The 57422-nt window shown below is 62.3% G+C and carries 52 protein-coding genes (1 of these 52 cut by a window edge); 30 read left to right on the top strand and 22 right to left on the bottom strand.

Annotation, left to right across the window (positions count from 1 at the left end; all coding sequences use genetic code 11):
- Positions 1-134: 134 nt before the first annotated feature.
- The 3 genes from CN933_RS29620 to CN933_RS29610 all read left to right on the top strand — a co-directional run bounded on the left by CN933_RS29620 (position 135) and on the right by CN933_RS29610 (position 3701).
- On the top strand, positions 135-437 hold the full coding sequence (locus CN933_RS29620; RefSeq protein ID WP_102763262.1) for a hypothetical protein: 303 nt from the start codon (positions 135-137) through the stop codon (positions 435-437).
- Between the two features lie 116 nt (positions 438-553).
- The gene (locus tag CN933_RS29615; protein ID WP_180980848.1) at positions 554-2317 is read left to right on the top strand and encodes an adenylate/guanylate cyclase domain-containing protein; all 1764 of its coding nucleotides are present in this window, start codon (positions 554-556) and stop codon (positions 2315-2317) included.
- Positions 2318-2417: 100 nt separating this feature from the next.
- Positions 2418-3701 (top strand): mechanosensitive ion channel family protein, encoded by a 1284-nt coding sequence (locus CN933_RS29610; protein ID WP_522954422.1) that lies wholly within the window; start codon positions 2418-2420, stop codon positions 3699-3701.
- 39 nt (positions 3702-3740) lie between these two features.
- On the opposite strand, the gene CN933_RS29605 is transcribed toward CN933_RS29610, so the two are convergent.
- The gene (locus CN933_RS29605) at positions 3741-4253 is read right to left on the bottom strand and encodes a pilus assembly protein N-terminal domain-containing protein (RefSeq protein ID WP_102763259.1); all 513 of its coding nucleotides are present in this window, start codon (positions 4251-4253) and stop codon (positions 3741-3743) included.
- Positions 4254-4340: 87 nt separating this feature from the next.
- Positions 4341-5636, bottom strand: coding sequence for a pilus assembly protein TadG-related protein (locus CN933_RS29600; protein WP_102763258.1), 1296 nt, complete (start codon positions 5634-5636; stop codon positions 4341-4343).
- A 260-nt stretch (positions 5637-5896) separates the two neighbouring features.
- On the opposite strand from CN933_RS29600, the gene CN933_RS29595 reads away from it, so the two are divergent.
- The 8 genes from CN933_RS29595 to CN933_RS29560 all read left to right on the top strand — a co-directional run bounded on the left by CN933_RS29595 (position 5897) and on the right by CN933_RS29560 (position 13503).
- Positions 5897-6409, top strand: coding sequence for an A24 family peptidase (locus CN933_RS29595; RefSeq protein WP_102763257.1), 513 nt, complete (start codon positions 5897-5899; stop codon positions 6407-6409).
- Between the two features lie 43 nt (positions 6410-6452).
- Entirely contained in the window at positions 6453-7244 is a 792-nt protein-coding gene (gene cpaB / locus CN933_RS29590) for a Flp pilus assembly protein CpaB (RefSeq protein ID WP_102763256.1), read from the top strand.
- A gap of 22 nt (positions 7245-7266) precedes the next feature.
- Complete coding sequence (locus CN933_RS29585; protein ID WP_102763255.1) at positions 7267-9009, top strand: AAA family ATPase; 1743 nt, start codon at positions 7267-7269, stop codon at positions 9007-9009.
- The gene (locus CN933_RS29580) at positions 9006-9431 is read left to right on the top strand and encodes a TadE/TadG family type IV pilus assembly protein (RefSeq protein WP_102763254.1); all 426 of its coding nucleotides are present in this window, start codon (positions 9006-9008) and stop codon (positions 9429-9431) included. Before CN933_RS29585 ends, CN933_RS29580 begins: the two co-directional genes overlap by 4 nt.
- A 335-nt stretch (positions 9432-9766) precedes the next feature.
- Entirely contained in the window at positions 9767-9943 is a 177-nt protein-coding gene (locus CN933_RS29575) for a Flp family type IVb pilin (protein ID WP_102763253.1), read from the top strand.
- A 127-nt stretch (positions 9944-10070) separates the two neighbouring features.
- Positions 10071-11498: a TadA family conjugal transfer-associated ATPase gene (locus CN933_RS29570; RefSeq protein ID WP_245425219.1), complete on the top strand. Its 1428-nt coding sequence runs from the start codon at positions 10071-10073 to the stop codon at positions 11496-11498.
- A gap of 28 nt (positions 11499-11526) precedes the next feature.
- Positions 11527-12528, top strand: coding sequence for a type II secretion system F family protein (locus tag CN933_RS29565; protein ID WP_102763251.1), 1002 nt, complete (start codon positions 11527-11529; stop codon positions 12526-12528).
- Positions 12529-12537: 9 nt separating this feature from the next.
- Positions 12538-13503: a type II secretion system F family protein gene (locus CN933_RS29560; protein ID WP_102763250.1), complete on the top strand. Its 966-nt coding sequence runs from the start codon at positions 12538-12540 to the stop codon at positions 13501-13503.
- A gap of 53 nt (positions 13504-13556) precedes the next feature.
- Here CN933_RS29560 and CN933_RS29555 read toward each other — a convergent pair whose 3' ends face one another.
- The 8 genes from CN933_RS29555 to CN933_RS29520 all read right to left on the bottom strand — a co-directional run bounded on the left by CN933_RS29555 (position 13557) and on the right by CN933_RS29520 (position 25438).
- A complete protein-coding gene (locus tag CN933_RS29555; protein ID WP_102763249.1) occupies positions 13557-14621 on the bottom strand; it encodes a chemotaxis protein CheB in 1065 nt (354 codons plus the stop codon).
- A gap of 9 nt (positions 14622-14630) precedes the next feature.
- Entirely contained in the window at positions 14631-16757 is a 2127-nt protein-coding gene (locus CN933_RS29550; protein ID WP_102763248.1) for a hybrid sensor histidine kinase/response regulator, read from the bottom strand.
- Positions 16744-18384 carry a methyl-accepting chemotaxis protein gene (locus CN933_RS29545; protein ID WP_180980847.1) on the bottom strand — a complete coding sequence of 547 codons (1641 nt, stop codon included), beginning with the start codon at positions 18382-18384 and terminating at the stop codon, positions 16744-16746. Before CN933_RS29545 ends, CN933_RS29550 begins: the two co-directional genes overlap by 14 nt.
- Positions 18362-19030 carry a chemotaxis protein CheW gene (locus tag CN933_RS29540; RefSeq protein WP_102763246.1) on the bottom strand — a complete coding sequence of 223 codons (669 nt, stop codon included), beginning with the start codon at positions 19028-19030 and terminating at the stop codon, positions 18362-18364. The genes CN933_RS29545 and CN933_RS29540 overlap by 23 nt, the downstream gene beginning before the upstream one ends.
- Positions 19027-20388, bottom strand: a complete 1362-nt coding sequence (locus CN933_RS29535) for a CheR family methyltransferase (RefSeq protein WP_102763245.1) — start codon at positions 20386-20388, stop codon at positions 19027-19029. Before CN933_RS29535 ends, CN933_RS29540 begins: the two co-directional genes overlap by 4 nt.
- Positions 20389-20565: 177 nt before the next feature.
- A complete protein-coding gene (locus CN933_RS29530; protein WP_102763244.1) occupies positions 20566-21249 on the bottom strand; it encodes a LuxR C-terminal-related transcriptional regulator in 684 nt (227 codons plus the stop codon).
- 185 nt (positions 21250-21434) lie between these two features.
- On the bottom strand, positions 21435-24650 hold the full coding sequence (locus tag CN933_RS29525; RefSeq protein ID WP_102763243.1) for a sensor domain-containing protein: 3216 nt from the start codon (positions 24648-24650) through the stop codon (positions 21435-21437).
- A gap of 116 nt (positions 24651-24766) precedes the next feature.
- A complete protein-coding gene (locus tag CN933_RS29520) occupies positions 24767-25438 on the bottom strand; it encodes a protein-L-isoaspartate(D-aspartate) O-methyltransferase (RefSeq protein ID WP_102763242.1) in 672 nt (223 codons plus the stop codon).
- A gap of 295 nt (positions 25439-25733) precedes the next feature.
- Between CN933_RS29520 and CN933_RS29515 the strand changes: the two genes are divergently transcribed.
- From CN933_RS29515 to nuoG, 14 genes are all read left to right on the top strand, one after another.
- Positions 25734-26234: an NADH-quinone oxidoreductase subunit J family protein gene (locus CN933_RS29515; RefSeq protein WP_102763241.1), complete on the top strand. Its 501-nt coding sequence runs from the start codon at positions 25734-25736 to the stop codon at positions 26232-26234.
- Positions 26234-26536: an NADH-quinone oxidoreductase subunit NuoK gene (gene nuoK, locus CN933_RS29510; RefSeq protein WP_100673253.1), complete on the top strand. Its 303-nt coding sequence runs from the start codon at positions 26234-26236 to the stop codon at positions 26534-26536. Before CN933_RS29515 ends, nuoK begins: the two co-directional genes overlap by 1 nt.
- Before the next feature lie 4 nt (positions 26537-26540).
- Positions 26541-28004 carry a monovalent cation/H+ antiporter subunit D family protein gene (locus CN933_RS29505; RefSeq protein WP_018096360.1) on the top strand — a complete coding sequence of 488 codons (1464 nt, stop codon included), beginning with the start codon at positions 26541-26543 and terminating at the stop codon, positions 28002-28004.
- Positions 28001-28255, top strand: a complete 255-nt coding sequence (locus tag CN933_RS29500; RefSeq protein ID WP_102763240.1) for a hypothetical protein — start codon at positions 28001-28003, stop codon at positions 28253-28255. Before CN933_RS29505 ends, CN933_RS29500 begins: the two co-directional genes overlap by 4 nt.
- Positions 28248-30008: a Na(+)/H(+) antiporter subunit D gene (locus CN933_RS29495; protein WP_102763239.1), complete on the top strand. Its 1761-nt coding sequence runs from the start codon at positions 28248-28250 to the stop codon at positions 30006-30008. Before CN933_RS29500 ends, CN933_RS29495 begins: the two co-directional genes overlap by 8 nt.
- A 5-nt stretch (positions 30009-30013) precedes the next feature.
- On the top strand, positions 30014-31489 hold the full coding sequence (locus tag CN933_RS29490) for an NADH-quinone oxidoreductase subunit M (RefSeq protein ID WP_102763238.1): 1476 nt from the start codon (positions 30014-30016) through the stop codon (positions 31487-31489).
- The gene (locus CN933_RS29485) at positions 31486-32925 is read left to right on the top strand and encodes an NADH-quinone oxidoreductase subunit N (protein WP_102763237.1); all 1440 of its coding nucleotides are present in this window, start codon (positions 31486-31488) and stop codon (positions 32923-32925) included. The genes CN933_RS29490 and CN933_RS29485 overlap by 4 nt, the downstream gene beginning before the upstream one ends.
- A 216-nt stretch (positions 32926-33141) precedes the next feature.
- Positions 33142-33507: an NADH-quinone oxidoreductase subunit A gene (locus CN933_RS29480; RefSeq protein WP_102763236.1), complete on the top strand. Its 366-nt coding sequence runs from the start codon at positions 33142-33144 to the stop codon at positions 33505-33507.
- Positions 33495-33998, top strand: a complete 504-nt coding sequence (locus tag CN933_RS29475; RefSeq protein ID WP_102763235.1) for a NuoB/complex I 20 kDa subunit family protein — start codon at positions 33495-33497, stop codon at positions 33996-33998. The genes CN933_RS29480 and CN933_RS29475 overlap by 13 nt, the downstream gene beginning before the upstream one ends.
- On the top strand, positions 33995-34558 hold the full coding sequence (locus CN933_RS29470; protein WP_102763234.1) for an NADH-quinone oxidoreductase subunit C: 564 nt from the start codon (positions 33995-33997) through the stop codon (positions 34556-34558). Before CN933_RS29475 ends, CN933_RS29470 begins: the two co-directional genes overlap by 4 nt.
- Position 34559: 1 nt before the next feature.
- On the top strand, positions 34560-35774 hold the full coding sequence (gene nuoD, locus CN933_RS29465; protein WP_102763233.1) for an NADH dehydrogenase (quinone) subunit D: 1215 nt from the start codon (positions 34560-34562) through the stop codon (positions 35772-35774).
- Between the two features lie 18 nt (positions 35775-35792).
- Positions 35793-36284: an NADH-quinone oxidoreductase subunit NuoE gene (gene nuoE, locus CN933_RS29460; protein WP_102763232.1), complete on the top strand. Its 492-nt coding sequence runs from the start codon at positions 35793-35795 to the stop codon at positions 36282-36284.
- Between the two features lie 3 nt (positions 36285-36287).
- A complete protein-coding gene (gene nuoF / locus CN933_RS29455; protein WP_102763231.1) occupies positions 36288-37553 on the top strand; it encodes an NADH-quinone oxidoreductase subunit NuoF in 1266 nt (421 codons plus the stop codon).
- 30 nt (positions 37554-37583) lie between these two features.
- A complete protein-coding gene (nuoG, locus tag CN933_RS29450) occupies positions 37584-40145 on the top strand; it encodes an NADH-quinone oxidoreductase subunit NuoG (protein WP_102763230.1) in 2562 nt (853 codons plus the stop codon).
- An 89-nt stretch (positions 40146-40234) separates the two neighbouring features.
- Here the strand turns inward: nuoG and CN933_RS29445 are convergent, their stop codons facing one another.
- The 3 genes from CN933_RS29445 to nuoH all read right to left on the bottom strand — a co-directional run bounded on the left by CN933_RS29445 (position 40235) and on the right by nuoH (position 42339).
- Positions 40235-40675 carry a CBS domain-containing protein gene (locus tag CN933_RS29445; protein WP_018096349.1) on the bottom strand — a complete coding sequence of 147 codons (441 nt, stop codon included), beginning with the start codon at positions 40673-40675 and terminating at the stop codon, positions 40235-40237.
- A 42-nt stretch (positions 40676-40717) separates the two neighbouring features.
- Positions 40718-41284, bottom strand: a complete 567-nt coding sequence (locus CN933_RS29440; protein ID WP_102763229.1) for an NADH-quinone oxidoreductase subunit I — start codon at positions 41282-41284, stop codon at positions 40718-40720.
- A 68-nt stretch (positions 41285-41352) separates the two neighbouring features.
- A complete protein-coding gene (nuoH, locus tag CN933_RS29435; RefSeq protein ID WP_018096347.1) occupies positions 41353-42339 on the bottom strand; it encodes an NADH-quinone oxidoreductase subunit NuoH in 987 nt (328 codons plus the stop codon).
- Positions 42340-42611: 272 nt separating this feature from the next.
- On the opposite strand from nuoH, the gene CN933_RS29430 reads away from it, so the two are divergent.
- Complete coding sequence (locus tag CN933_RS29430; RefSeq protein ID WP_102763228.1) at positions 42612-42803, top strand: DUF6494 family protein; 192 nt, start codon at positions 42612-42614, stop codon at positions 42801-42803.
- Between the two features lie 45 nt (positions 42804-42848).
- On the opposite strand, the gene CN933_RS29425 is transcribed toward CN933_RS29430, so the two are convergent.
- From CN933_RS29425 to CN933_RS29405, 5 genes are all read right to left on the bottom strand, one after another.
- Positions 42849-43769 carry an ABC transporter permease gene (locus tag CN933_RS29425; protein ID WP_102763227.1) on the bottom strand — a complete coding sequence of 307 codons (921 nt, stop codon included), beginning with the start codon at positions 43767-43769 and terminating at the stop codon, positions 42849-42851.
- Positions 43769-44833 (bottom strand): ABC transporter permease, encoded by a 1065-nt coding sequence (locus tag CN933_RS29420; protein WP_180980846.1) that lies wholly within the window; start codon positions 44831-44833, stop codon positions 43769-43771. The genes CN933_RS29425 and CN933_RS29420 overlap by 1 nt, the downstream gene beginning before the upstream one ends.
- Complete coding sequence (locus CN933_RS29415) at positions 44817-46352, bottom strand: ABC transporter ATP-binding protein (protein WP_102763225.1); 1536 nt, start codon at positions 46350-46352, stop codon at positions 44817-44819. The genes CN933_RS29420 and CN933_RS29415 overlap by 17 nt, the downstream gene beginning before the upstream one ends.
- Before the next feature lie 85 nt (positions 46353-46437).
- On the bottom strand, positions 46438-47532 hold the full coding sequence (locus tag CN933_RS29410; RefSeq protein WP_102763224.1) for a BMP family ABC transporter substrate-binding protein: 1095 nt from the start codon (positions 47530-47532) through the stop codon (positions 46438-46440).
- Between the two features lie 54 nt (positions 47533-47586).
- Complete coding sequence (locus CN933_RS29405) at positions 47587-48357, bottom strand: GntR family transcriptional regulator (RefSeq protein ID WP_100673270.1); 771 nt, start codon at positions 48355-48357, stop codon at positions 47587-47589.
- Positions 48358-48833: 476 nt separating this feature from the next.
- Between CN933_RS29405 and CN933_RS29395 the strand changes: the two genes are divergently transcribed.
- Genes CN933_RS29395 through CN933_RS29385 form a run of 3 tightly spaced genes read left to right on the top strand, consistent with a single transcriptional unit; the run spans position 48834 to position 52188 of the window.
- Positions 48834-49739, top strand: coding sequence for an aromatic ring-hydroxylating dioxygenase subunit alpha (locus CN933_RS29395; RefSeq protein WP_180980845.1), 906 nt, complete (start codon positions 48834-48836; stop codon positions 49737-49739).
- 24 nt (positions 49740-49763) lie between these two features.
- Complete coding sequence (locus tag CN933_RS29390; protein WP_102763223.1) at positions 49764-51530, top strand: Rieske 2Fe-2S domain-containing protein; 1767 nt, start codon at positions 49764-49766, stop codon at positions 51528-51530.
- Between the two features lie 10 nt (positions 51531-51540).
- Positions 51541-52188 carry a glutathione S-transferase family protein gene (locus tag CN933_RS29385; protein ID WP_102763222.1) on the top strand — a complete coding sequence of 216 codons (648 nt, stop codon included), beginning with the start codon at positions 51541-51543 and terminating at the stop codon, positions 52186-52188.
- A gap of 78 nt (positions 52189-52266) precedes the next feature.
- Here the strand turns inward: CN933_RS29385 and CN933_RS29380 are convergent, their stop codons facing one another.
- From CN933_RS29380 to CN933_RS29370, 3 genes are all read right to left on the bottom strand, one after another.
- Complete coding sequence (locus CN933_RS29380) at positions 52267-53379, bottom strand: pyridoxal-phosphate-dependent aminotransferase family protein (protein ID WP_102763221.1); 1113 nt, start codon at positions 53377-53379, stop codon at positions 52267-52269.
- Positions 53380-53712: 333 nt separating this feature from the next.
- A complete protein-coding gene (locus CN933_RS29375; RefSeq protein WP_102763220.1) occupies positions 53713-54150 on the bottom strand; it encodes a type II toxin-antitoxin system VapC family toxin in 438 nt (145 codons plus the stop codon).
- Positions 54150-54395, bottom strand: a complete 246-nt coding sequence (locus CN933_RS29370; protein ID WP_102763273.1) for a type II toxin-antitoxin system VapB family antitoxin — start codon at positions 54393-54395, stop codon at positions 54150-54152. The genes CN933_RS29375 and CN933_RS29370 overlap by 1 nt, the downstream gene beginning before the upstream one ends.
- A gap of 432 nt (positions 54396-54827) precedes the next feature.
- Between CN933_RS29370 and CN933_RS29365 the strand changes: the two genes are divergently transcribed.
- On the top strand, positions 54828-55322 hold the full coding sequence (locus CN933_RS29365; RefSeq protein WP_100673276.1) for a cupin domain-containing protein: 495 nt from the start codon (positions 54828-54830) through the stop codon (positions 55320-55322).
- A 90-nt stretch (positions 55323-55412) separates the two neighbouring features.
- On the opposite strand, the gene CN933_RS29360 is transcribed toward CN933_RS29365, so the two are convergent.
- On the bottom strand, positions 55413-57422 hold the 3' portion of the coding sequence (locus CN933_RS29360) for a GcvT family protein (protein ID WP_102763219.1). The gene runs 411 nt beyond the window's last position; the window shows 2010 of its 2421 coding nt (coding positions 412-2421); its start codon lies off the right edge, out of view; it ends in the stop codon at positions 55413-55415.

The raw sequence follows: 57422 nt of genomic DNA, 5'->3' as shown, positions 1-57422 counted from the left end.
ATGCGCGATAGCGGGATTGCATGCGGCGCCCGATTTCGATCCTCCCGGCAAGGTAGGCGTACTCCGAATATCGCCCGATGCACGCTACCGCTCGGGCCTGGGCGAGCGTATTATCGGAGTTCGGTTTCACGAGGATGGACGATTTGGATTTGCAGGTTTTCCGAGATTCGCTTGCCAAGACACAGCCGCCCGCCGGTCTAAGCCATGCGCTGCAGGCGCTGTGGTGGGATGGAAAGGGCGATTGGGACAAGGCGCACGAACGCGCGCAGGAGCACGAGGATAGCGCGGGCATGCGTGTGCATGCCTATCTCCATCGCAAGGAAGGTGATCAATCGAACGCCGAATATTGGTATCGCCGATGCGGTACCGCACCGTCGACCTTGACGGTCGATAAAGAATGGGAAGAGCTCGCACGGGCACTTTTGGAGCAAGTCTGATTTCTGCTCCTCGCGAAGTGGTTCTGCATGTTTGACGCGAGAGCGCATCAATGCGCGAACCGTCGAATTGACGGCAGTATTTTTGATCCGCGGGCACTAGGAAGGCGCCATTGCCTATGGCCAAAGAACCCATCACACGTCGGCTTGCAGCCATTCTGGCCGCTGACGCGGTCGGTTACAGCCGGCTCATGGAGCGGGACGAAAAAAGCACGCACACATTGCTTATGGCTCGGTGGAAAGAGGTGCTGGAGCCGCTCGTCGGCATTCACCAGGGCCGTGTCTTTAAGAGGACTGGCGACGGCGTGCTCGTCGAATTCGGCAGTGCGGTCAACGCCGTCGAATGCGCTGCAGCACTTCAGCAGGCGATGGCGGCTGCCAACAGAGACTTGCCGGAAGACCGGGCCATCGTACTGCGCGTCGGTGTCAACCTCGGCGACATCATGGTTGAGGACAGCGATCTTTTCGGCGACGGGGTCAATGTAGCTGCCCGTATCGAAGCGCTTGCCGATCCCGGCGGCGTGGCGATTTCTGATGGAATTCATGAATATGTGCATGGTCGCACCGACATCGACTTCGTCGACAGCGGTTATCATGAAGTCAAGAACATCGAGCGGCCGGTGCACATCTGGACCTGGTCGCCTAACGACCGCACGAGCGAGCCCCATGAAATTGCTGCCGAACCGCCCCCGCAGCTTCCGGCGAAGCCGTCCATTGCCGTCCTTCCATTCGACAACATGTCCGGCGACCCGGAACAAGGTTATTTCGCCGATGGCATCACCGAAGACATCATCACCGATCTCTCGAAGGTTTCCGGCCTTTTCGTAATCGCCCGGAATTCCTCTTTCGCCTACAAAGGCAAGACGCCGGACATCCGCAAGGTGAGCCGGGAACTCGGTGTACGCTACGTCTTGGAAGGCAGCGTACGCAGGGCAGCCGATCGCATCCGCATCAACGCCCAGATGATCGACGGTACGACCGGCGGCCATTTGTGGGCCGAGCGCTACGATCGCGGGCTTGAAGATATCTTCGCCGTACAGGACGAGGTGACGCGCACCATCGTCAACGCGCTACGCGTGAAGCTGACGGCCGGCGAAGAGGAGCGGCGCGAGAGCCGCGGCAAGGTCGACCCGCAGGCCTATGACCTGCTCGTGCGCTCCCGTCAGGCGATCCTGCAGTTCAGCGCGCTGTCGTCCATGGAGGCCCGCCGCATGCTGCACCGCGTCCTCGAGATCGATCCAGGGATGGCGGCTGCCTATGCTTCGCTTTCGATCATTGCCTTGACCGACTTCATCAATCAGTGGAACGGCGCGACGCCTGACAATCTCACACAGGCGCGCGAACTGGCCCAAAAGGCCATCGATACCGACGATACCGAGCCGCAAGGCCATTACACACTCGCGCTTGCCCTTTCCTGGATGCGGCGTCTGGACGAGGCGGAGCACGCTGCACAGCGAGCGATCGAACTCGATCCCAATTCCGCCAACGCCTATACGGCACTCGGCACCATACGGGATTTCCAGGGCCGGCACGAAGAGGCCCTGACGCTGTACACACGAGCCCACCGGTTGGATCCGCAATTCGACCTGTCACTGCATTTCCAAGGGAGGGCCTTGTTGAATCTCGGGCGTTTTGACGAGGCCGAGGTCGCCTTCAAACGTCGGCTGATGCTTGCGCCCCGATCGGACATGACGCGCTTCTATCTTGCCTGCCTCTATGGTCGTACCGGGCGGCACGAAGAAGCGCGGGGCTATTGGCGGGAAATATTGGGGGTCAATCCGAGCTTTTCCGTCGATCACCTGAGGCGATCTCTACCCTACCAAGATCCCCATCTGATGGACCGGATGGTGGAGGGACTCCGCGAGGCGGGAGTCTCCATCTAGAGCACTTCCGGGAAAGTGTGTAACGGTTTTCCTGCTAACATTTTGGGAACAGGGGGTTTGCAGATCTAGTTCAAAGGGCGCCGCCGTGGATTTCATGCTGATGGTTCGACCGCTTGAAATCTGGTTCAGGACATTCGTCCTCAGCGAATGGACATTCTACCAGCTCGGGATTATCGCCGCCGGCTACGTTTTCGCCTCCTTCGTCGCATCCAGAACCGAGCCGGCGATGGAAACCAGGGCGCGGCGCATCAAGGGCAACCCGGATCTGCTGCGCGTTATCATCGCCTTCATGCGCCGCCTGAAATGGCTTTTTCTGGTCCTATGGCTGTGGCTTGCGAACGTCATTCTCAAACAGGGTACCTGGCCGTCGCAGCGATGGCTGGTCTCTACGGCGCTATCCCTCGCGGCCGCCTGGTTCATAATTTCCGTCCTGACCAAGATCATCCGCAACCCGACCTTGTCGCGCCTGGTGGCGATCGTAAGCTGGGGATACCTCGCCGTATATGCCACCGGCCTTGACGGCCCTGTCCTGGCGGCGCTCGATGCTGCCGCCGTCAATCTGGGCGTGATGCGTCTTTCACTGCTGATCGTTCTGAAGGCGGTCGTTCTGACAGTCGCCCTTATCTGGGTCGCAGTGCTCGTCGGCAATGTGCTTGCCCATTGGGTTCAGCGTTCCGGCGACCTTTCGCCATCGTTCAAAGTGCTGATTAGCAAGGTCATCAAGATCGTTCTGATCATGATCGCCGGTGCAGTCGCCTTGTCCGCGACGGGTATCGATCTCACGGCGTTGACAGTGTTTTCGGGTGCTGTCGGTGTCGGCGTGGGCTTCGGACTGCAGAAGGTCGTGTCCAATTTCATTTCCGGGATCATCATCCTGCTCGACAAGTCGATCAAGCCCGGCGACACAATCACGCTTGGAGACACGTTCGGGTCCATCCGCGACCTCCGTGCACGTTTCGTGTCGGTCATTACCCGCGACGAAAAGGAATACCTCATCCCCAATGAGGACTTCATCTCGCAGCAGGTGGTGAACTGGTCGTTTTCCAGCGACTACGTCCGGATCGATGTCGATTTCGGCACGTCCTACGACAGCGATCCGCATGAGGTGGTACGGATCGCCATCGGAACGGCATCGAGCGTTCCCCGCGTCGTCAATGCCTACAAGGCGCCGGTCTGCTGGATGACCGCCTTTGGTGCCTCCTCGCTGGATTTCCGCCTCCGCTTCTGGATCTCGGATCCGGCCAACGGCCTGACGAATGTGCGCGGCCAAGTTCTGATGGCACTATGGGATGCCTTCAAAGAGGCGGGGATATCCATCCCCTTTCCGCATCGGGAAATCATCATGAAGACGCCGGTGGAGATTCAGCGGCCACCGCGAGCATAGATTATGGTCTGACCGGCGGACAGGCGCTCCAGGATGCCGTCACTGCTGATTGTCCGGGGAAGGGGCGGAAAAGCCGTTGCGCGCGGTAATTTGCGCGGCCGTGGCGTTGAAATGGTCGGCGTCGTCTCCGACGAGCAGGACCGGGTCGCAGCGCCTTCCGCATGTAAAGGTTGCCCGGCGCACGCCCTGATGAACCGTCACCAGACGACCGCTACCCGCGACGACATCCAGAATGAGGTTGGCCACTTCGGCACCGTCGGCGTCGATCACGATCAGGTTCGTGGAGCCGGGTGTCTTGCCGGTGAGGATCACGGTTCTGTCGTCGCTGAGGCTTGCCTGCGCTATTCCTGTATTGCCGATGATGACTGTGCTTGCAGGCCGAGGAAGCGCAACGGTCTTAGCAAAATCAACGACAAGCCGCTCCACCCCTTCGGCTCCCATGCTTCGTTGCTGAACGGGAACGATCGCCGTTGTTGGCTCGTCCGCTGCGGCGGGCCTGACCAGAGCTGACATAGCCAGCACCAAGACGGCCCCTGTTGAGCGCCTGTACATGGGAAAACTCCTGCTTTGATGACAGTGGGAGTCAACGGCTGGACGTCCCCTTGCGTTCCAGCCGGCTACGAAGAAGTGGCCGCTCGTTCATTCGATGAGCGATACCGTTCGACCGACCAGGATCTCCTTCGTCGGCGAGGCGCAGGTCTCCATCGTCGAATTTCCCGTGAAGGTTACCTGATCGGCGATGATCTGCGTACATCCTCCCGAAACGCTCGAGTTTCCGGTGAAGTCGATTTGGCCCGTCGGCGCGTAGAGGTTTCCAACCAGCGTCGACTCGGAATTGCCTGTTATCCGATGGACTACGCCGACACTTTTGCGACTGGAGAAAAACAGCAGGCCGGCAAAAGGTCCGCTGGTCGGAGCGGTCAGATCGATGTCGCCGTTGCCGAGCAGATTGGCGGCCGCCGAATTGACGAAGAAAAACGTGACGCCGTCGCCGGTGAGTTTTGCCCCGGCCGTTATCGTCAGTTCGCCGCCGTCTATGATATAGAGGCCAGGCTTCAGCGTGATCGTCCCCTTGATGTCCACTCCCCCGCAGAAACGGATTGCCGCGACCCCGCTTGCAAGCCGGTCGAAGACATAGGTGGAGTTCGAGACATAGGTCAGATCTCGGCAGGGAAGCTGCTGAATGTGCAGTTTGTCCGGCTCGACGACGGATGCAAAGGGATCAGGCGTCGGTGGGACCTGCTGGACGGGTTTGCTGCAGCCGGTGAGCGTGAGGCCTGTCGTGGTTACGGCTTCGCCGACCGTATACACGCAATCGGTCGACATGAGCGCGCTGCCGTTCTTCATCAGAAAGGCGTCGGCCGCAGTTGAATTGGAGACCACGCTGCAACCGGACAATCGAACATCCGTCGAGCCGGTTACGGTTACCGCGCCCGATGCGGAGTTCGACAGGGCAAGCACGCAGGCTTTCGAGCCGCCCGTGACCTGAGCGACTGCGCGTGCCTTCATCGTAATGGTTCCTGCACCGAACACGGAAGAAAACAAGCGGGGATGCGTCTCGGTCAACTCGACCGTCACCTTGTTCGATCCACTGGCAGAGCCCGGGGCCGTGGACACGGCGAGGCCGCCCGGCGAAAAACCCGAGCCGCCTGCGACCCTGCGCGCGGCGGCCTCGAGTGCGGATTGTTGATCACCTGCGCGATGGCGCACGGCTGCGGCATAGGCCGATACGTCCGCAGCGTGCTGCAGCTTACGCTTTTCCAGATACCAATAGCCCGTTTCTGCCCCCAATCCCATCGCCCCGACGAGGACCGGAAAAGCCACCGCAGCGATGACCGCGACGGCGCCGCCTTCCGCCTTCAGAAATCGCCGCGCGACCCCTGGCCGCCGAGGCGAACGGCTCACTTCATCGATCGCGTCAATTTTCTCGCTCATCCACGTTTCCCGAAGCCGAAGTTTTTGCGTGCCGTTACTTGAAACCGCTGCATATCCTTGAAGAAATGCATCAGGGCTTTCCGATGGGACGATATATCCCGCCCGCCGCCTGCCGGCGATTCGGCCAGTCGGCCTAGTCCGGATCGAAGGCCTTGCCAGGCGTTCCTAGGCCATCAGGTCGAATGGATATTTCTTGGCCTAATAGGCACATTCCGGACATTCCAACCGGCCCGTCGGCCCTTGTGCATGAGGCATCGAAGATGATCTCGACATCCGCAGCTTGGCTCGCCTTTTTTGTCTTTGCCGGAGCGATGACTTACGCCGGCATCAGGGACGTGGTGACGATGACCATATCCAACCGCCTGGTCGTCTCCCTGGTGGTCGCCTTCGCCCTTCTTGCGCCCGCTGCAGGCCTGGACCTCGCGACGGTTACGTCGAGCGTTCTCGTTGCCTCCGCCGTGCTCGCTTGCACTTTCGTACTCTTTGCTGCCGGCTGGATCGGCGGCGGTGACGCAAAACTCCTGCCTGTCGCCGTGCTCTGGCTCGGCGCCGACCTTGCGCTCCCCTTCATCCTCTACACGTCGGTGATCGGCGCGGCCCTGACGGTTGGGCTTCTTCAGCTTCGACGGGTGCCTCTGCCGCTCGTCCTGAAGAAAAATGCCTGGGCGAGGCGTCTTCTCGACCGCGAGACGGGCATTCCCTATGGCGCGGCAATGGCGCCGGCTGCCCTTTTGCTGCTGCCGGAAAGCCACTGGTGCTCCGCCCTTCTTTGATCGACCGCGCCACGGTCCGCTTGCGCAAGACGAGGTTTAATCCATGATCCGTATCGTCATTCTCCTGCTCGCACTGGCATCCGGTGGAGCCGCCTCCTGGCTGGCGCTCGGCGTCGGCGACGAGCCCGCAGTCGAGGTTGCTGAGGTTCGGGAAGCGCCTTCGCAGGAGGTGCTCGTGGCCGCCGCAGAGTTCAAGCGCGGTGCCGCGATCGACGAGAGCCACCTGCGCTGGCAGCCGTGGGAGGGCGAAATCCCCCCTGTCTTCATAAGCCGCAGCTCCCGCCCGGACGCGACGACAGCGCTAAAAGGTTCTTTGGCCCTGAGCGACTTCGTTGCGGGTGAGCCCATTCGCGAAGACAAGCTGGCGCAGCGCGGCACGGGTTACCTGTCGAGTCTGCTGCCTTCGGGAAAGCGGGCGATCGCGGTTCGCGTCACGGCCGAAAGCACGGCCGGCGGATTTATCCTGCCGAACGATCACGTCGACGTGGTTCACACCGCCGCCCGCCCGGACGCCTCCGGCGACGCCGGCAAGGTCGTCAGCCGCGCGATCCTGTCAAATATTCGCGTCCTTGCAGTCGATCAGACCGTCTCGCAGGCAGCCGATGGAACCTCGGTCATCGGCAAAACCGCGACGCTGGAAGTGGATCCGGAACAGATCGCAGCCGTCGCGGCCGCCGAGGCTTCCGGCACCGTCTCGCTCGCACTTCGTGCGATCACCGACAACCACGAGGCCTCCGTCGTCGAGTCCGAGGGAACCAGACGCGGCGTAGTGCGCTTCTTCAACGGCGGACGTATGTCGATGGTGGAGGTTCCCTCCCGTTCCGACGGCAGCTGATCCATTTACGGAACCCTTGACGATGAAACAGCCTGACGAAATCAAAGGATCGCCGCTGCCAGCCACGGCTCCCCCGCTGCTGCCCATTCCGAAGGTGGATATCGCAGTCTTCTGCCAGTCGGAATCGGTAAGAGATGCCGTCGCCACGGCGGCGATCGATCGTCGGATGGCCCGCGCCACCGTGACGGTGAAGGCCGGAGGCATGAAAGAGGCGACTGCGCTCTATGGCGGCGTCACATCGCCGAACCTCGTCGTCGTGGAAAGCGACGAAGGCGAGGCCCGGCTGATGGCCACCCTGGAGACGCTCGCAATGGAGTGCGTCACCGGCACCAAGGTCATCGTCATCGGCCGCTCCAACGATGTGGGACTCTACAAGAAGCTTCTGGACGCGGGTGTCAGCGACTATCTCGTCATGCCGCTCGAGCCGATGGATTTCGTTGCGGCGGTACACCGCTGCTTTCGCGATTCCATGGGGGAAAAGCTGGGGCGCATCGTGGCATTCGTTGGTGTCAAGGGGGGGACCGGCTCCTCTACGCTCGCGCACAATGTTGCCTACGCCATGTCCAAGCGGGTGGATGCCGATGTTCTTCTGGCGGATCTCGACCTTCAGTCCGGTACGCTCGGCCTGAACTTCGATATCGAAGCAAAATACGGCATGGTGGATGTGCTCCAGAGTCCCGAACGCCTCGACGATGTGCTGCTGCGACGCCTGACGGTGAGCTACACGGATCGCCTGCACCTGCTTCCGGCAACCACGGATCTCGACAAGTTCATCAATCTGCGTGAGGAGGATGTCGATCATCTCCTCGACGTCGCTCGTTCGAGCTCGTGGCATGTCGTCGTCGACCTGCCGCATATCCTCACGCAGTGGACCCGGAAGGTTCTGCTCGAGGCCGACGAAATCGTCGTGACCGCGACGCCGGATCTTGCCTGCATGCGCAATGCCAAGAACCTGATCGATTTCCTGAAGAAGGCGCGACCCAACGATCCGCCGCCCCGTCTGGTGCTCAACAAGGTCGGCACCCCGAAACTGCAGGAAATCAAACAGAAGGATTTTCTGGCGGCCGTAGGCCTTGACGAAAGCGTCTCGCTGTCATTCGACCCGTCCCTCTTCGGCGCTGCGGCCAATAATGGCCGGCTGATTATCGAGTCGGCGCCCGATTCCAAGGCCGGGAAGGCCATCGTTGCGCTTGCCTGGCGGGTCGGCGGGACGCGTGAGCGACGAATCCGCCAAAAAGGGCTAAAGGCGTTGCTGCAGAAAGTGTTTAAGCCCGGCAAACCGAAGGCATCATCCTTGCTGAGCAAGAAGGCCGGCGAAATGAAGACCTCCGAGGCCGGTGCTTCGGCGGTCGAATTCGCGCTGATCGCGCCGGTCCTCGCTCTCGGTCTCGTGGCGACGGCCGATCTCGGTCTCGCGATCAACGAGCGGATGACGATCGACCATGTCCTGCGCGCCGGTGCGCAGGCAGCCCTGGCCGATCCCGGCGCGGCGCAGGTCCAAAAGGTGCTCGTTTCCACCCTGGCCCAGAGCCCGCGTCTGGCGAGTGCCACGCTGCCGGCAGTGAAGCGCTACTGCGCCTGCCCGGAAAATGCCGATGTCGCCCCTGAGGCCGCGCCGCAATGCGGAACGGTGACCTGCGCGAACGCGAAACCGCAATTCGTGTATTATCGGCTCGCGGCTGCAAAGTCCTATCGGCCGATGTCCCTGCCGGCGGTACTTCCCGTATTCGAGCTCGGGTCCTCCATGCAGGTGCAGGTCCAATGAGGGCTCCGCCCGCCATCCTTCGCCGCCTGTTGCGCAGTCAGTCAGGCGCTACGGCGGTGGAATTCGCGCTCGTCTGCCTGCCTTTGCTGCTGCTCGTCTTCGGCATCCTCGAGTTCGGCCGCGCCTTCTACATGCGCAACGAGCTGTCGCACGCCGTCGATGTTGCTGCCCGCCGGGTGCTGATCGGGCAGATCGCGCGCGATGCTTCGGACAGCGAAGCACTGACCAAGCTGGCCGGGGCGGTGCGCGAGAGCTTTCACAGCGGCGACCCGAGGCTGCTCACTATCGCCGTCAGCAAGGAGACGGTGGACGGCATAGCCTTCCGCGTGCTGTCGATCCGCTATCCCTTTACCTTCGTCGTCCCCGGTCTCGCCCAAAGCCCCGTCAGCCTCAACCTGTCGCGGCGCATCCCGATCGGTTGACCGGATTTCCATGCGCGGCCCGGGGCGTTTGCAACGACCCGATTGGCTGCGGCCATCGCTATTCGGATACGGGTGCATCGGTCTCCGAATAACCCGTGAACCGCGGCGTGCCGCAGTGAAAAGCTGAAGCAAATATCGGTTTCGGCGATCGGACTAGACCAACCGGACGAGCCATTTGCTCCGCCGGCTCGGCCATCAGGCTGAATGGATCAAGAGGGTTAACAAAGTCTATATAAGAGCCACACAGCAAGCGGGACACGAGGCAGAACCCGGCCCAACCCTGTGACGCCGAACCTGGTTTCGGCACTTTCTCCAACCCATTGAAGGACCGAACCATGAAAAATCTTCTCGCCCGTTTTGCTCGCAATGAGTCCGGCGCAACCGCCATCGAATACGGCCTGATCGCCGGTCTTATCGCCGTTGCCATCATCGGTGCGGTAGGGCTTGTCGGTACCGACGTGACGGCCGCGTTCCAAGCGATAGCGGACAGACTCGTCATCCCTGCCGCTTAATCCGGGCCTGCCGCTTAATCAGGGCCTGCCGCTTAATCAGAACCGTCGGTCGCCAAGCGAAGCGGAAGGCATTGCCTTCCGCTTTCGCATGCAACGCTCACGGACCTCAACAAGCAGAGCGACACCAATGTTCGGCAAGAAATCCCCCCTGGAAGAAAAGCCCCGCGAAGCGGCCGCTCAACCGGCGTCCGGTAATGCCGAGCCGCTGCGGGAGCCGAGCCAGAAGCCGAACGAAGTTTCGGCGGTCCGTACGGAAAAGGCCGACAAGGCCGAACATTATTACGCTCTGAAGAAGGAAATCTTCAGCGCCCTCATCGCGACGATCGACGTCGCAGCACTCTCCGGCATGGATGGGGAGCAGGCGCGCAAGGAAATCGGAGCGATCGTCAACGACATCGTCGCGGCCAAGAAGGCCGGCATTTCGATGGCGGAGCAGAACAATCTTCTCAGCGACATCTGCAACGACATCCTGGGTTACGGGCCGCTCGAGCCCCTGCTCGCACGCGACGACATCGCCGACATCATGGTCAATGGCGCAAACCAGGTCTTCATCGAGGTGAATGGCCGCGTGCAGGAGACGGGAATCCGTTTTCGCGACAACGAGCAGCTACTCAATATCTGTCAGCGCATCGTCAGCCAGGTTGGCCGGCGCGTCGACGAATCGAGCCCGATCTGCGACGCGCGTCTTGGCGACGGTTCCCGTGTCAACGTGATCGCGCCTCCGCTGGCAATCGACGGCCCCACGCTGACGATCCGCAAGTTCAAGAAGGAAAAGCTGACCCTCGACCAGCTGGTCCGGTTCGGCTCGATTTCGCCGGAGGGTGCCGAGGTTCTCAAGATCATCGGACGCGTGCGCTGCAACGTCCTCATTTCCGGCGGTACCGGCTCCGGCAAGACAACGCTTCTGAACTGCCTGACCGGTTATATAGAGCACGGCGAGCGCGTCATCACCTGCGAGGATGCGGCGGAGCTTCAACTGCAGCAACCGCATGTCGTGCGCCTCGAAACGCGGCCGCCGAACATCGAGGGGCAGGGTGAGATCACCATGCGCAACCTCGTGAAGAACTGCCTGCGCATGAGGCCCGAGCGGATCATCGTCGGCGAGGTCCGCGGGCCCGAGGCCTTCGACCTGCTGCAGGCGATGAACACCGGTCACGACGGTTCGATGGGAACGCTCCACGCCAACTCTCCGCGCGAAGCGATGGCGCGCGTCGAGGCGATGATCACCATGGGCGGGAGCTCGCTGCCGGCCAAGACGATCCGGGAGATGCTCGTCTCGTCGGTCGACGTGATCGTGCAGGCGGCGCGCCTTCGCGATGGTTCGCGCCGGATCACCCACATCACCGAAGTGCTCGGTATGGAAGGCGACGTGATCACGACGCAGGACCTCTTCGTCTACGACATCCTCGGCGAAGACGAGAAGGGAAACATCATCGGACGACACCGTTCGACCGGCATAGGGCGGCCGGCATTCTGGGATCGCGCTCGCTACTATGGCGAAGAGGCCCGGCTCGCCGCGGCCCTCGACGCGGCGGAAATGAAGGCCGCCGCTTGAATTAAACGCTGACAAAGGGCCAAAACAGATGGCAACCTCTTTGCTGTTTCCCGTTTTCGTCTTCCTCCTGGCATCCACCAGCATAGGCGGTGTGATGATGGCGGCGTTCTATCCGCGTGTCTCCAAGGCAAGCGCCTATCGCCAGAGATTCGAGCGCATTTCGGCGCGGGCGGAAGACAAGCGAAGCGAACCAGCCGAGACGGATGGCCGCGACCGCCGCCGGTCGGTGGAAAAGACGCTGCGCGAGATAGAGGAGAAGCGCCAGGCGAATGCGCGCAAAGGCAAAGTGACGCTCTCGGCGAGGCTCCGTCAGTCCGGCCTTCATTGGTCCCGCAAGGCCTATTTTCTCGTCTGTGCCGGCACCGCGCTGGTCACCTGGGTCGCGATGCTGATGGTTGCGGGCCTCGGTGCGCTGGTGTCGGTCGGTTTCGCGATCGCCGGCGGTCTGCTCCTGCCGCACCTCTACGTGAACATCAAGCGCAATGCGCGCTTTGCCCGGTTCGCTGCCGAGTTTCCGAACGCCGTCGACGTCATCGTCAGAGGGCTCAAGGCAGGTCTGCCGATGCCGGATTGCCTGAGGGTGATTGCCACGGAAGCGCAGGAGCCGGTCAAGGGCGAGTTCCTCGCGATCGTTCAGGACCAGACGCTGGGCATACCGGTGGACGAGGCCGTAAAGCGCATGAGCGAACGCATGCCGCTTGCCGAAGCCAACTTTTTTGCCATCGTTGTCGCCATTCAGAGCCGCACCGGCGGCAGCCTCTCGGAAGCGCTCGGAAATCTTTCCAAGGTGCTCCGAGAACGCAAGAAGATGAAAGCCAAAATCAAGGCGATGAGCGCGGAGGCGAAGTCCTCGGCCGGCATCATCGGTGCTTTGCCGTTCGTCGTCGCGGGCGCCGTATACTTCACGAGCCCGGACTACATGACGCTCCTGTTCACGACGACGATCGGCAAGATCGTACTCGTTTGCTGCGGCCTGTGGATGGGCATCGGCATCCTCGTCATGCGCAAGATGATCAACTTCGACTTCTGAGAACTTGAGATGAACCTTGGCGTCCATATCCCAGACCCGGAACAGTTGGCGGCCGTGATGGCCGGCTTCTCCGCCTTTTCAGCGGTCGTCGTCGTTTCCTGGCCTTACGTCTTCCGGAACACGCTGTCGGATCGCATGCGAAAAGTGGAGGGCGAACGCGAGCGTATCCGGCAGCGCGAACGCGCCCGGCTGGAGGAGAAGAGCAAGGTATCCTTGCGTGTGGAGCCGAAGCGCCTCTTTCAGGCGATCGTCGACCGCTTCCGCCTTGCCAAGCAGGCGGAGGACGGCGAGATCGTCCGCAAGTTGAGCATGGCGGGCTATCGTGGCCATGCCGCGGTGACGGCCTTTCTTGCTTTCCGGCTGATTGCGCCGGTTGCCATCTTCACGGCCTGCTTGCTTTACATCCTTTTGGTGGTCCGCCCGGAGGCACCGCTCCTTTTGGTGGTGGCGATGGCCGCCGCCATGGGCGCGTTCGGATATTTCGCTCCGGCGATCTTCATCAGGAACAGGATCACCAAGCGGCAGCAGTCGATCCGGCGTTCCTGGCCGGAGGCGCTGGACCTGCTGTTGATCACCGTCGAAGCCGGCATGGGAATCGAAAGCGCCTTCCGCAAGGTTGGCGAGGAGATCGGCACGCAATCGCCGGAGACTGCGGAGGAGATCCTGCTGACGACTGCGGAGCTTTCGTACCTGCAGGACCGGCGGCAGGCCTTCGAAAACCTTGGGCAGAGAACCGGCGTGGAGGGCGTGCGCGCCGTCGTCACCAGCCTGATACAGGCGGAGAAATACGGCACGCCGCTTGGTCAGGCGTTGCGCGTGATGGCACAGGAGAACCGGGACATGCGCATGAGCGAGGCCGAGAAAAGAGCGGCCGCTCTCCCGCCCAAGCTCACCGTGCCGATGATCCTGTTCTTCCTGCCCGTGCTCTTTGCGGTGATCATTACACCGGCGGTTATTCAGATAATGAGCATATAGAGGGGGCGGTGTGGCGCCTGCGCGTCAAGTCCGACGCGTGGGCCCCACAACGTTCATGTCCTTGTCTCGCCTCCCGGTTCGCATCGTCCCCGAGCGATGGCAGCGATGTTCTCGGCTATGCTTTCCAGCGGCAGCACCAGGTCCACGAGGCCGGCACCGATCGCCGACTTGGGCATGCCGAAGACGACCGAACTCTTCTCGTCCTGCGCGATCGCCCTGCCGCCCGCCACGCGCAGCGCCCGAAGCCCCTCCGTCCCGTCATCGCCCATTCCGGTGAGGATCACCGCGAGCGACTCACCCTTGAAGGCGCGCGCGATCGAGCCGAAGAGATAGGATCCGGACGGCTTGAAGCCGTTGACCGGAGCATCGTCCGAGACGCGTAGGCGCGATCTGCCCGAGACGCCGAGCTGATAATTGTCCGGTGCGAGGTAGACGGTGCCGGGTTTGAGAAGTTCTCCATTCCTGGCGACCTTCACCTTGAGCGGCACGGTCGCGTCGAGAGAGGCGGCAACGCCGTCGATGAAGCCGCTCGACATGTGCTGGACGATGAGGATCGGCACCGGGAAATCGGCTGAGAGGTCTCTGAGTATCGCACGGATCGCCGCCGGCCCACCGGTCGAGGCCGCGATTGCCACGATTCCGATCGGCGTCCCTGCCGCTGGCGGTTGGTCTTTGACCGCGCGATCTCCGCGGGCTTTCTGGCGCCATTGCCGGACGACCTTTACCTGCGACATGGCCTTGATCGTCGAAAGAAACTTTTCGATTGTCGGCTGTTCGAGCGGCATGCCGTGGGCGGCCGGCGCCGGGATGACCGCGAGAGCGCCCGCTTCGAGCGCCCGCGCAGAAATGGTCCCGAGCTGCGAGCCGTCCCTATGTGAGAGCAAAACGACCGGCGTCGGTGCCGCGATCATTATCTCCCTGACCGTTTCTGCGCTGTCATCCCCGGAAGGGCTAAGTTCCAGGGCGACAATGTCCGGCAGGAGTTCGCCGGTCATTCTAACGGCGTCTCTCCCGTTTCTTGCGATCAGGACGAGCTCCGCAGAGGCGTCCCCCTCGATCGCCCTCTTTACGAGATCTTCAAGCTCGTGCGTGGATGTCGCGAGAAGAATGCGTACCATCCTCTTCCCTCAAACGACCTGCCGCATTGTTTCCAGGAAGTCGTGCGCATCGAACTGATCCTTCCTCAGGTAGGCGTTTGCGCCGGCGCGCAGTCCCTTCAGCTTGTCTTCAAGGGATTCCCGCCCGGTGACGAGTACGACGGGCGTGCCGGTAAGGCGGTCCGACTGGCGAATGGCCCGGGTCAGCTCGAAGCCATTCATGGACGGCATATCGACGTCGGCTACGACCACGTCGGCTCCATGGTCGCGAAGCTGCTTCAACGCTTCCGTGCCGTCGGTCGCCATGGTCACCTCGTATCCTGCGCCTTCCAATATGAGCTTCACCAATGTTCGAACATATTTCGAATCGTCGGCGACAAGGACCTTCCGACGAGCGGCCGCAACGGGCCGGCGCCCGACGACGCTCTTGCGAGGCCGCACCTCGGCTGCAGCTTCGGCGAGGGCTGCGACGTTCAGGAGGAGGGCGATGCGCCCGTCGGGGAGCACCATTCCACCGCTGTAACGCCGGACATTTGCCAGGCGCGGACCGAGCGATCGTGTGAGCAGTTCCTGTTCGCCGGTGATTTCGTCGACGAGCACTGCCATGGGCCCGCCCGGCGAGTCGACGACCACTGCCGGGATGGTTTCGCTCGCGTCGCTCCGATTCGGCTGGAGGCGGAGCCAAAGCGAAAGATCGACGAAGGGCATCGGACCGGCGGGGGTCCGGACGAAATCCCTGTCCTCTACCAGCGTGAAGTCCCCCCGGCCGATCCGGATGACGCGCTGGACGGACGTGGTGTCGATCGTGAACACATGTCCTCCTGCAAGGACTTCCAGAACGCGAACCGTTGCAAGGGTCAGAGGCAGGGTGAGGGTGAAGGCAGCACCGCCGGTCGGTACCTGCGAAACGTCGACCGCGCCGCGTAGCTTTTCCACATTGCCTTTCACGATGTCGAGACCTATGCCGCGCCCTGAGAGGCTGGTGACGGTCGCCGAGGTGGAGACGCCCGGCTCGAAGACACGCCGCAGGAAATCCGCTTCGGATTGATTGCTTCGAGGGCTTTCGCCTGTCGCCGCACTCAGCAAAGCCAAATTCAGGCCGCGGCCGTCGTCTTCGACACGAACCTCCATCCGGTTTCCGCGCATGGCGGCCGAAACCAGGATGCTGCCCGTTTCCGGCTGTCCTGCCGCCCGACGCTCCTCCGGCGTTTGGATTCCATGCGCAACGGCGTTGCGGACGAGATGGCGCAGCGAATCCTGCAGCGCTGAAATGACGGAGCGATCGACTTCGATCTCTCCGCCCCTGATCTCCAGTTCTGCCCGTTTCCCCGATACCGCCGCCACGTCCCGGACGATTCGGCCAAGGCCCTTGCACGCCTCCGCAAAAGGCTGTGTGCGCGCTAGCCTGATCTCTTCGTCGAGTGCGGTCACCGCACTTTGCATCAGGCGAACATCCTGGCGAAGGAATGCCGCGAGCTGACGCAGGCCGTTTTCGACACTCGCCACCTGCCCGGTGGGATCAGAGCCCGGGGCGCGCATTTTCCTTGCTTCCTCGCGCAGCGAAGAGGCCTGCTCGGCATGACGCCGCATGACGCCGTTGAAGGTCAGCATCTCACCGCTCCTGTAAAGGAGTGCATCCAGGCGCGCGGCGGAGACGCGCATGGAACCGTCGGTGTCGGTGGTGCGAATGGCGATCTCCGGCTGAGGTAAGGGCGGATGATGGTGCGCTTCGTTCAAGCCGTCATCGGAACCCGCGCTTGCGACGGACTTCAGCTTTTCGACCACGTGCTCGCCATGCGCGGGAGAGGGGATCTCGCCGCCCTCAAGCAGATCGGCCGCGTTCCTGATTGCGTCCGCAGCCGACAGCAGCAGGTCCAGCCTCGATCTTTCGAGCACAAGCCGTTCATTCGCAGCGATCGAGAGAATTTCCTCCATCCAGTGACAAATCGTTTCCACGCCGCGAACCTGAAGCAGGCCGGCGGCACCCTTGAGGCTATGCGCCACCCTTAGAAGCTGTTCCTGCAGATGCCGTTTCCGATCCGCATCGCCGGACGCCTCAATTGCCAGCACGGCGTTCTCCATCTCCGACGCACGTTCCCGCACCTCCTGAGTGAACATGGTCAATAAGCCGGGGTCGAGTTCTTCAGGTGTTATCATGTTCGCTGCCGTGGTCGGTGAGCATTTCCTTCAGCCTTGAGCCGAGTTCGTTCAAGTCCTTCGCGGCCTCCTCGGCCTGCCGTATCGCCGAGAGGTTCTGGCTGCTGGTCTGTTCGATGTAATGCATGGCTTCGTGAATCTGCTTCATGCCGGCGCGCTGCTGACCCGCCGACGCGGCGATCTGAGCGACCGATCGCGCGGAGTCGTCGACGATCGCCTCCAATTGCCGGATGGTTTCGCCCGCTTCGCTGACCGTCTCGAGCGCACGGCTGACGCTCTTGGATCCATCCTCGGCGCCGATGACCGCGGAGTTTGTCGCTTTCTGGATTTCCATGAGGATGCGGCGGACCCTGGTGGTCGCAGCCTTCGACTGGTCGGCAAGCGTCCGGATCTCGCTGGCGACGACATTGAAGCCCCTACCGTGTTCGCCGGCGCGCGATGCCTCGATCGCAGCATTCAATGCCAGGAGGTTCGTCTGGTCCGCGATCTCGGCAACGACCGACACGATTTCGCCGATCTCGAGGCTGTTTTCCGCAAGCGAGAGAATATCTGCAGCGATCGTTTCCGTCCGCGCGCTGACGGCATTCATCACCTGCACCGTGTCGTCCAGCGCTCTGCGGCCCTCATTGCTGATCTTCACGGCGTTGTCGTAGGCGGCGGCAACCTGCTGCGCGCGCTGCGCCGCCTGTTCTGAAGTCTGCAATACCTCATCGACGCTCGTGACCGTCTGGGCAACGGCCGAGGACTGCTCGCGCATGCCTTCGACCTGTTGCGTGGTGCCGGCGAGAATCTCGGCAGCTGACGATGAGAGGTGTTGCGCCGTTTCCGAAATCGTGGCGAGCAACTTCTCGAGCCTCTCCCTGCTGCCCCGCTCGTTGTCGATCATACCGGCGAGCCTCTCCGTCATCGCATTAAAGGAGGCGCCGAGAACTGCGAGTTCGTCGCTGCCTTCGACCGACGCCTTCTGCGCCAGGTCACCGGCGCTGACCTTTTCCGCCAGCACCGCGAGCGCGCGCGTGCGGCGGGTCAGACGGCGCCCGACCCTCAGCACCTGAAGGAGCACCAGCAGGGCTAGAGCCGAAAAACCGAACTGCAGCAATTGGGAGCGCTGGAGCCGGGTGGCTCCGGCCTGTTCGATGCGGCTGATCAATCCGTCCAGACGCGCCGCAAACGCTCTGATCTCCGGATCCAGCTCGTCCAGCGCGCCGCGGCTGAGCGGTGCGCTGGCCATGGCGCTTTCCAGAGCGGGCCTGATTTCATCCCGCCATAGTTGGCGGGCTTGTTCGAGCTGCGTGAGGGCAGCAGGTTCGTTCGCTGCCGCCAGTCCGATCCCTTCTTCGCTATTCGCCAGACTTGCAAGAAGCCGCTCATTGCGATCCATCAAGCGGCGCAGTTCGTCGGCAACAGCGGCCCGAGCCGGACCCTCCGCCCGTTCCAGGTGACTGGCCGTGTAGATCATCTGGTAGGCCAGCCGTTCCTTGCCAAGCGAGGACGTCGCCGCAAGATCCGCCCGCACGCGTTCCAGAGCAATGAAGCTGGACCCGACGAGCAGCGCCGATGCTGCTAAGAATAGGAGCATTGCCAACCCCAATGCGCCATAGAGGCTATTTGCTGGTCGGGGACTCATGGAACTCGGTCCTTTCCGTCTCGTCGCTGGCGGTGATCTGCCCATCATCAAGAAAGAAGCGGCGGTCCTCCAGAAGCAGGCGGCCGTCGAGAATGACCGCCCCGGCTTTCGTCGTCGCCCGATGCCAAGCTATGCCCGCAGCGGGCTCGGCTGCGCGGATTTCCTCCAGCGGGAGCGTCGATATTTCTGGGGCTGCTTCGGAAAGGATCAGGAATTCGGGCCGTTCCCGCCCGCACACGATCGCCCAGTCATTGGCGATGCCGGCCAGTTGCGGGAGATCCAGCGGTCCGCGCAGATCGAATACGGGAAGCAGCTGACCGCGCAGGTCGTAAACGCCACAGGCATGCGGGGGCATTCCAGGGAGCGGGGTGACGCGTGCCCTTGAAACGATTTCGCAAACGAAGCGGATCTCCAGGGCAAACTGCCGATCCCCCAGCACGAAGATCACGAGATCGACGGCCTGTTCTTCGCTTTGCCCGGCGGATACGTCAACGGCCGCGCGGGGTGATCGTTGCACGTATTGCGCTTCCGAACCCTGTTGTGCCGCTTCCAGAAGCGCCTCCGTCTGTTCTATCGCGGCTGCCATACGGCTTCTGACGGCGGTCCAGTCGAGCGGACGGGCGGGGGGGCGGGAAGGTGTCTTCATCCGGCTTCGCTCCCGAGATGTTGGCGTATCGTGGCGATCTCTCGCCGTGCGCGCTGCGCCAGATGTCCGGCCGTCGCCTCGGGCATCAACGCAACGTGTTCGCGCGGCGAACGAGAGAGGCAGGACGAGAGCGCATTTTCGAGGGCGCGCAGGGCCGCCTGCGGATCGCTGTCCTTGAGGCAGACACCGAGGAAGAACTGTGCAGCCGCCAGTTTGCCGTCGAGATAGGCCACCCGCCGGAGTGCCGCCGTCGCGGCGTCGGTCTCGCCGCTGGCCATCCGGGAGACACCTTCAAGGAAGTGCAGTTCCGCTGACAGCGGATGCCTCTCGATCGCTCGGGCGGCAAGGCGGGCTGCCTCAAGGGGCTCACCCAGGTCGAAACGCGATCGGATTTGCCGCGCGATGGCCTTGGCCGTATCGTCACCGGTCGTTTTTCGCGATGCCGCGGCGCGAGCCCGGGCGGGCGGAACGCACGCGGCCGGGTTGCCGGTCTGGCGTCGAACGGGAGCGACGCACGCGGTCGGGCTCTTACGTGTGTCCGGAGCCATGATACGGCGGTAGACAATGCCCGCGGGCGTGATCGACGTCTCGAAGGGGGCGTATTTCCACAGGGGCGGGTCGGTCGGGGCCGTCAGCAGCCAGCCGCCATCGGAAAGGCAGGCCAGAAGCTGACGGGCGATGCGGCGCACCGCGCTCGCCTCGAGATAGACGAGCACGTTGCGGCAAAGGATCAAATCGAAATCGGGCGATCGCTTTCCCGGAGCCGGAAGCGCGTCGGCGCCGAGGTTCAGATGAGCGAAGTCGACCTGCCGGCGCAATCGCTCGTTCAGTCGAAAACGCCCCTCGCCCGAAGTGAAGTAACGTTGCCTCAGCCTCGGGGCCGTATTCCTCAAGGCCCACTCGCCGTATTCGGCAGCCTTGGCCGCTGCGAGTGCCCTCCTCGAAATGTCGGCTGCATCGATCCGGACATCGTCCAGGAGGCCCTCCTCTTCGCAGAGAATGGCAAGGGAATAGGGTTCCTCACCCGTCGCGCAGCCGAGGCTCCAGAACCGCAGAGGAGGCCCGCCGGACCGCCGTCGCAACAGTTCCGGGAGAATTGTCTGCCGTATCAGTTCGAATTGCTCGGGTCCCCGGAAGAAATGCGTCTCGGCGACCGTAACCGCGGAGATCACGTCGTCTGTCAAATTCTCGTCCGATCCCAACCGATCGAGAAGCGAGCGACCCTCGCCAATGCAGCGCCGCACCATCACCCGCTCTATCGCCGTGGCGACCGCTTCTTTCCGTGATGCCGAGAAGCTCAGGCCGATCTTGCCTGCAACCTGTTCAGCGAGCTCCAACGAGGCGCGGCGCCTGTTCACTGGACACCTCGTTGCCCGTGTGCCGGACAGGCGCGAAGCGGCGTCGGGATGAAACTCTCTGTCGAAACCGGCTGGCGCATTATCGTTCCACATACATTGACTGCTGTCGTCACTACGTCCTGGCGTGTATTTGCGCTATTCGTCCGGATGACCTAGAGGGCGGCCTATCCAAGCGGACTATTGTCGGTTTTCGGTCATCGGCAAAAGGCGCGCCCCGGCCGCGGCCGCCTCCTGGCGGTTCCTGACCCGCAGGCTTCGGAATAGTGCCGCCATGTGGATCTTCACGGTGCCTTCGCCGAGTTTCAGCTTGCGGGCGATTTCCTTGTTCGAGAACCCCTGTACAAGGAGCTGCAAGACTTCGCGCTGCCTCGGCGTAAGGAATTCGATGGTACGGCGGCGTTCGTTCTGGTCTCCCGCGGCAGGCGCTGGCGTCTCTGCTTCGGAAGGGGAGGCGCGGCCTGCAATGGAGGGAGGGACATAGACGGCTCCGTTGAGAATGGCGCGAACCGCTTCGGCCAGGTCGGTGGCCCCAAGGCCCTTGGGGACATAACCGTTTATGCCTGCCGTCAGGGCGGAGAGGATATCCGATCGGCGCGACGATGCCGAAACGACCGCGACTTTCAAATCCGGGTGGACGTCGCGCACGGCAGCAAGGCTGGCGACGCTTTGCATGCCCGGCATCGCGAGATCGAACAATGCCAGCGAGACGTCTTCGCGCTCGGAAAGCCTCTCGATCGCCTCGTCGAGTGACCCGGTCTCGATAATCTCGGTAAAGCGCAATTTGCTCTTCAAAATGAAGCCAAGCGCAATCCTGAAGAATTCATCGTCATCGGCAATAAGTGCGACGCCTGAGGCATTCATTACGCTATCCCCGCTCGCTGGCTCACGCCACGGGCTCCTAACCCGGCTCCACTTGCAACTAACGATCGTCTCGGCGAATGAGTTCCCGTCATTTCGATCAATGAGCGGTAGTAATTGAATTGTGCCACACACGCCGCGCGACGTGTAGGGCTAATTCCTGCCCTGCGTGAAAACTGCGGCAAGAGTTAGAGGGAACCGGCTGCGATCAGCTTGGAGATTTCCGCGGCGGGCAGGGGGCGCGAAAAGAGGTAACCCTGCACCTCATTGAAGCCTTCCGAATTCACCACCGCCAGCTGATCCTCCGTTTCGACGCCCTCGACCGTTGTCGTCATGCCAAGGCTCTGCCCAAGGCCGGCGACGGCCTTGACGATCGCGAGCGACTCCTTACCGTGTGGCAGGTCGCGGACGAAGGCCTGATCGACCTTGATCTTGTCGAAGGGAAAGCTGCGCAGGTAGCCGAGCGACGAATAGCCCGTTCCGAAATCGTCCATCGCGATCTTGACGCCGAGCCTTCGCAGGTCCTGTAGCAACTCGAGATTATGCTCGCTCTCATCCAGCAGAACCGTCTCGGTGATCTCCAATTGCAGACGAGCGGGATCAAGGCTGGTGGCGGAAAGGGCGTTGGCGACGGCCCTCACCAGGTTGCGATGCTTGAACTGGACAGGGGAGAGGTTTACGGCGACGCTCACATGTTCCGGCCAGCGCGCGGCTTGTCCACATGCCTCACTCAAAATCCATTCGCCGATCGGAACGATCAAGCCGGTCTCTTCGGCAATCGGAATGAATTCGGCCGGTGCGATCATTCCCCGCTGAGGGTGTCGCCACCGCAGCAACGCCTCGCAGCAGCTCACGGAGCGCGACTCCAGGCTCACCAGCGGCTGATAATGCAGCTCGAACTCTCCCTTCGCCAGCGCATCCCGCATTGCGATCTTCATCTGCTGGTGTGCCTGCAGCTGCGCATGCATCGCAACGTCGAAGAGCTTGTAGGTGCCGCGTCCGCTGGATTTCGCACTGTAGAGCGCGATGTCGGCTGCCTTGATCAGCTCATCTGCAGAGGTGCCGTCTTCCGGCGCAAAGGCAATTCCGATACTCGTCCCCACAGTTGCGGCGACGCCCTCGATGCTGAAGGGTTCGGAAAGGGTATCGATCATCCGCTGTGCGAGGCGGAACGCTTCGTCACGTGACTTCGTCAAAGGTTGTATTATGGCGAATTCGTCGCCCCCAAGTCGCGCGACAGTCTCCGTGGTTCTGACGGATTGGATCAGCCTTTGAGAGACCTGACGCAGTAAAGCGTCGCCGGCGGGATGGCCGAGCGTGTCGTTGACGGCTTTGAAGCCGTCAAGGTCGAGGCACAGCACTGCCATACGGGCATGGCTGCTCTCGTTCAGCGCCTGCTCGAAGCATTCGCGGAAGAACATCCGGTTCGCGAGGCCGGTAAGCATGTCGTGCCTGGCCATATGGGCGATCTGCTTTTGGGCCAGCAGCGTGTCCTCTTCCGCGCGACGCCGCTCGGTTATGTCTCGGCAGAAAATGGAAATGCCGTCTTGCGTCGGGGAGGCATTCGCTTCGACCCACCGGCCGAGCGACGACAAATGGTCCTCGAAAAAGGAGCGGACCCGTCGGTCCATCACTTCGCGGCAATGCTTGGCGAAGCTCCCCCTTTCCTCTTCGGGGAAGAGCTTCCAGAACACTCTTCCGAGCGCCTCGTCTCCGACCTGCAGGAGCTTCCGGGCGTTTTCGTTGAGATAGCGCACGCGCCAGTCGGCGTCGAGCAGCATGACGCTGTCCATGGTGCTCTCGAGTACCGAAGAAAGTTGGTCGGCAGCGGCTTCGGCATGCCTTTGCGCACGACTGATTTCGTCGCTTGCTCGCTTCGCATCGGTAATGTCGCGCCAGATCGACAGGATTCTGAACGGTTTTCCTCGATGGTCCGTGATCGGGGCCGAAATCACGTCCATGCATCTTTCTTCACCGCCGGCATCCCGAACGGAAATCTCGAAACGCGCTGTCTCCCCGCGTCTGACGCTTTCCCAGGCGGCCTCGACCTTGTCGGCGTCGGAAGCTCGCCCGATGGAGTCCCATGTCTGCCCCGTCACCGGAGCACCCTCATCCAGTCCGAAGATACGCCGCCCGGCCTCGTTCATGAGCAGCGGCCGTCCCTCCATGTCGAGCACGCGCACACAGTCGGGACTGCTGTCAAAAATGCTTCTGATAAACGCCTGAGCTTCCTGCTGAGCTACCTCCGCGGCTCGCCGTTCCGTGATGTCGAGAACGGACCCGACATATCCGAGGAACGTTCCGTCGGCGGAGAAGCGCGGTTGCCCGACGTCGATGACCCATGCCCAGCTTCCATCGGCCCGTCGCAACCGGTACTCGCTGTGCACCGGTTCCTTGCCCGCAGTCGCCCTGAAGAATATTTCCTGGACTGCCTGCCGATCATCGGGATGGATGACGTCGACCCAACCGAAACCGAGCGCCTCGGCCTCTGTTTGCCCCGTCGTTTCCAACCACAAGCGATTGAAGAAGCTCGTGTCGCCTGTGGGGTCGGCAACCCAGATCATCACGGGCGCGTTGTCAGCGATGGCGCGAAAGCGGGCCTCGCTTTCGCGCAAGGCGTCGGCAGCGCGTCGCCTTTCGTCGATATCTTCCAGGAGGCCGTACCAGCGCACGATTTTTCCACCCGCGTCTCGCTTTGCGGCTGCGCGAGCGCGGAACCAGCGATAATGGCCGGTCCTGGTCAAAAGCCTGTATTCGCAGTCGAATGGTGCGCCGCTTGCCAGGGAGCGGTGCCATTTCTCTTCCAAAGAGTCCGCGTCCTGCGGATGAACGGCTTTGGCCCATCCACTGCCGAGCGTTTCTTTTTCGCCCAGGCCAGTCAGTTCGCTCCATCGCGGGCCCACCTCCAGGACCTCTCCCGCCGTGTTTGCGGTCCAGGGAACTTGCGGGTGAAGGTCAACCAGAGAGCGATAGTGCTCCTCGCTTGCTCGAAGAGTCTCTTCGATCCTGCGCAGGTCGGTGATATCCACGATCGTCACGACCACGAACCTCTCCTCGGTCGGACCGGCGGGAATGCTCACGCACCGCTTTTTCGTCAGAAGCGTGCGCTGTGTCCCATCTGGCGTCGTGATTTGCTCTTCGAGCTCGTGGCCTTCGCCCGTCGAAAGCACGACCCTGTCGAGCGAGACGATCCTGTCTGCCTGCTCCCCTGGTAATATGTCGTGGTCGGTCCTTCCGATGAGCTGGTTCCGGTCTTTGCCCAGAAGCTCGCAAGCCGCGTCGTTGATGAAGACGAACCGTGACGCATCGTCCTTGACGATCACCGCTTCGGCAATGCCATCCATAAGCCGGTGAAAGACATCATGGGGCCTATGGGAGGGCGGTTCGGGCGTCGGTGCGTTCATGACACGACACTCAGATTGGTGAGGCGCTGTATCGCATTGGAAGAAAGCCCCGCTAGGTTGTGCAACCTGGGTCAACTGCTCGCGACCGTAAATTGTTCCCGGAGCAAGACACGGGCTTAGGCCGCTTCGAGCCGGCTGAACCGAACCGGGATAAGTTGCCGCGCCGCGAATTGCCCGGCCGAATCCTTGTCGATGACGGTCAGCACCTGTTCTTCCGAGCCGACAGGAAGAACAAGGCGGCCCATTGGCTTGAGCTGCTCGAGCAAAGCCGGGGGCGGCTGCTCAGCCGCCGCCGTGACGAGAATCTTGTCGAACGGAGCGTGCTCGGGCCAGCCGCGAGAACCGTCGCCGATACGAATGCCGACATTCGACATGCCGAGGCCGTGCAGGAGAGTTTCGGCCTGACCTGCGAATTCCTCGATGATCTCGACGCTCCAAACTTGGCCGGCGAGTTGCGCGAGGATTGCGGTTTGGTAGCCCAGGCCAGTGCCGATTTCGAGCACGGCCTCATGCGGTTGGGGGGCAAGGAGATCGGTCATGAGAGCGACCATGAAGGGCTGCGACACGGTTTTATCAAAGCCGATCGGAAGCGGCATGTCCTGGTAGGCAAAGGGCGCAGCCGGGACCGGCACGAAAAGATGCCGGGGCACCCGCAGCATCGCTGCCATCACCCGTTCATCGAGCGCCGCCTTGCCGAGTTCTTCGCTTGCAAGGTCGGCATAGATTGCGACAACCTCGACCATGTGCCTGCGCAGAACCGCGAGATGCTCTTCGTTCATTGGCTTCATGAGGGCGGGCTCTCCTCAGCCAGTCGGTCGGCAAATGGGCCTCTCGACATTAAAGGGTGACCGACATGCAATAGCAAGATCAAATGGCAACAATGGGCTGAGCGATCCGGCGCGTCGTAGGCAATCTCAGAAGGTGTAAGCCGACGGTCGCGCAAGCGCGGACAGAGCATCGGGGATTTGTCAAAGCGACAATAATCTTGTGAAAGACCCGATACTAGGGCACAATTTGTGAGTGCGGCGCTATCTCGACTCCGGCCGTCTTGCGCCGAGAGTTCGTGGCGAAAGGTCGGCGTCGATGCATCAGGGGTTCTTTCTTCTGTTCGCTACGGTGTCCGTGGTCACAGCCCTGACACTGGTTCTGGCGCGCAATCCGGTTCACAGCGCATTGGCGCTGATGGCGTGCTTCCTGCAGATTTCGGCAATCTTCGTCATGCTCGGTGCGCCGCTGCTCGCGGTCATCCAGATCTTCGTCTATGTCGGCGCGATCATGGTCCTGTTCCTGTTCGTGATCATGATGGTCGACGTGCGCGAAGCGGTGCTGCAGCGCTTCATGCCGGGCGGCAACCTGCCGGCGCTCGCGCTGCTCGTCCTGCTCGGTGCCGAGATGGTCGTGCTGGTGCTCTGGAGCGATCGCTTCACCGCAACGCCGCCCGTTGCCGAGCGCGGCGGCGATGCCATCAGGGATCTCAGCAAGACGCTCTTCTCCGACTATCTCCTGCCGTTCGAAGTCGCCTCGGTCATCCTGCTCGCGGCCCTCGTCGGCGCGATCGTGCTGGCGCGGAAGGAACCTGGCTAATGGTCCCGCTCTGGTGGTCGATCCTGCTCGGAGTGGCCCTGTTCGTGATCGGGGCGGGGGGCGTCCTGTTGAGGCGCAATATCCTGATCGTGCTGATGTCGCTGGAACTCCTGCTCAATTCGGTCAACATCAATTTCATCGCCTTCGCCCAGTACTACGACGACTTCCGCGGACAGATCTTCGCGATCTTCGTCATCGCGATCACCGCGGCGGAGGTTGCCGTGGCCCTCGGCATATTGGTCGCGCTGGTGAGGAACAAGTCCACCCTCAAGGTAGACGACGTCACCATTATGAAAGGATAGCGGCTTGGACCCGGTGATATCGACCCGGCCGCTGCTCGCCGTCGCCGTCGCCGGACTGGCGGCCCTCGCCATCCTCTTTCTCAACAAGCGCGAGAAACTCCGCGACGCGGTATCGCCGGTCGCGGCGGTCGCCATGTTTGCGATCGTCGTCTCCATGGCGCCGACGGTACTGGCCGGCGGCACCGTCGAACTGCGCCTGTTCGAGATCCTGCCGGGGATCGACTTCGCGTTCCGCGCCGATGCGCTCGGCATGGTGTTCGCCACGGTCTCGTCGCTTCTGTGGATCGTGGCCGCGGTCTATTCCATCGGCTACATGCGTCACTTGCACGAGCATGCGCAGACCCGCTTTTTCGCATGCTTCGCCACCAGCCTCGCGGCTGCGGTGGGCGGCGCCTTCGCCGCGAATCTGTTCACGTTGGTTATCTTCTACGAGGTGCTGAGCCTCGTCACCTATCCGCTCGTCTACCACCACGAGGACGAAGACGGATGGCGGGGCAGCCGCAAGTATCTCGTCTATCTGATGGGCGCTTCGAAGAGCGTGCTTCTCGCTGCCTTGGCGCTGACCTACCACATCGCCGGGTCGCTCGACTTCGTGGCGGGCGGGCTGCTGGCCGGCGCCAATGCCTCGGCGACGCTGCTCGCGGTCGTCTATTTCTGCTATCTTTTCGGCTTCGCCAAGGCGGCCGTAATGCCGATGCATGCCTGGCTGCCCGCCGCAATGGTGGCGCCGACGCCGGTCAGCGCGCTCCTGCATGCCGTGGCGGTCGTGAAAATGGGCGTCTTCTGCGTGCTGCGGGTGATCTTTCATGTCTTTGGTGTCGGCATGGTCGGGGAACTGGGCCTAGGCATCGCCACGGCCTATCTGGTCTCGTTCACCATCCTGATGGCGTCGGTCTACGCGCTGACGCGGGACGATCTGAAGGCGAGGCTCGCCTATTCGACCGTCAGCCAGCTCTCCTACATCGTCTTGGGCGCGGTACTGCTATCGCCGCTGGCGATGGTCGGCGGCATCATCCACATCGCGGCGCATGCATTCTCCAAGATCACGCTCTTTTTCTGCGCGGGATCGATCTATTGTGCGTCCGGAAAACGCAATATCAGCGACATGGCCGGCATCGGCCGCAGGCTTCCCTGGACGATGGGGGCATTCTTCGTCGCGTCGCTGAGCATGATCGGGATCCCGCCGACGGCAGGTTTCGTCAGCAAGTGGTATCTGGCGGAGGGCTCGGTAGAGGCCGGGCAGATGGCTTTCCTGGCCGTGCTGCTCGCAAGTTCGGTCCTCAACGCCGCCTATTTTCTGCCGGTCAGCTACACCGCCTTTTTCGAGTCGGAGACCAAGGAGAGCCGGGCGCCGGTTCGCGAAATCCCGCTGGTCACGATCCCGCTGGTCGCGACCGCGATCCTCTCAGTGCTGATGGGCATCTTCCCTTACTATTTCCTCACCCTCGCGGACGGAGTGATCCGATGATCAAGCCTGTCGTCGTTTTCTTTGGTGACGCGCAATATGCGAGGCTGCGCCGGCGGCTGTTCTATCTGGTGCTCGTCCTGATCTTCGTCGCCGACTTCCTGGTTCGCCGCGACCACGCCGAATACCTGTGGGAGCGCCTGCCGGGCTGGTCGGCGGCGTACGGCTTCGGCTCCTGCGTGCTGCTCATCTTCGTTTCCAAGTTTCTCGGCCACCGCGCCGGGCTGATGCGGCGCGAGGACTATTATGACTGATTTCGTCCATCCGGCCATCATCTTCATTCTGGGCGCTCTGCCGATCCCGTTCTTCACGGGACCGGTGCGTAAAGCTTATCTCGTGCTGATCCCGGTACTGGCGGTCGTCGTCGTCCTGGCGATAGAGCCCGGCAGTTATGGCGAGACGCAGTTCCTCGGCCAGGAAATTCTGATTGCAAAGGTCGACCAGCTCAGCACCGTCTTCGCTACCGTCTTCACCATCATGGCGCTGATCGGGACGGTCTATGCATTGCACCTTTCCGGCGCCGGCCAGCATGTAGCCGCCTTCGTCTATGTCGGCAGCGCGCTGGGCGTGGTGTTCGCAGGCGACTATCTGACCCTCTATCTGTTCTGGGAGGGCATGGCATTCGCGTCGGCTTATCTCGTCTTCGCTCAAGGAGGGGGACAGGCGATCCGCGCTGCCTTTCGGTATCTCATGGTCCACGTCACCGGCGGCGTCATCCTGCTCGGTGGAATTCTGCTCCATGGGGCAGCCGCAGGCTCGCTGCTCTTCGGTCCGGTCGAGGGCGCTTTGGACGCGGGTACCTATCTCATTCTTGCCGGCTTCCTGCTCAACGCGGCGGTGCCGCCGCTCAATGCCTGGCTGACCGATGCCTACCCGGAGGCGACCGTCACCGGCGCGGTGTTCATGAGCGCCTTCACGACCAAGACCGCCGTCTACGTGCTGGCACGGGCGTTTCCGGGTATCGAACTGCTGGTCTGGCTCGGCACGGTGATGGCGCTCTACGGCGTCATTTATGCGGTGCTGGAAAACGACTGCCGCCGCCTTCTTGCCTATCATATCGTCAGTCAGGTGGGCTACATGGTCGCGGGCATCGGCATCGGCACCGAGCTGGCGGTGAACGGGGCCACCAGTCACGCCTTCGCGCACATCCTTTACAAGGGGCTTTTGTTCATGGGTGCCGGGTCGGTGATCTACGTCACCGGCCGGCGCAAGCTCACCGAGCTTGGCGGGCTCTACAAGGCGATGCCGCTGACGGTAGCGCTCTATATGATCGGCGCCTTTGCGATCTCGGCATTTCCGTTCTTCTCGGGTTTTGTCAGCAAATCGATGGTGATAGCCGCGGCAGGGCAGGATCATCGCGCGCTTGTGATGCTGGCGCTGACGATGGCGTCGTCCGGGACGTTCCTGCACACCGGGCTCAAGCTTCCCTATTACATGTTTTTCGGTACCGACCGGGGGCTGCAGGCACGGGAGCCACCCGGCAACATGCTGGTCGCGATGGGCATGGCGGCGGCGCTCTGCATCGCCATCGGCGTATTCCCCGGCCCGCTCTACGCGCTTCTGCCCTATCCTGTCGATTTCGAGCCCTATACCGGCGTCCACGTGACCGAAAGCCTCGGGATCCTCATGTTCACGGCTTTGGGCTTCGTGATCTTCCTTCGGGCGCTCGATCCCGAGAACACGATCAGCCTCGACACCGACTGGTTCTATCGCAAGGGCGCCCGCGCCTTCATGTGGTTCGCAGAACGACCGTTGGCGCGTTATGAGAAGGCGGTCAGCGACGTGTCGGAGACTGCGGTACTGCCCTTCCTGCACGGCTCGGCGCGCACGGGGGTGCGGCTCGATCTCAATGGCGTGGACGGCGTCGTGAATGGTTTCGCCCGATCGATCCTTGACGGCGGCAGCGTATTGCGACGTTGGCAGACCGGCGTCGTCACCCATTACGTGCTGGCGATGATCGCCGGCCTGATCGCGGCCATCCTCGTCTTTGCGGTGGTGTGGAGGTAGGCACGATGTCGATCCCGCTGCTGAGCCTCATCGTCTTCCTGCCCGTCGCCGGGGCGGCGGTGGTGGTGTTCATGCGCAGCGACGATGCGGTGCGGTGGACGGCGCTCGGTTTCGGGATTGTCGATCTCGCTCTCTGCATAGTTATGCTGGCCGGTTTCGATACGACGACGCACGAAATGCAGTTCACCGAGAGCCGTCCCTGGGTGCCCGCGCTCGGGATCACTTATACACTCGGCGTCGACGGCATCAGCGCGCTCTTCCTGTTCCTGACGGCGCTTTTGAGCTTGATCTCCGTGCTCGCTTCCTGGGTGGCGGTCGACCGCAAGGTGAAGGAGTTCATGGTCAGCCTGCTGATCATGCAGGCGCTGATGCTCGGTGTCTTCTGCGCGCTCGACCTGTTCCTGTTCTACGTCTTCTGGGAGGCGATGCTGATTCCGATGTATCTGATCATCGGCGTCTGGGGCGGCGAAGGCCGGGTCTATGCTGCGTTCAAGTTCTTCCTCTACACGCTGGCCGGCAGCATCCTCTTCCTGATCGGCGTCATCGTGCTCTATTTCCAGGGGGGCGAGACCTTCGACATACTCGCCCTGACGGCGCAGGATCTGCCCTTCGGCGTTCAGTCCTGGCTGTTCTTCGCCTTCCTGGTGGCCTTCGCCGTCAAGGTGCCGATGGTGCCGGTGCACACCTGGCTGCCGGACGCACATGTCCAGGCGCCGACGGCGGGCAGCATCATTCTCGCCGGCGTGCTCCTGAAGATGGGCGCTTACGGGTTCCTGCGCTTCTCGCTGCCGATGCTGCCGGAAGCATCGCTCTATTATTCGACGCTTATGCTCGTGCTTTCGGCTCTTGCGATCGTTTATGGCGGCTTGCTGGCCCTGGCTCAGGACGACCTGAAAAAGCTCGTGGCCTATTCCAGCATCAGCCATATGGGCTTTGTGACGCTCGGGATTTTCGCGCTGAATCTGCGCGGGCTCGAGGGCAGCATCCTGCAGATGTTCAACCACGGGATAACGACTGGCGCATTGTTCCTGTTCGTGGGCCTGATCTACGAGCGCACGCATACCCGCAGCATCGCGAATTACGGCGGGCTGATGAAGGTGGCGCCCGTCTATACTGCCTTTCTTGCGCTCTTCACCCTGTCTTCGATGGCGCTGCCGGGGACGAACGCTTTCGTCGGCGAACTGCTGGTGCTGTCAGGCGGGTTTGCGGCAAACCTTGCCGCGGGCGCCGCGGCCGTAGTGGGTGCGTTGCTGAGTGCCGCCTACCTGCTCGGCATGTACGGGAAAGTGGCGCTTGGTCCGCCGAATGTGAGTGCCAGGTACAATATAAACGACGTGAACGGCCGCGAGCTGGCTGCCATTCTGCCGCTCGCCGTCTTTGTGCTCTGGATCGGCCTCTATCCGCGACCGTTCCTCGGGATCATCGACGCGTCGGTGCGAAATCTGCTGGTGCAGGTACACGGTGAAGGGAGCGGTCAATGACTGCTGCCGCGCTTCTCCAATGGGCCCTGGCGAGCGTCCCCGAGATCATCGTGGTCACCGGTGCCTGCATCCTGCTGATTGTCGGAGAGCTTGTGCGCAAGGGGCGGGACGAACTGCTCCTGTGGGCTTCGGTCGCGATCGTGCTCCTCGCCGCGGTGGCCACGCTCATGCTGGCAGGCGAGATACGGCCGGCCTATGCGGGCATGTTCATTTCCGACCGCTTCGCCGTCTTTTTCAAGTTGTTGTTTTATCTGGCGACCATCCTGACCTTTTTCCTGTCGCGGAAATACGCCGAGATCGAGGGGATCGGCAGGAGCGAATATTATGTCCTGCTGCTCTTCGCCCTTGCGGGGATGATGATCATGGCCTCGTCGATCGACCTTCTGTCGATCTATGTAGGTCTCGAGCTGATGGTGCTCTGCACCTATGTGCTGACAGGCTTCCTGCGCAAAGAGCGGCGGTCGAACGAGGCGGCGTTGAAATATGTGATCCTCGGCGCAGTCTCGACGGCGATTTTCCTTTATGGCGTTTCGCTCATCTACGGGCTCACCGGTACGACCCAACTGGACCGGATGGCTGAGGCGGTGAGCGGCGGTCCGCTCGATCCCGCCCTGCTGCTGGCGGTCGTTTTCATCGTTGCGGGGCTCGTCTTCAAGATCGGGGCCGTGCCGTTCCATATGTGGGTGCCGGACGTCTATGAAGGCGCGCCGACGACGATCACTGCCTTCATGTCGGTCGCGCCCAAGGCGGCCGGGTTCGCAGTGATTCTCCGGGTGTTCCTCAATCCGCTTGTCGAGGTCTCGAACGCCTGGATCATCGTCGCGGCCATTGCTGTGGCAACGATGGCGCTCGGCAGTTTCGTGGCGCTGGTGCAGGATAATTTCAAGCGCCTGCTCGCCTATTCCAGCATCGCCCATGCGGGTTTTGCTATTTTCGGAGTGGTGGCCGGCGGCCAGGACGGGATCGCCAGCGTGATGCTCTATCTGCTTATCTACACTTTCATGAATCTCGGCATTTTCGGCGCCGTGATCATGATGCGGAACGGCGATCTATCCGGCGAGGTCATCGAAGACTACGCAGGTTTCGCCAAGTTCCATCCCGGGCTCGCGCTTCTGATGCTCCTTTATCTCTTCTCGCTCGCCGGCATCCCGCCGACGGCCGGTTTCTTCGCCAAGTTCTACGTGCTGGTCGCGCTGGTGGAGCGAGGTTTCGTCGTGCTGGCGGTGATCGCAGTCCTGCTCAGCGTCGTCGCCGCCTATTTCTATATCCGCATCGTGATGGTGATCTACATGCGCGAGCCGGAAAGGACGTTCGAACCTGCGCTGACGCCGCTCGTCCGTGCCACGCTCGCCTTCACCGCCGCCGGCACCATCGGCATCGGCCTGTTTCCGGCGTGGTTCCTGAGGCTTGCTCAACAGTCGGCTTTCGGAGGGTAAGGCGGGTCCTCGCCGCTGTATCGTCGATTGCTGCAGGCGGGCCAATTCAAATCATACATTACTAATCAATTGGATTTGCATTGATCAGCCCGACGGCATAGACTCGCCTTCGAGGAAAAGGATTGCCCAGACCGCCTCTCGGGGCGCCGGCATCCCCGGTTCCGAAGGGACCGATCGCGGCTGAGAAAAGCCGCTGATTGGCCAAGGCCAAACGCTATGACGGCAATGGAGTTCCTGCCGGTTCTGTTCATGGCTACCGGGATAGTCCTGGTGGCGACGGCGACGCTTTTCGTCTCCTCGCTGCTGCGTCCGTCCAATCCCTATCCCGAAAAGAACGCCCCTTATGAATGCGGTATGGAAGCGGCGGGCGAGGCCGCGGGCGGCCGCTTCCGGGTTCCTTTCTTTATCCTCGCCATCCTCCTCGTGGTCTTCGATGTCGAAGCGATGTTCCTCTTTCCCTGGGCGGTCGTCCTGAAGGAGATCGGCATCGTCGGCTATATCGAGATGTTCGTCTTCATGCTGCTGCTGCTTGTGGGCTTCGCCTATGCCTGGCTGAAGGGGGCGCTGGAATGGCAGGAATAAACGACGCGATCCGCGACAGCGTACTGTTCACCACGGCCGACAGCATCATCGGTTGGAGCCGGAGGTCGGCCTTGTGGCCCGAAACCTTCGGCATTGCCTGCTGCGCCATCGAAATGATCTCGGCCGGCTGCGCGCGCTACGACCTCGACCGGTTCGGCGTGGTGTTCCGGCCTTCTCCGCGGCAATCCGACGTGATGATCATCGCCGGCACGGTCACGCGGAAATTCGCGCCCGTCGTGCGGCGGCTTTACGACCAGATGCCGGAACCGCGCTGGGTGATTGCGATGGGGACCTGCGCGATTTCGGGCGGGGTCTACAACACCTATGCCGTGGTGCAGGGATCGGAAACCTTCGTCCCCGTCGACGTGCATGTGCCGGGCTGTCCGCCGAGGCCGGAGGCGCTGATGCACGGCTTTCTCCTGCTTCAGGAGAAGATCAGGAGGTCCCGCGCCCTCACCGGGTCGCCCCTGGGACGGGTTGTAGCATCATGACCGGGGAGCGGCGTGTCGATCTCGCAGCGATCATCGGGAGCTTCGCGGGAGCAGTCGAGAATCTCGGCGCTGCGCATGGTATCTGCGCCTTTGCCGTCCAACCGGAGCAGATCGTCGACTTCTGTCGGTTCCTGAAAGAACACCCGGCGCTTGAGTTCGATTTCCTCTCCGACATATGCGGCGTCGATCACTACCCCGAAACGCCGCGTTTCGAGACGGTTTACCACCTCTATTCGCTGAAGAACAAATGGCGCGTGCGCATCAAGTGCCGGCTCGGCGATCCACCGCATGTTCCCTCTGTTGCGGGAGTCTGGCGAACTGCCAACTGGCATGAACGCGAGGCCTGGGACATGTACGGCATCCGTTTCGAGGGGCATCCCGATCTGCGCCGCATCTATATGTGGGAAGGCTTCGAGGGCTTTCCGCAGCGCAAGGATTTTCCCTTGAGGGGCTACAAGGACAAACTGAACCCCTTCGGTGCCGAGGGGCCGCCGCCGACGCAGCCGGACCTCGCCACCAGAGATATACCGCAAGGAGGCCGTCAGACGCCGGAGAGTTGAGATGACCGAAGTCACCGAGCTCATGAGGCCGGAGGGCGAAGCGCTCAATACCAAGGAGGTGCTTCTCAATCTCGGTCCGCAACACCCGAGCACCCATGGGGTTCTGCGGCTCGTGCTCCAACTCGACGGCGAATATGTCGAACGCGTCGACCCGCATATCGGATATCTGCACCGCGGCACCGAAAAACTGGCGGAGAGCTTCACCTATACCCAGATCTTCCCGCTGACCGACCGGCTCGACTATCTCTGTCCGCCTTCGAACAACCTGGCCTTCGCGCTCGCCGTGGAGAAGCTGCTCGGCATAGAGGCCCCGATCCGAGCGCAATATATCCGCGTGATGATGGCCGAACTCGCACGGATTTCCGGCCATCTCCTGATCACCGGCGCGCTGCCGATGGACCTGGGCGCCATGACGGCGCTGCTTTACGCCATGCGCGAGCGCGAAATGATCATGGACCTATTGGAGATGATCACCGGTGCGCGCATGCACACGTCCTACTGCCGCGTCGGCGGAGTACGCGAGGACCTGCCCGACGGGTTCGTTCCGAAGATCAGGGAGTTCTGCGAGATCTTCCCGAACAGGATCCGCGACTATGAGCGCCTGATAGAGAACAATCGGGTGTTTCTCAGCCGCACGCAGGGGATAGGCGTGATCTCCGCAAAGGACGCGATCGACCTCGGCTTGAGCGGGCCGAACCTGCGTGCCTCCGGCGTCGACTGGGATATCCGGCGCGACGAACCCTATGAAATCTACGATCGGCTCGATTTCAACGTCATCACGCGCGAGGAGGGCGATTGCTATGCGCGCTGGCTTTGCCGCGTCGACGAGATGCGCGAGAGCATCCGCCTTATCGAACAATGCATGGAGCAGATGCCGGAGGGGTCGTTTCAGGTCGATATCCCGACGATCGCATTCCCCGTGGACAAAGAGCGCGTGCATTGCTCGATGGAGGCCCTGATCCAGCATTTCGATCTCTCCGCCTATGGCTTCGACGTACCGAAAGGCGAGGTCTATGCGGCCATCGAGGCGCCTAAAGGAGAACTCGGCTTCTACATCATCAGCGACGGATCGCCGAAGCCGTTCCGCATGAAGGTGAGGGCGCCTTCCTTCGTCAATCTTCAGGCGCTCTTCGGCGTCACCAACGCACGCTACCTCGCCGACATGATCGCCGTGCTCGGCAGTCTCGACCCGGTGATGGCGGAGGTGGACAAGTAGCAGGGAGGATCGGACGCGATGACCATGCGCGAAGAGATCGAGGCGGCGGCGGCGCGATACCCCGAACGGCGGTCGGCGATCATGCCCGCGCTCATGATCGCGCAGAAGGAGCATGGTCATCTGCCCGGGCCGGTGCTCGAAGACGTCGCCGAGATCCTCGGCGTCGAACGCGTCTGGGTCTATGAACTGGCGACCTTCTACACGCTCTTCCATACCGAGCCGATCGGCAGGTTCCACCTGCAACTCTGTGACAATGTCTCCTGCATGCTATGCGGATCCGAGGCGCTGCTGAAGCACCTGGAAACGACAATGGGGATCAGGAAGGGCGAAACCACCCCGGACGGTGCGTTCACGCTTTCGACCGTCGAATGTCTCGGGGCCTGCGAAATGGCTCCGGTGATGCAGGTCGGCGACGATTACCACGGCAACCTTGATACCGCGCGGCTCGATGCGCTGCTGGAGAGCTTCCGCGCGGCGGAGCGCGCTGCTGCGCCGGCGCCAGGGGAGTAAGCCATGTTCGAGCCGGTCCTGCTCAGGAATGTCGATGTGCCGGACGGTCATCTGCTGTCGACCTATGAGGCCGGCGGCGGCTACCGGGCGCTCCGGAAGGCGCTCGGCGAATATACGCCGGACGAGATCGTCGACCTCGTCAAGGAATCCAACCTGCGCGGCCGCGGGGGCGCCGGGTTCCCGACGGGCATGAAGTGGAGCTTCGTGCCGAAAGCGGCCGGCAAGCCGAAATATCTCTGCTGTAACGCCGATGAAGGGGAACCCGGCACCTTCAAGGACCGCATCATCATGGAGCGCGACCCGCATCAGCTCATTGAGGGGCTGGCTGTCAGCGCCTATGCAATCGGGGCCGAGACGGCTTACGTCTACATTCGTGGAGAATATGTGACGGCTATTCGCCGTATGGAACAGGCGATCGCCGAGGCACATGAAAACGGCTATCTGGGCACCGGCATTCTCGGCTCGAACTTCAATTTCATGGTCTACATCCATCGCGGTGCCGGCGCCTATATCTGCGGCGAGGAGACCGCAATGCTCGAGTCACTCGAGGGCAAGCGGGCGCAGCCGCGACTGAAGCCGCCGTTTCCTGCCGTGGCCGGGCTCTACGCCAGCCCCACCGTCATCAACAATGTCGAGACGCTTGCCTGCGTGCCGCATATCGTGATGCGCGGACCGGGGTGGTTTCGCTGCATAGGGCCAGACAAGAGCCCCGGCCCGAAGCTCTACTGCCTCAGCGGTCAGGTTCGCAAACCCGGCCTCTACGAGCTGCCGATGGGCATATCGCTGCAGGAACTCGTCGAGGAGCACGCCGGCGGACCCCTGCCGGGGCGAAAGGTCAAGGCGGTGATTCCCGGTGGGGTATCGGCACCGGTTATCCCGGCGAGCGAGCTCGAGGTGGGCATGGATTTCGACTCGCTTGCTGCCGCCGGCTCGATGCTCGGCTCGGCAGGCGTGGTCGTGATCGACGACTCCACCTGCATGGTCAAGCTCGCCACGCGGATCATCGAGTTCTTCCACCATGAGTCCTGCGGCAAGTGCACGCCATGCCGGGAAGGTTTGGACTGGGCCGTGAAAGTTCTGCGCCGCATCGAGGCAGGCGAGGGTGAAACCGGCGACCTGGAGCAGTTGGAGATGCTCTGCAAGGGTATTTTCGGCAACACGTTTTGTGCCCTGGGCGACGGTGCGGCCATGGGCTTGCGGGCCGCGCTCAAGCATTTCCGCGAGGAATTCGTCGTCCATATCGAAGAGCGGAGGTGCCCTTTCCACTGAAACGGGCACCCGGCCGGTCCGGGAGGAAGTATGGTCAAGGTCACGATCGACGAACAAATGCTGGAGGTCGAGGCTGGCTCCACGGTGCTCGCCGCCGCCGAGCGTCTGGGCATCGACATTCCCACCTTCTGCTATTGGAAGCGCCTGCCGCCACTCGCCTCGTGCCGCATGTGTCTGGTGGAGATCGAGGGACTGCGGCGGCTGCAGCCGGCCTGCGCGACCGTGGCATCGGACGGCATGGTGGTTCGGACAAATACGCCGCTGATCGAGGAAACGCGCTCGTCGATGCTCGACATGCTGCTCGCCAATCACCCGCTCGATTGCCCGATCTGCGACAAGGGAGGCGAGTGCGAACTTCAGGACATGGTCATGGCGTATGGGCCCGGCGAAAGCCGGTTCCGCGACCCAAAACGCGTGTTCCATTCGAAGGACATCCGTCTGAGCCCGGTCATCATCATGAATGTCAACCGGTGCATCCAGTGCCAGCGCTGCGTGCGAATGTGCGAGGAGGTCGTGGGCGCGGTGGCGCTAGGCACGGTGGAAAAGGGCATGGACACCGCCGTCACCGGTTTCGAGGGGAGTCTTGCGAGCTGCGACCAGTGCGGCAATTGCGTCGAGGTCTGCCCAGTCGGCGCGCTGATGAGTTTCCCCTATCGCTACCGGGCACGGCCCTGGGATCTCGCCGAGACCGACACGATCTGCCCGCATTGCGGCACCGGATGCCAGCTCACCGTCGGAGCGCGCAAAGGCGAGTTCATGCGGGTCCGCTCTGACTGGGAACATGGCGTCAATCGCGAAACGCTCTGCGTGCGCGGCCGTTTCGGCCTCGACTTCATTGAAAGCCGGGATCGCATCAAGCGGCCGATGATCCGCCGCGACGGCGCGCTGACGGCGGTGTCATGGGAGGAGGCGGGCGATTTTGTCCGCCAGCGCATCGGTGTAATGGAGGGCAAGGCCGCCGGCGGGCTCATCTCGCCGCGTCTGCCGAACGAGGTGCTCTACCAGTTCCAGAAACTGATGCGGACAGTGTTCCGCACCAATAACGTCGACTGCTCGTCGCGTTGGTCCACACCCCTCGACATCCTGGCGCCGCTGGTGGCAAGCTTTTACAGCCGCGGCCCTCTCGAACAGGTGATCGGCAAGGACTGCGTGCTCATCATCGGCGGCAACGTGACCGAGGAGAACCCGGTCACCGAATACCTCCTGCGCGATGCCGCGCGCCGGCAGCATACCCGCTTGCTCATGCTTTCGGCGCGGCCATCGCGGCTCGATGCCGATGCGGCGGCGGTCCTTCGCGCCCATCCCGGCGGCGAGGCTCGGAGCCTTGCCGCGGTCGTGGCTGCTCTCGTGGCCGTGACCGATCAGGGCTTGCCGGGCGATATCCTTGCGATGACCAGCGGGACGATCACCGGGTCCGACACCAATGACGCGTTGGACCGTCTGGTTTCAACGCTCAAGGAAGGTCGGAGCGTCACCCTCCTGGTAAGCGTCGATCTGCTGAGATCACCGCTGGCACGGGAGACGCTGCAGCAGCTGGGCAATCTTCTCCAACTCCTGCGCCTGCTCGGCAAGGAACCCTCTCTGCAGTTTCTCTTCGATCGTGCCAATCAGATGGGCGCCTGGGACATGGGTGTTCTGCCCGGAGTTTTGCCGGGCCTTGGCCCTGTCGCCGATGAGGCGACGCGCACGATGTTCGCACGGAGCTGGGGCGCGGAGATCCCCCGCGAACCGGGCGCCGGTTTCGATGCGATGCTGGAACTCTGCGTAAACGGGCGGATGGGCGTTCTCTATGTGGTCGGAAGCGACCCGCTGATGTCCTATCCCGACCGGGAGTTCGTCGAGCGCGCACTCGGTACCGCCAATCTTCTGATCGTGCAGGACGCGTTTCTGACCGATACGGCGGGACTGGCCGACGTCGTGCTGCCCGCAGCCGGTTACGGCGAAGAATCCGGGACCTTCACCAACAATGAAGGCCGGACCCAGGCGCTTCGAAAATTCCGCGAACCGGCTTTTGACGCCAGGAGTAATCTGGCGATCTTCGACTTTATCGCGGCGCTTCGGGAGCAGCCGCTGCAGCCATCGACCGAGACCGCCATCTTCGACGAGATGACCCGGTTGGTTCCCGCCTATGAAGGCTTGACGCGGGAAGGGCTTGGTGCCGACGGTGCCTTCACCACGTCAGCCCCGCAGCCATGGGCAAGCGGGTTCTTCGCTCCTCCGTCTGCTCCTGGGGTGACGGACGTGCTCCAGCTGATCACCGGCAACTGCCTGTTCCACAATGGCTATGTTTCCGAGCGCTCGGAAACCCTGAATTCGGTTGCAGACGACCCGTTTATCGAAATGAGCGCTCAGGATGCCGCGCGACTCGGCCTTTCGGACGGGGATCAGATGCTTGTGCGGTCCGCCCGGGGCGAGCTGACGGCGAAGCTCAAGGTCAACAGGCGCTTTCCGGACGGGCTCGCGTTCGTTCCCGAAAACTACCGCGCCCTGCGGCTCAACAGTCTGATGCGGCGGGGAGAGTATCCATGTCCGGTGGAGATCCGCGCCTGCGAGAGGCGCGCAGAATCCGCTCTGGAGGAAGACCGGGTCTGATTGCATCCGGATCTGCGGGGCAGAGGGGGTATTTGCTGCAGCCTTGCTGTTGATCGGGTCAACTCTAAGGCATGCGGCAGGCGTTTTCGTCAGCGATAGTTGGCTCCGCAAATGTAGTCGTGCATGTCCCGCTCCGCTTGCAATGCCTCTTCGAGCCGGTGTTTGACCACGTCGCCGATGCTGACCACGCCGACGGCATCGTTGCCGTCCATGACCAGCACATGGCGCGTGCGCCGCTCGGTCATGATCGACATCACGAAGGGCAGGAAATCCTCCGTCGAGCAGGTCGCGACAGTGCGGTTCATGATTTCTCCCACCCGCATCAGCGGTGCTTCGGTGCCGTACTCGGCCACGGCATGGCAGCAGTCCCGCTCCGAGAGCGTGCCCAGGCATTCTCCTGGCGAACGGCCGACGACGACGAAGCCGATATTCCTGTCGCGAAACAGCCGCAATACTTCGACCATCGTGTGGTCCGGCGTGACCGAGACGATTTCGGGAGACTTGCTTCCCAGGATTTGGCAGATGTGCATCTGAGCCTCCAGTTCCTGCTTCGGCGCGACCCCGGCGCGCCTTCACTTTCGTCGAATATTCCGCCACCAATTGTACCCGCGCCGCTCGCTGGCCTGGACCAGAACATCCCGTTCGGTGTTCAGGCGCGCGGCGACGACACCGCCGCCGGTCATCGCCTTGCCCGGCTTGGCGAGCAGATCGTCACGGCCGATCACCAAGTCGCGCGAGGAGAAACTCGAAAATTCATATTGTTGGCCAAGAGCGATCGCGTCCGCCGGGCAGGCGTCCTCGCAGAGCCCACAGAAGAGACAGCGGGCCGTGTCGATCTCGAATTTGGCCGGGCGCCGGTTGCCCTTTTCATCCTCGTAGGGGACCACTTCGATGCAGTCGCAAGGACAGATCCGCGCGCAGAGCTCGCAGGCGACGCATTTGATCTCTCCCTCGGCGTCACGTTTGAGGAAATGGTGCCCGCGATAACGCGAATAGGGCAGCCACTTCTCCTTGTCCGGATATTGCATGGTGACGGGTCTGGAGAACATGTAGCCGAAGGTCAAAGCCAAACCATTCGCCAGATCGGCGAAGAAGGCCCAGCCGATCCATCTTCCAGCTTTGTCCAGTGCGTGCGACATGGCCGCCTCGCTGCGGCTCCTGAGAGTCGTCCTGCATGTCCGTGCCCGGAGCTTCTGGGCGGCATGCATCAAGAGAAAACAACACCGCTGATGATTATGTTCGCCAAAGACAGGGGAAGCAAGACCTTCCAGCCGATCGCCATCAGTTGGTCATAACGGTAGCGGGGGAAGGTGAAGCGGAACCACATGAACAAATAGACGAAGAAGGCAACTTTCAGCAAAAACCAGAGGAGCGGCGGCAGCGGGATGAGCACACCGTTCCAACCGCCGAAGAACAGGATCACGGTGAGGACCGACACCAGCACCATCACGACATATTCGCTGACCATGAACAGGGCGAAGCGGATGCCGCTATATTCGGTGTGGAAGCCGGCTCCCAGATCGCCTTCGGCTTCCGCGAGGTCGAAAGGAATTCGCTGCGCTTCTGCAAGTCCTGCGACGAAGAACACGAAAAATCCGATCGGCTGATAAACGATATTCCAGACGTCGGTTTGCGCCCGCACGATGTCGAGCAGGCTCATGGATTGCGCCAGCATGACGACGCCGATGACCGCGAAACCCATCGGAATTTCGTAGCTGATCATTTGCGCGCAGGTCCGCAGAGAACCAAGCACGGCATATTTGCTGTTGGCCGCCCAGCCGCCGAAGATGACGCCATAGACCTCCAGCCCGATCACCGCGAAGACGAAAAGCAGCGCTACGTTCAGGTTGGAAATGTAGAGCGTGATCTCGTTGCCGAGGACCGAAACGGTTTCGCCGAAGGGGATCGCGGCAAACACCACGAAGGGCGGGGCAAGCGCCAGGATCGGAGCCAGTTTGAACAGGAAGCGGTCGGCTTCGGCCGGGATATGATCCTCTTTGGTCAGGAGCTTGATCCCGTCCGCCACCGGCTGCAGCAATCCGTGCCAGCCCACGCGCATCGGTCCCATCCTCTGCTGCATGTGCCCGGCGATCTTGCGTTCCAACCAAGTCAGCGGCAGGGGCAGCAACAGCAGGATCGCGATCAGCAAGGCGACCTTGAAGACTATCACGCCGAGGGCGACGATAAGTTCCATGACTTTGCGTCCGTTGCCCAGCCCCGCGCGTGCTGTCGGACGCGCAAAGCACGATGTGGCACCTTGGATCGCTGCATGACATCATCCTTGGCGGCTAGGTACCTAAGGCAGCATGCAGCAGCGCGCTTTGCGCACCTGTCAGCCTCACGGTACAGCCGTCACGCTCCACTTGCAATGAGGCGGCAGGAACCGGCGCCGATCCGCGCGGTCGCTTGCTTCCTTGTTCACCCCCATTCTCCTACAACCACTTCCACACACAGAGGAGTCCTGCCATGAGCGAAGATGCCTTCAATATGTCGATCCGCAAGTTCCTGAAGGAGGTCGGAGTCACCTCGCAGCGAGAGATCGAGGAGACGGTGCGCAAGGGGCAGATCGCAGGCAAGACCTTGAAAGTCTGCATGACGCTGACGGCGGAAGGCATTGGCCTCAATCATGTAGTGGCGGGTGAGATCGAGCTGCCATAACTCGAAAACGGGAAGCCCGGCGTCCCCGCCACTTTGCCTTGAACGCTAGCTCGCCGCCCGGAATGGCTTTGCCAGCGACGCCGGGAAATGCAGCGTCAGCAATTGGCGATTTTGCGAGATGATCACGAGAACTATGATAGTCGCGAGATAGGGAAGCGCCGAGAGCAGCTCCGAAGGGACTGCGATGCCGAGGGCCTGGCCCTGCAGCTGCAGGATCGTCATGCCGCCGAACAGCCAGGCGCCGATCAGGACGCGCAGCGGCCGCCATGTCGCAAAGACGACCAGTGCCAGCGAGATCCAGCCCTTGCCGGCCGTCATGTTTTCCACCCAGAGCGGCGTGTAGGCGACCGAGAGATATGCCCCGGCAAGGCCAGCCATCAGACCACCGAACAGCACCGCCAGATATCTGATCCTGATGACGGGATAGCCGATCGCGTGCGACGTTTCGGGCGACTCTCCGATGGTGCGCAAGATGAGGCCGCCCTTGGTGCGGTAAAGGAACCAGGTGATGAGGCCGAACATCGCGATTGCCAGATAGACCATCGGATCGAAGCGGAAGAACATCGGCCCGATCACCGGGATATCGGAGAGAAAGGGGATATGGACGCGCTTCAGCGCATCGATCGGCGCGCTGCCGAAACCGCGCCCGAGAAAGGCCGAAACCCCCGACCCGAATATGGCGAGCGCCAGGCCGGCAGCATATTGGTTGGTCAGGAACGTCAGTGCCAGCACCCCGAAGAGAAGCGAGGTGGCGGCACCGGCAAGCGCCCCGGCTGCGATGGCCACGGGCATCGGCAGGCCGGCGATCACCGCCCAGAAGGCGAAGGCCGCCCCCATCAGCATCATGCCCTCGAGGCCCAGGTTGAGCACGCCGGACTTCTCGACGACGAGCTCGCCAAGGGCTGCGAATATCAGGGGCGTCGCCGCGATAATGGTCCCGGTGAAAATGGCAATGAAAAGATCCATCAGGCGTGCTCCGGAAGGCGAAGACGGTAGTAGATGAAGAAATCGGCAGCCAGCAGGAAGAACAGGAGGATGCCCTGGAAGATGCGGGTGAGCGCCGCCGGCAGGCCGAGGGTCATCTGGACGGTCTCGCCGCCGAGGAAGAGGAGCGACATCAGCAGTCCCCCGAGCACGATGCCGAAGGCGTTCAGCCGTCCGATGAAGGCGACGATGATGGCGGCAAAGCCGTAACCGGGCGAGATCTGGGGCGACAATTGTCCGAGCGGACCGGCCACTTCCGCCATACCGGCGATGCCTGCCGCCGCGCCGCCCGCAAGCAGCCCCGTCCAGACTGCGGAGGATTCGCGAAAGCCCGCATAGCGCGCCGCAAGGGGGGCGGCGCCGCTCACCGACATCTTGTAGCCGAGGAAGCTGCGATCGGTGAAGAGCCACATCATGACGACTGCCACGACCGTGATGAAGATCGACGGATTGAGCCGGTAGGCATAATCGAAAGGCTCGAACATCGCCGCCGCCGGCAGGAGCGCCGTTTGCGGATAATTGAACCCGGCCGGATCGCGCCACGGGCCGTGGACCAGAAAGGACAGCAACAGCGTCGCGATATAGGTCAGCATGAGCGTGACGAGGATCTCGTTGGTGTTCATGCGGGCTCTGAGAAATGCCGGGATCGCTGCCCATGCCATGCCGGCGCCTGCGCCTGCGAGAAACATGAGGGGAATGAGGAGCGGGCTCTCGGGATCGGGATAGAAGAGGCCGACGCCACAGGCTGCGATAGCGCCGATAATGAGTTGCCCCTCGGCGCCGATGTTCCAGATGTTGGCACGGAATCCGACGGCCAGTCCGCAGGCGATCAGGATCAGAGGCGAGGCCTTGAGCAGCCACTCCGAAAGGCCGTTGATGGAATTGATGGGCGCCACGAAGAAGGCGTGCAGCGTCGCCAGCGGATCATAGCCGAGGGCGGCAAACAGTACGGACCCCGCAAGGAAGGTCAGCACCGTGGCGATCACCGGAGCGGCGATCCGCATCTGCGCGGATGGTTCCTGCCTTTGTTCAATCCTCAAGGGCAACTTCGGTTCTCCTCGTTTCGCCATGGCCGACCCGGGTCATCAAGAGGCCGATCTCTTCGCGATTGGTTTGCTTTCTGATCAATGGCGGCGAAACGCGGCCGTTGGAAATGACCAGCAACCGGTCGCAGATCTCGAACAGCTCATCGAGCTCTTCCGATACGACCAGCACCGCTGCGCCGGCGCGGCTGAGATCGACGAGCGTCTGGCGGATGAAGGCGGCTGCGCCGACATCCACGCCCCAGGTCGGCTGGGACACGAGAAGAATCTTCGGCTCCAGGGTGAGCTCGCGCCCGACGATGAATTTCTGCAGGTTGCCGCCGGAGAGGCTTTGCGCGCTCGCTTGCGGTCCATTCGCCTTTACCTTGAAGCGCTCGATAACGCGCCTGGCAAAATCGCCGGCCCTCCTGCGGTCGACGAGGGCGTTGCGTACGAGGCCAGCCCGGTGGGCCGTCAGCACGGCGTTCTCCCACAGGGCATGGGGCGGCACCGCGCCGCGGCCGAGGCGTTCCTCCGGGACGAAGGCCATGCCGAGCTTGCGTCGTTCGCCGGCGCTGAGATGACCGGACGGTCTGCCGCCGATGAGGATCGTCTCCGCACGCGGATGGGTCCGCTCGCCGCTCAACAGCGCGATCAACTCAGCCTGGCCATTGCCCGACACACCGGCCAGTCCGACGACCTCGCCGCCATGCACTTCGAGGGATACATCCGTCAGCTCGGTGCCGTACTTGTCCCGGGCGGGAGCGGACAGCCCGCGGACTTCCAGCAGCGGCTTGGCGCTGGGGGCCGAAGGGCTCACATGCATTTGCGGAAGCTGCGAGCCGACCATCATCCGGGCGAGCTCCAGCGATGTCGATTCCTTGGGTTTTGCCGTGCCGGTCACCTTGCCGTTGCGCAGCACCGTGGCGGTGTCGCAAAGTTCCTGCACTTCATCGAGCTTGTGGCTGATATAGACGATGCTGCAGCCTTCGCTTGCCAGTTGGCGAAGCGTTTCGAAGAGCTTCACCACGGCTTGCGGCGTAAGCACCGAGGTCGGCTCGTCCAGGATCAAAAGCTTGGGTGACTGCAGGAGGCAACGTACGATCTCCACGCGTTGCCGCTCGCCGACGGAGAGATCGTGCACCCTGCGGTGCGGATCGATGGGCATGCCGTAGCGCGCCGACAAGGCCTTGATCTCAGCCGCGAGCCGGTCGAGATCGAAAGTGCCTTTGACCGCCAGGGCGATATTCTCGACCACCGAGACGGATTCGAATAGCGCGAAATGCTGGTAGACCATTTCGATCCCGAGCGAGCGCGAGATTGCGGGATTGTGCGCCTCGATCCGTCTGCCGTCGCAATAGATCTCGCCCGAGTCGGCTTGAGCTGCGCCATAGATGATCTTCATCAGCGTCGATTTGCCGGCGCCGTTCTCTCCGAGGACGGCGTGTATCTCTCCCGGCAGGATCGACAGCGAGACGGCGTCGTTCGCGACGGTACCGGGATAGCACTTGGTAATGCTGCGCAGTTCGAGGCGGGGGATCATGGCCGCTCCTGCCGTGGTTGTGCGTTGGCGACGACGTGGCCGCGACGCGGATTTTGCCGCGGTCACGCCGATTTCAGGACGCGGCTCAGCTGAGCTTGCCGATCATCCCCCTGACGAACCAATTCATCCCGCGGATGTCGCTGTCCGAAAGAACCGACCCGGCAGCGACCTTGACGTTGCCGTCCTGGTCCTTGAGCTCGCCGGCATAGGGATGGATCTTGCCCGCTGCGATATCGACTTCGAGCTGCTTCAATTTGGCCTGGATGTCGGCAGGGATCGCCTCGTTATAGGGGGCCATCTTGACGACGCCGGCGGCAAGCCCGTCCCAACGCGCCTCAGCCTTCCAGTTGCCTTCCGCTACGCCCCTTGCGGCGCGCAGATACTCACTTGACCAGTCGAGGGTAAACGCTGTGAGTTGCTTGCCCGAGCCGAACTTGGCCATGTCGCTGGCGTAGCCGATCGACCAGGCGCCGCCTTCACCGGCCACCTGTACGCCGGTTGCCGTATCGGTCATCGAACAGATGACGTCACAGCCTTGCGACAGGAGCGTGTTGGCCGCTTCCTTCTCCTTGCCCGGGTCGAACCAGGAGTTGAGGAAGATGGCGTTGCAGGTGACCTGCGGATTGACGCTCTGCGCGCCGAGAAGAAGCGCGTTCGCCGGCCCGACAATGTCGGGGATCGGGAACCCGCCGATGAAGCCGATCTTGCCGGACTTGCTCATATGCCCGCCGGCCGCGCCCGCGACGAAGGTGCCCTCGTAATATTTGGCCTCGAACGTGCCGAGGTTCGCGCGGTGCACGATGCCCGAACAGTGCTCGAACGCCGTCTTGGGGAAGCGCGGCGCCACCTTCTGCATCGGCGTGCCGTGCGAGAAGCTGGTCCCGAAAATCAGCTGATTTCCGGAGGCGGCGAGCTCGCGGAACACGCGTTCGGCATCCTGGGGCATGAAGATGTTGTCAATGACCGTTATGGCGACCTTGTCGCCGAATTCCTCCCTGATCGCGTCGACGCCCAGGCTGTGCTGTTTGGTCCAGCCGATCTCGGCGATCGGCGAGACGTAGACGACGCCGATCTTTAACGGCTCCTCTGCGCTCGCGAAGCTGGCAAGGCTTCCGGTTCCGAGTGCCACACCGGTCGCGCCGGAATATCGAAGGAATTGTCGTCTGGTCAGGTTGAACATGGCAGTAACCCCTTTGTCGGTTCGTGTCGTTTCTCCGGCTTGTGGCCGCCGGATCTATTTCGTGGCGTGGACGTGCCGGCTCGCGCCGGCCCCGCCGCTTTCTCCCGTTTTCTTGCGTGGCGCCGGCTTGGACGCCTCATCGGCTTTGCCGTCGAGATAGGGCTGAAGCGCCTCCCGCGGCGTCAGCTCCGGAAAGACCTGCCGATCCATGATATAGCCGCGCACGACGCTGCGGTGATGGGTGTCGATCAACTCCATGACAGGCTTCAGCCGGCCCTTTTCGAGCAGGTCGATCACGCGCTGGTGGTCGTCCAGCAGATTGCAATAGTCGAAATCGGCGGAGATCAACGAGCGCAGGAGCGTGGTGCGCCGCACGAGCTGCGCGTGAATTTCCTGCATGACCTTGTTACGGCTGAGGCGGACGAAGAGAGTATGAAATTCCTGGCCGAGAACGTCGGCAAGCGCGTCGTTGCCGGATGCGACGGCCTGGCGCTGCCGCTCGACGTGCTGGCGCAACTCGGCGAAGCCGGCCGGCCCCAGCCGGTCGCAGAGCTGGGCGGCGACGCCCTGTTCCACGAGCGTCAGCGCGTCGTAGATCTCCATCGCTTCTTGCATGCTTGGGCGTGCGACGAAGGCGCCGCGATTGCGCTCGATCTGCGCCAGCCCGTCGTCGGCAAGCCTGATCAGCGCCTGGCGGATGACGATGCGGCTGACCTCGAAGATTTCGGCCAGTTCGCGCTCACCGAGCTTGCATCCGGGTACGAGCCGGTGATCGATGATCGCCCGGGTCAGGATGTCGGCAATCGCCTGCGAACGGCTGCTCATGACAGGTCTCTCCATCTCCCGCAGAAAAATCTGCGGGACGGTCGCACCGGAGCATTGCACGGCCGCATATCCGGCGTTACGAATTCCATATCGGTATTCAATCAAATCAAGCTGTCAATCAAAAAACGCATTTTGCCATGCAATTTTTTGTTGATTGGTATCCAATCTTGTGGTTCCAATGAGTCCATCACGGAGCTAGGTTCATGGGGAAGTGCTAGCCAGGGAGGATGCGATGAGCAGAACTGCCCTTTGTAGCGATCGAGTTCTTCTTAATGATTGCCATGTCGTTGCGGACCTGACGTCGTCGGCCGCGCCCCTTCACCCGCGCCTGATCGCTGCTGACTTCGCCGCCCAGTGTCGTGGGTGGCTATCGCCATCAGGTGGTTCGCGGCAGTAGCGGCGAGCCGGTGAATTCCGACAGCCGTTACGGTTTCCAACCGCTTGATGACCAGACGCCATTCACAGAGATGAACGACATGAGCCCGACCAAATGCCAGGACCAGGTGGTTCTCGATCTGTGGCACCCGCTGGCGGCGGTGGACGAGGTGCCGGCGGGGACGGTTCAGGAAACCGTGCTGCTCGAAGAGCGCATCAGCTATGTTTCGGATGGCGAGGGCAAGGCGGCCGTTTGGCGTTCGCGCCCCGAGCTCCCTGCCGGCAGTCCGGTCGATATCGGTACGCTCGGCGGCTGTCTACCGATCAAGCTTGCCTATGGCTATATCTGGACCTCGCTGGGGACGCCGCCCGCCGAGCTGTTTCCCATTCCCGAATATGCGGAGGCCGATCGGCGCAGGCTCAATGCCGCCACCATCGGAGTCAATGTTTCGGCACCCCGCGCTATCGAGAATTTCCTCGACATGGGCCACTTTCCTTATGTCCACACCGATATTCTGGGAGCCGAACCCCATACGGAGGTCAAGGAATACGACGTCGAGCTTTCGGTCGAGCGCGACGAGATCGTCGCCACGCGCTGTCGCTTCTTCCAACCGATGGCCTCGACCGCATCCACCGGCGGAGCCGATGTGGAATATATCTATCGGGTGCCGCATCCCTATTGTTCGGTGCTGTACAAATCCAGTCCCATCGACGAGAGCCGCCTCGACGTCATTGCCGTTTTCCTTCAGCCGGTCGATCAGGAGCATGTCCGCGCGCACATGATGCTCTGTGTCCTCGACGAAGAGAACGAAGACAAGGTGATCAAGCGCTTCCAGCAAACCATTTTCGGCCAGGACAAGCCGATCCTGGAGAACCAGTTTCCGAAGCGTTTGCCGCTCGACCCGCGGGCCGAGACGCCGATCCGCGCCGACAAGTCGGCGATCGCCTACCGCCGTTGGCTCAGCCAGAAGGGCGTGACCTACGGGGTCATCCCGGCCGCCACCTGACGTTTCAGAATTCTGGAGAGAACGATGCTCGATACCGCCAAGACCAGATGGCATCCCGTTGCCGCGTCCTATGATCTGCCGTTCCGCCACGTCTTCCACGCCCAGTTGCTCGGCCGCGAGTTCGCCGTCTGGCGTGCCGACGACGGCTACGTCAATATCTGGGAGAACCGATGCCTGCACCGCGGCGTCCGCCTCTCTATCGGCATCAACGATGGCCGCGAGTTGAAGTGTCAGTATCACGGCTGGCGCTATTCCAACCGCACCGCCGGCTGTACCTATATTCCGGCGCACCCGGCCGACGCTCCGGCCCGCACCATTACCAACCGTACCTTTGCGGGCGTCGAGCGCTATGGCCTCGTCTGGTCGGCGGAGGAGCCTCAAGGGGACGTGCCGGACGTTGCGGGCCTCGCCGAAGGCGATCTTCTCACCCTTCGCGGCATTCCGGTCAATGCGCCGGCCGATGTCGTGGTGGCGGCGCTGACGGGCTATCGCTTTCAGCCGAACGGCTGCCTCGAAGGCACAGCGGCAGATATGTCGCTTAAGGCGAGCGACGGCTTCTCGGTGGCGCTCACGGCCCGCGAAGACGGCGCCGAGACGCTGGCCGTCTTCTTCGTCCAGCCGGTCGACTCCAACCGTTCGGTCATCCGCGGCGTACTCGACGGCTCGCCGCGCGGCGCCGAACGGATCGCCGTTCTGCGCCATCACAACGAGCGGCTTTCAAAGCTGCGCGAGATCGTCGAGCGCCAGGCGGCCGCCGCACCGCAGCCGGCGCCGCTCGAGCCGGTGATCGAGCGCGTCTCGCCGGAACTTGCGGAGATGCCGGAACTTACCGCTCACGGCCGCAAGGCGACGGTCCGTGTAACGGTCGCGCGGAAGTGGATGGCTGCCGAGGGCATCGCGGCGTTCGAGCTTCGCCCGGTCAAGGGCCTGCTGCCGACTTTCCAGCCCGGCGCCCATATCGACGTTCACTTGCCGAATGGCCTCATCCGGCAATATTCGATCACCAATGGCCCGGGCGAAAGCGACAGCTACGTCATCGGCGTCAAGCTGGAGCGGGATTCGAAGGGCGGTTCGCTCTGCATGCACGAGACGCTTCGCGAGGGCGACGTCCTGGCGATTTCGGAGCCGCGCAACAATTTCCCGCTGCGTCGCGATGCCGAGAAGACGATTTTGGTCGCCGGCGGCATCGGCGTCACGCCGCTGATTGCCATGGCACAGGCACTTAAGAACCAGAACCTGGACTTCGCCTTCCACTACTTCGCCCAGAACCAGGAACAGCTCGCCTTTCCGGAAAAGACCGCTCTCCTCGGCGAGGCGCTGAAGCCTCACCTCGGACTCCGCCCTGACGCGACTGCCGCCGAGCTCGAGGGCATTCTTTCCGGGTATCGGCCCGGCATGCACCTCTATCTCTGCGGTCCGGGGCCAATGCTCGAGGCGGCACGCCGGATCGCGGCGGATCGCGGCTGGCCGGAAACGGCGGTGCATTTCGAATATTTCAAGAATACCAACACGATCGACGACAGTTCGAGCTTCGAGGTGGCGCTTGCGCGCTCCTGCGTGACGTTGAAGGTCCCCGCCGGCAGGACGATCCTGGAGGTGATGCGCGAAGCCGGCATCGACATGCCGTCATCCTGCGAGCAGGGCGCCTGCGGCACCTGTCTTGCGACCGTGATCGAGGGTGAGCCCGATCACCAGGACGTCTACCTCAACGATGCCGAGCGCAGGTCCGGCACCAAGATCATGACCTGCGTGTCGCGCGCCAAATCCGCGCGTCTCGTCCTCGATCTCTAGGAGCTGCCGGATGATCACCCTCTACGATTACGAACTCTCGGGCAATTGCTACAAGCTCAGACTTCTGATGAGCATGCTCGCCATCGAGTACAAGACGGTACCGGTCGATTTCTATCCCGGCCGCGAACACAAGTCGGATTGGTTCCTGAAGCTCAATCCGCTTGGACAGCTGCCGGTGATCGAGGATGAAGGACTGGTGCTGCGCGACGCGCAGGCGATCCTCGTCTATCTCGCCTCCAAATATGATCCCTCCGGCACCTGGTACCCGCGCAGCGATCCGGCGCGTCTCGGCGAAATCGGCCAGTGGCTCGCCTTTGCGGACGGCATCACCGGCACGGCTTCAGCCGCGCGTCTCCATGACGGCCTGTTCTACGATCTGGACGTCGAGGCGGCTCGGGCCGGCGCTCACAGGCTGTTTCGCATCCTCGACGAGCATCTCTGGTTCGGCGAGCAGGAAGGGCGTGACTGGATATGCTCGGCGCCGCACCCGACCGTGGCCGATATCGCCTGTTTCCCCTACATCATGCTTTCGGAAGAGGGGGGCATTCCCCGGCAGGATTATCCGGCAATCCGTCGTTGGTGCGATCGCCTCAAGCGGATCAAGGGCTTCACGGTCATGTCGGGTGTGTTCCCGGCCGGGCCGGCGCGTGCCGCCTAGGGGGCAAGCGACCGGATCACAGCAGTCGGCACTCTTATGGCGCTCTTCTTGGCGGAGTGAGAACTCAGGGCAAGAAGGCTACGGCAGAACTGCCGCGATCGCCTCGGCCAGACGGTCGACATTCCCGATCCGACAAGTCTCGCCCATCAGTCCGATGCGCCAGATACGGCCGGCCAGCGGCCCGAGTCCTCCGCCGATCTCTATCCCGAACTCGTCGAGCAGGCGTCTGCGCGCGGGCGCGTCCTCCACGCCTTCCGGGAGCCAAACCGTATTCAGCTGCGGCAGCCGGTGCTCCTTGTCGACGACGAAGCCGATGCCCAGCCCTTCTAACCGTTCGACCAGCCGATCATGGGCGGAGCGGTGGCGCGCCCAGGCGGTCTCCAAGCCTTCGCCAAGCAGGCGGGTAAGGCTCTCGTGCAGGCCGTAAAGCGCATTCACCGGGGCGGTGTGGTGGTAGGATCGGGCACCTTCCCCCTCCCAGTACCCCAGCATAAGACCGAGATCGAGGAACCAGCTCTGGATCGGCGCCTTGCGCGCCTTGACTGCCGCGACGGCGTGATCGGAAAAGGTGATCGGCGCAAGGCCCGGCGGCGCGGACAGACATTTCTGCGTGCCGGCATAGACGGCGTCCGCCTGCCATTCGTCGACCAACACCGGAATTCCGCCGAGCCCCGTCACGGTATCCACGACCGACAGCAACCCCGCTTCGCGCGCCAGGCCGCAGAGCGCGGCCGCATCCGACCGTACGCCGGTCGAAGTCTCCGCGTGCACGAAAGCGAGCAGCTTGGCCTGCGGTGCCTCCAGAATCGACGCGCGGACCGCCTCGGGATCGACAGGCTTGCCCCATTCGACGGAAACCAGCCGTACCTCCGCGCCCGCGCGCCGGGCAATTTCGGCCATGCGTCCGCCGAACACGCCGTTTTGCGCGATGATGGCGGTGTCGCCTGGCTCGAGCAGCGTCACCAACGCCATCTCCATGGCGAGCGAGGCTGGCGCCGATAGGGGGAAAGTCACACGGTTATCTGTTCGGAACGCGAGGCGGAGTTGGTCCTTGATGCGGTCCATCAATCCGACGAAGCTGGGGTCCAGATGACCGATCGTCGGTCGCGCCTGTGCCGCGAGCACTTCCGGCGCGACGTTGGACGGACCGGGGCCCATCAGCAGGCGGGGCGGCGGCGAAAAAGCATTCATTCGAGCATTCCTCTGCCGGCGGTCCCCGGCGCGTTTGTTCCCGGGAGCACGATGCAGGCACAGGGGCCGATAAGTAAAGTTTAGTTTGTTTAGGAGTTCGGTAATAATAATTTACTACGCATTGCGGGTGCACTCTTGTGGCCGCCTGCATTGTGTCCGACTTTGCGCCCCCGGCGCAGGCGCTGCGGCAGTGGTTGGGACGCGGCGTCCGGCGCATCGATCTCGCCGCCCTCGAGAAACTGCTCCCCTGTGATCTACATCCCGCGATCACTGCCACCCGGCTGCCTTGCCGCGAGCAAGCCATTGCCCGCAAACTTGCGAAGGTGCGCACTTTTAAGCAGCGTCGATATCCGTTTTTGAGAAATCGTCGCCTTTGAACAGAAGGGGAAGGCGATATTCCTTGGCGCAGGCATAGGAGAAGCAGTCACCAAAATTCAGCCGCGCCGGGTGGCCAACAAAACGGCCATAGTTGCGAGCCGCTTCGATTGCATTGCGGTGTAGGGAGCCGCTCACGGACACTTCGCGCGCGCCGATCGTCTCCAGGAACTTCGCTACGTCCTCTTGAATCTCATCGATCAACTCGGGCGGAGTAGGGACCTGATCGCCGAACTGCGAGATCGAGACTATACGGGCTAAACTGATCACGGCCTCGAACATCGAGATCGGCGAGTAGATCTTAAGACCTTCCGACATCTCGATCTTGGCGAGAAGGTAACCTGCATCCTCTTCACCAGCCAAGATGGCGACGATCGCCGACGCATCCAAGAACATTAGATCTCCCACATTTCGTCAGTAAATTTCTTCATTTCGAACTCCGGCTTGTTTGGTCCCATCTTGGCTCGAACACTGTTCTGAATCTTTTCGACTCGCTCTTTTAGCGGCACAGCTTGTTCCACTCGCGCTAACTCATTTTCTAGAGCGCGTCTGACCGCCTCGGTCTTCGTCGGGGCTTTGGTGACCTGCTGCACCTTCTTTGCCAGGGCATCAACATCGTCGTCGCGAATGTAGAGGGACATGACCGTTTCCTCATGTATATTCAGCATGGAATATACGGATATATTAGCTGGAATATACATCAATCGCAAGGGTCAGGGCGCATCCCCTCTCCAGACGGCTTTTGCTCAGGGCAGAAGAGAAATTTCATGTGCGAAAATCAGCGTCCAAAAGACCTAGAACCCGATTGAGTACGCCAAAAGTAACCGCGTTCCGGTTCGTTCTGCGTTAGCGTACGACTTCGAGCAGCTCTTGTTCCGGAAGTCGGCACCGCCGCCGTTCCGGTAACGCCGTCGCTTCCGGCATGTCGCTTGGCATGCGATGGCTTTTGTTGGCGCGAACCTGCCATCAGTGGCGGCGCGGTGTCGATATCGATCACCTTCATGATTTTCGGTCGACCCGACCTAACTCATCGTGATCTAGTGCGGAACTGTGCCTAAAGCAGGAGACGGAGAATGCCCGAGAAGCACGATCACGATCATCACGGAGAGGACCACTGGAGGAACAACGGCGTTCGCGTCATCAAGGGTGACCAACTCGACGCCAACACGGCTCAGACGCCAGGCATGTATCGGCAGGCGGCAATCAACCATGCCCGCGTCGGCGCCCAAAAGATCTGGGCCGGGACCGTTGCGATCGAGCCCAATGCCAAGACCGGGGTGCATCACCACGGGCCGCTTGAAAGCGTGATCTTCGTGCTTCGCGGCAAGGCGCGCATGCGTTGGGGCGACAGGCTCGAATATGTCGCCGAAGCCGGACCCGGTGACTTCATCTACGTGCCGCCTTTCGTGCCGCACCAGGAAATCAACGCGGATCCGGAAAATCCGCTCGAATGCGTGCTGGTCCGATCCGATAATGAGGCGGTCGTTGTGAACATTACCGATGTCGATCCGGTCGAAAAGCCAGAGGAAGTCTACTGGGTGGATCCGATCCACAAACATCCTGGCTGACCCGGCGTTCTTCCAGAGCACGAGATATTCCGGCAGATACCGCACCTGTTCTGCGGTGTCCGCTTCAGAGGGACGGCACCGATTTGTTCGTCACATTCGAAGCCTTTCGCCTGCCGGGTCGAAGGGCGGCCGTTCCAGGATGACGGCGTCATGTGGGCGGCCGAGGATTGCGACACTCACCGTGTCACCCGGTTTCGCCGTTCCAGCCTTGATGTAACAGAGCGCCAGCGACATGCCGACGGTATAGCCGTAGGCGCCGGACGAAACATGGCCGATCGGGGTGCCGTCACGGAGAAAGATCGGCTCGCCGCCGGTGGCGTCCGCATCCGTGGCGTCGATCGATATCATGGCGAGCTTCTGCCTCGGACGCTTCCCGGCGATTTCCTGGTAGGAGGCCTTGTTCAGGAACGCGTCCTTGTCGAGCTTGATCAGCCGGTCGAGAGCGCATTCCTGCGGCCAGTATTCGGGCGAATACTCGCGGCTCCAGCTGCCATAGCCCTTTTCGATGCGCAGCGAGGCGAGTGCGCGTGAGCCGACCGGGCCCGCGCCGAGATCCGCACCGGCCTTCAGCAAGGCATCGTAAAGCGCGACCTGCCGGTCGGCGTCGCAGTAGAGTTCCCAGCCGAGATCGCCGGTGAAGGAGACGCGCAGTGCGATGACCTCGACGCCGGCGACGCGCATCCTGCGCGACCGCATGAAGGGGAAGCTCTCGTTGGAGAGGTCGTCGTTCGTCAGGCGCATCAGCAACTCGCGCGATTTCGGCCCGGCGATGTTGAAGGCGCAAAGGCGCTCCGTCATCGAGGTAAGGGTCGTGCCCTCGGGCAGCGGAACCGCATTGAAGAAGCGCTGGTGGTAGCGTTCCGCCATGCCGGAGCCGAAGATCATGAAGTCGTCGTCGCCGAGCTTCGTCACGGTGAAATCGCCCGCAATGCCCCCCCGCTTTCCGATGAGAGGCGTCAGGCACGAGCGGCCGACCGTCATGGGCATGCGGTTGGCGAAAAGCGCGTTCAGCCAGTCGGAGGCACCCGGTCCCTTCACCGCGTATTTCGCAAAGTTGGAAATGTCGATGATGCCGGCGCTTTCGCGCAGCATTCGGGCCTCGCGGCCGACGGGCGCCCACCAGTTCTGGCGGGTAAAACCGGTCGTCTCTTCCTTGGGCTCGCCATCGGCGGAAAACCAGAGGGGATGTTCCCAGCCGAAATTCAGGCCGAAGACGGCCCCCATCGCCTTCTGCTTCTCATAGGCCGGCCGGGTGCGTACCGGGCGTCCGGCCGCCCGCTCCTCATTGGGGAAGTGGATCTTGAAGCGGTGGCTGTACTGGTCCTGCACGCGCGCCTTGGTGAAGGCCTTGTTCGCCCAGTGGCCGAAGCGCGCCATGTCCCAGCCGAACATGTCGAGCGACGGTTCGCCCTCGATCATCCATTCCGCCGCAAGCTTGCCCATGCCGCCCGACTGCGAGAAGCCTGGGATGATGCCGTTGCAGCAGAAGTAGTTCGTCATTTCCGGCACGGGGCCGAAGAGGACCGCGCTATCGGGCGACCAGATCATCGGCCCGTTGATGACGCGCTTGATGCCCGCCGTTCCGACCACCGGCACGCGGTCGATCGCGCGCATCATGTTTTCCTCGATCCGGTCGAGGTCGTCGGGGAAGAGTTCGTGACCGAAGCCGAGCGGCGTGCCCTCCTCGGCCCAGAAGCGCATGTCGCGCTCATAGGCACCGATCAGCAGGCCCAGGCCCTCCTGCCGGAGGTAATATTCGCCGTCGCGGTCCGCGACGGAGGGAAGCCGCCGGTCGAGGGCGGCGATCTCCGCTATGGTCTCGGTCACGAAATACTGGTGTTCCGTCGGCATCAGCGGAAGTTCGAGCCCCGCCATGGCCGCGACTTCGCGGCCCCAGAGCCCGGCGGCGTTGACCACCCACCGGGTGCGGATGTCGCCCTTCGGCGTGCGCACGATCCAGCTGCCGTCCGCTTGCGCCTCCGTACCGGTGACGGGCGTGAAGCGGTGGATTTCGGCGCCGCGCTTGCGCGCGCCTGCGGCATAGGCCATCGTCACGCCGGAGGGGTCGACATTTCCGCCCTCCGGCTCGTACATGATGCA

Source organism: Sinorhizobium sp. M4_45 (assembly GCF_002885915.1).
Classification (GTDB): Bacteria; Pseudomonadota; Alphaproteobacteria; order Rhizobiales; family Rhizobiaceae; genus Sinorhizobium; species Sinorhizobium meliloti_A.
This window is presented reverse-complemented; position numbering and strand designations above follow the sequence as displayed.

Bases quoted from the DNA above. Each gene is read 5' to 3' on its own strand.
- nuoE (WP_102763232.1), top strand. From the start codon at position 35,793: ATGACCATGCGCGAAGAGATCGAGGCGGCGGCGGCGCGATACCCCGAA.
- CN933_RS29370 (WP_102763273.1), bottom strand. From the start codon at position 54,395: ATGTCCCTCTACATTCGCGACGACGATGTTGATGCCCTGGCAAAGAAG.
- CN933_RS29580 (WP_102763254.1), top strand. From the start codon at position 9,006: ATGAGGGCTCCGCCCGCCATCCTTCGCCGCCTGTTGCGCAGTCAGTCA.
- CN933_RS29495 (WP_102763239.1), top strand. From the start codon at position 28,248: ATGACTGATTTCGTCCATCCGGCCATCATCTTCATTCTGGGCGCTCTG.
- CN933_RS29475 (WP_102763235.1), top strand. From the start codon at position 33,495: ATGGCAGGAATAAACGACGCGATCCGCGACAGCGTACTGTTCACCACG.
- CN933_RS29440 (WP_102763229.1), bottom strand. From the start codon at position 41,284: ATGTCGCACGCACTGGACAAAGCTGGAAGATGGATCGGCTGGGCCTTC.
- CN933_RS29415 (WP_102763225.1), bottom strand. From the start codon at position 46,352: ATGATCCCCCGCCTCGAACTGCGCAGCATTACCAAGTGCTATCCCGGT.
- CN933_RS29520 (WP_102763242.1), bottom strand. From the start codon at position 25,438: ATGAAGCCAATGAACGAAGAGCATCTCGCGGTTCTGCGCAGGCACATG.
- CN933_RS29595 (WP_102763257.1), top strand. From the start codon at position 5,897: ATGATCTCGACATCCGCAGCTTGGCTCGCCTTTTTTGTCTTTGCCGGA.
- CN933_RS29555 (WP_102763249.1), bottom strand. From the start codon at position 14,621: ATGGTACGCATTCTTCTCGCGACATCCACGCACGAGCTTGAAGATCTC.
- CN933_RS29550 (WP_102763248.1), bottom strand. From the start codon at position 16,757: ATGATAACACCTGAAGAACTCGACCCCGGCTTATTGACCATGTTCACT.
- CN933_RS29375 (WP_102763220.1), bottom strand. From the start codon at position 54,150: ATGTTCTTGGATGCGTCGGCGATCGTCGCCATCTTGGCTGGTGAAGAG.
- CN933_RS29600 (WP_102763258.1), bottom strand. From the start codon at position 5,636: ATGAGCGAGAAAATTGACGCGATCGATGAAGTGAGCCGTTCGCCTCGG.
- CN933_RS29490 (WP_102763238.1), top strand. From the start codon at position 30,014: ATGTCGATCCCGCTGCTGAGCCTCATCGTCTTCCTGCCCGTCGCCGGG.
- CN933_RS29445 (WP_018096349.1), bottom strand. From the start codon at position 40,675: ATGCACATCTGCCAAATCCTGGGAAGCAAGTCTCCCGAAATCGTCTCG.
- CN933_RS29585 (WP_102763255.1), top strand. From the start codon at position 7,267: ATGAAACAGCCTGACGAAATCAAAGGATCGCCGCTGCCAGCCACGGCT.
- CN933_RS29485 (WP_102763237.1), top strand. From the start codon at position 31,486: ATGACTGCTGCCGCGCTTCTCCAATGGGCCCTGGCGAGCGTCCCCGAG.
- CN933_RS29525 (WP_102763243.1), bottom strand. From the start codon at position 24,650: ATGAACGCACCGACGCCCGAACCGCCCTCCCATAGGCCCCATGATGTC.
- CN933_RS29470 (WP_102763234.1), top strand. From the start codon at position 33,995: ATGACCGGGGAGCGGCGTGTCGATCTCGCAGCGATCATCGGGAGCTTC.
- nuoF (WP_102763231.1), top strand. From the start codon at position 36,288: ATGTTCGAGCCGGTCCTGCTCAGGAATGTCGATGTGCCGGACGGTCAT.
- CN933_RS29480 (WP_102763236.1), top strand. From the start codon at position 33,142: ATGACGGCAATGGAGTTCCTGCCGGTTCTGTTCATGGCTACCGGGATA.
- CN933_RS29515 (WP_102763241.1), top strand. From the start codon at position 25,734: ATGCATCAGGGGTTCTTTCTTCTGTTCGCTACGGTGTCCGTGGTCACA.
- CN933_RS29530 (WP_102763244.1), bottom strand. From the start codon at position 21,249: ATGAATGCCTCAGGCGTCGCACTTATTGCCGATGACGATGAATTCTTC.
- CN933_RS29410 (WP_102763224.1), bottom strand. From the start codon at position 47,532: ATGTTCAACCTGACCAGACGACAATTCCTTCGATATTCCGGCGCGACC.
- CN933_RS29540 (WP_102763246.1), bottom strand. From the start codon at position 19,030: ATGAAGACACCTTCCCGCCCCCCCGCCCGTCCGCTCGACTGGACCGCC.
- CN933_RS29430 (WP_102763228.1), top strand. From the start codon at position 42,612: ATGAGCGAAGATGCCTTCAATATGTCGATCCGCAAGTTCCTGAAGGAG.
- nuoD (WP_102763233.1), top strand. From the start codon at position 34,560: ATGACCGAAGTCACCGAGCTCATGAGGCCGGAGGGCGAAGCGCTCAAT.
- CN933_RS29565 (WP_102763251.1), top strand. From the start codon at position 11,527: ATGGCAACCTCTTTGCTGTTTCCCGTTTTCGTCTTCCTCCTGGCATCC.
- nuoK (WP_100673253.1), top strand. From the start codon at position 26,234: ATGGTCCCGCTCTGGTGGTCGATCCTGCTCGGAGTGGCCCTGTTCGTG.
- CN933_RS29575 (WP_102763253.1), top strand. From the start codon at position 9,767: ATGAAAAATCTTCTCGCCCGTTTTGCTCGCAATGAGTCCGGCGCAACC.
- CN933_RS29425 (WP_102763227.1), bottom strand. From the start codon at position 43,769: ATGGATCTTTTCATTGCCATTTTCACCGGGACCATTATCGCGGCGACG.
- CN933_RS29395 (WP_180980845.1), top strand. From the start codon at position 48,834: ATGAGCCCGACCAAATGCCAGGACCAGGTGGTTCTCGATCTGTGGCAC.
- nuoG (WP_102763230.1), top strand. From the start codon at position 37,584: ATGGTCAAGGTCACGATCGACGAACAAATGCTGGAGGTCGAGGCTGGC.
- CN933_RS29380 (WP_102763221.1), bottom strand. From the start codon at position 53,379: ATGAATGCTTTTTCGCCGCCGCCCCGCCTGCTGATGGGCCCCGGTCCG.
- CN933_RS29405 (WP_100673270.1), bottom strand. From the start codon at position 48,357: ATGAGCAGCCGTTCGCAGGCGATTGCCGACATCCTGACCCGGGCGATC.
- CN933_RS29560 (WP_102763250.1), top strand. From the start codon at position 12,538: ATGAACCTTGGCGTCCATATCCCAGACCCGGAACAGTTGGCGGCCGTG.
- CN933_RS29390 (WP_102763223.1), top strand. From the start codon at position 49,764: ATGCTCGATACCGCCAAGACCAGATGGCATCCCGTTGCCGCGTCCTAT.
- cpaB (WP_102763256.1), top strand. From the start codon at position 6,453: ATGATCCGTATCGTCATTCTCCTGCTCGCACTGGCATCCGGTGGAGCC.
- CN933_RS29500 (WP_102763240.1), top strand. From the start codon at position 28,001: ATGATCAAGCCTGTCGTCGTTTTCTTTGGTGACGCGCAATATGCGAGG.
- CN933_RS29620 (WP_102763262.1), top strand. From the start codon at position 135: ATGGACGATTTGGATTTGCAGGTTTTCCGAGATTCGCTTGCCAAGACA.
- CN933_RS29545 (WP_180980847.1), bottom strand. From the start codon at position 18,384: ATGAGTCCCCGACCAGCAAATAGCCTCTATGGCGCATTGGGGTTGGCA.
- nuoH (WP_018096347.1), bottom strand. From the start codon at position 42,339: ATGGAACTTATCGTCGCCCTCGGCGTGATAGTCTTCAAGGTCGCCTTG.
- CN933_RS29365 (WP_100673276.1), top strand. From the start codon at position 54,828: ATGCCCGAGAAGCACGATCACGATCATCACGGAGAGGACCACTGGAGG.
- CN933_RS29385 (WP_102763222.1), top strand. From the start codon at position 51,541: ATGATCACCCTCTACGATTACGAACTCTCGGGCAATTGCTACAAGCTC.
- CN933_RS29610 (WP_522954422.1), top strand. From the start codon at position 2,418: ATGGTTCGACCGCTTGAAATCTGGTTCAGGACATTCGTCCTCAGCGAA.
- CN933_RS29615 (WP_180980848.1), top strand. From the start codon at position 554: ATGGCCAAAGAACCCATCACACGTCGGCTTGCAGCCATTCTGGCCGCT.
- CN933_RS29605 (WP_102763259.1), bottom strand. From the start codon at position 4,253: ATGTACAGGCGCTCAACAGGGGCCGTCTTGGTGCTGGCTATGTCAGCT.
- CN933_RS29570 (WP_245425219.1), top strand. From the start codon at position 10,071: ATGTTCGGCAAGAAATCCCCCCTGGAAGAAAAGCCCCGCGAAGCGGCC.